The organism is Vreelandella venusta, from assembly GCF_007989605.1.
Lineage (GTDB): Bacteria > Pseudomonadota > Gammaproteobacteria > Pseudomonadales > Halomonadaceae > Vreelandella > Vreelandella venusta.
Window position 1 is genome coordinate 1 of the sequence record NZ_BJUL01000006.1, and the last position, 56,282, is coordinate 56,282.

A 56,282-nucleotide genomic window follows, 5' to 3' on the forward strand; every position below is an offset into this window, starting at 1 on the left:
CCCACGACCACCGGAGCCACAATCCGGGGCTCTACCACTGAGCTACATCCACCACAACCTAAAACTGGAATTGCATATAATTAATATGCGTCATCAAATGGGGTGGATGATGGGGATCGAACCCACGACCACCGGAGCCACAATCCGGGGCTCTACCACTGAGCTACATCCACCATTGATGAGGTACTGACTTACATGTCTTACCGAATGCGTCCATCAAAAGCTTTAATGGCACGCCCAGCAGGACTCGAACCCGCAACCTACGGCTTAGAAGGCCGTTGCTCTATCCGGTTGAGCTATGGGCGCACATAAAGCATTCTAAGAGACTGAATACTGATGAGCACTTGACCACAACCAATGTTCGGAAAAGCAAGTTACCACCTTCCGCGCTAGGTATGTGGTCGGGATGGAGGGATTCGAACCCCCGACATCCTGCTCCCAAAGCAGGCGCGCTACCAGACTGCGCTACATCCCGATTTCTTACCTTAGACGCTGCTGCATGTCCCGTCTCAAGCGAGGCATATATTACTATTTCTGAGATTAAAGTCAACACCTAAAGTGATTGATTCGTTAGAAGCTTTGCCTCGTCGCCCTAGCATGCGAAAATCAGACCTTATCGAAAGCCCGTGACCTCCTGCGCTCAGCCACGTAATTTCAAGTGCTGAGTGATAGATAGCGGGGTTTAAGTATCGGTGTTCAGGTACACAGGTTCGGGTACGATGCCCACCCGCCGCCCTTCCCATACTTTAAACGCCACGGCCTAGACATAGTCACCCAGCTTCGTTTCTAACCTTCACAGGGATTCTATTACATGACCGCCCAACTTATCGATGGCAAGGCCATCGCCGCTAATGTCCGCCAGCAAGTTGCCGAGAAAATCAGCGCGCGCCAGCAAGCTGGCGATCGGGCACCTGGACTAGCTGTTGTTGTGGTCGGGGAAGACCCAGCTTCCCATGTTTATGTCAGCAACAAACACCGTGCCTGTGAGCAGGCAGGTATTCTGTCTTTTCAACATGCGCTACCCGCTGATACGCAGCAGCATGAACTGGAAGCGCTGGTCGATCAGTTAAATAACGATGCAACGGTTGACGGCATTCTTGTTCAACTGCCATTGCCAGAGCATTTAGACTCTCGCCCTATTCTTGAGCGGATTCGTCCAGACAAGGACGTCGATGGTTTTCACCCATACAACATTGGTCGTCTGGCGCAACGTATGCCTTCGCTCAGGCCCTGCACGCCTAAAGGTATTATGACCATGCTCGCCCACAGCGGCATTGCCGTGCGAGGATTAGATGCCACTGTTGTAGGCGCGTCCAACATTGTTGGTCGGCCAATGGCGTTGGAATTGATGCTGGCAGGCTGCACCACAACGGTATGTCACCGCTTCACTTTGCAGCTTGAATCTCATGTGCGCCGCGCTGACTTGGTTGTTGTCGCTGTTGGCAAACCTGGCATCGTTAAAGGGGAATGGATCAAACCGGGCGCTATCGTGATTGACGTTGGCATTAATCGCCAAGACGACGGCACGCTCACTGGTGACGTTGACTTTAAAGCCGCGGCAGAGCGCGCCAGCTTCATTACTCCCGTGCCTGGCGGCGTTGGGCCGATGACCGTTGCCACGCTGCTTGAAAACACGCTAGAAGCCGCTGAACGGCACGACAAAGGCCTAGACCAGTAGTGATACAAACACCACTGCCGTTAACGATTTCTTAAGGAGTAATCACAAGTGCAACGAATCGGAATCATCGGCGCGATGGCGCAGGAAGTGAATATACTGGCAGAACAGCTAGAAGACGCTGAACGCTACGAGCATGCTGGCTTCGTTTTTTATACGGGCACACGCCACGGCCTGGAAATTATTGTGCTGCAGTCAGGGATAGGTAAGGTCAATGCGGCGGTAGGCACCGCGATTTTACTTGAGCGCCACCAACCTGATGCGATCATTAACACCGGCTCCGCAGGCGGCTTCGCGAGCGATCTTGCTATTGGTGATGTGATTATTTCAGATGAAGTTCGCCACCATGATGTTGATGCCGTGGTCTTTGGCTATGAGATTGGTCAAGTCCCTGGTATGCCTGCAGCCTACCAAGCAGATAAGCAACTTCGGGATATTGCCCGTAACGCCATTGCCGAATTAGGTGAGGTTAATGTGCGTGAGGGATTGGTTGCCACAGGGGATGCCTTTATGGCCGACCCTGAGCGTGTCGCTACTACCCGCGCCCAGTTTCCAACCATGCTAGCCGTTGAAATGGAAGGCGCCGCTATTGCACAAGCATGTCATCTCTATAACTGCCCATTTGTGGTCATTCGCGCGCTTTCAGATATACCCGGCAGTGGTGACAATCACCTGTCATTCGAGCAATTTTTGGACATCGCGGCTGACCATTCCTCACGGATGGTAGATCAAATGCTGGTCGCGCTTGGTAAGATGAAGCAATAGAGCTCAGAAAAAGTGCCTCAAGCGTTAACAAAACGGAGCCGTTGGCTCCGTTTTTTTGGCCTGCCATCAAGCGCTACGCTTTCAGCTTCCATGCCAGGCTCTCACCCGCCATTAACGGAATGATATGCTGACCAGCTGTATAGGGATAATGCGCTGGCAGGTTCCATGAACGACGCTCCAACGTCACGCTATCAGCATTAACTGGCAATCCATAAAAGCGCGGTCCGTTTAGACTGGCAAACGCTTCTAGCTTGTCCAAGGCATCCATTTCTTCGAAGGCTGCTGCATAGAGTTCAATGGCAGCAGGCGCGGTATATGCTCCTGCGCAGCCGCAGCTAGACTCTTTATCGCCTTGGGCATGAGGCGCACTATCGGTCCCCAAAAAGAATTTAGGACTGCCACTGGTCGCTGCTTTTAACAACGCTTGGCGATGCTGCTCACGCTTCAATATCGGCAAGCAGTAATAGTGCGGTCGAATACCACCCGCCAGCATTTTGTTGCGGTTAAACAGCAGGTGATGAGCCGTAATCGTAGCGGCAATGTTATCAGGTGCCGCTGCAACAAACTCAGCAGCCTGCTGGGTCGTAATATGCTCAAACACTACCTTAAGCTTAGGGTGTTTAGCCAAAAGCGGTTTCATCACCCGCTCAATAAACACCGCCTCTCGATCAAAAATATCAATCTCATGATCGGTCACCTCACCATGCACTAACAGCGGCATACCAACGCTGGCTAGCATCGCAATGGTGTCGTCGCAGTGTGCAATGTCCGTGACACCTGATGCAGAGTTAGTGGTTGCACCCGCGGGATACAGCTTCACGGCTTTTACGATACCACTTTCAGCAGCACGCTCGATTTCTTCAGGCGGCGTCGTGTCGGTCAAATAGAGCGTCATCAATGGCTCAAACGCACTGCCCTCGGGCAGCGCGGCTAAAATTCTCTGCCGATACGCTATTGCTTGAGCAGTCGTGGTGATCGGCGGCGTTAAATTAGGCATTATAATCGCACGCCCCATTTGGGCGGCGGTATGACCTACCACAGCGCTTAGCGCCTCATCATCACGTAAATGAAGATGCCAATCATCGGGGCGAGTTAACGTAATAGCGTCCACGGCAAGTCCTGTGCAGAAATGAATTTAGTCAAAGAGTCAGGACAGTATACCCAATACGGGTAACGGATAAATCTCCCCTATCCATCCCACAGCCGTTCCCAAGTGTCGTATCATGGCGGCACTTTGTAAGGTCAAGGACTCAGTTTTTTATGCAGAATGTGCGTCGCTATGCGGACATAATCGCTAGTATTGAAGGATTACTATGGCTTGGCCTTGCCTGGTCAATATCCTTTTCGATGTATTATGGGAGTACCGAACCGACACTGGCTGTCTTGTTCGTTGTTGGCGCGCTCGTGTTATTCGGCTGGGCGCACCGTCCAATGCGCTACTTGTTGAAACGCTACCACGTACGTAAGCGCCGCACTGACATGTGGATACATACACTAGCGCTACCACTCTTGCTCGCTATGTTTTTCCATATCATGTTAGAGGCTGTACTGGGCAGTGCCTGGCTACCGCCTAAAATGCTGCTATTCAACCTGCTTGCCTCAGCGGGATGGCTGACGTTCGTTATGACGTTATTTATAAAATATGTGATTCACAACGTGAAAACATCGAGCAAATAACTCCGCTATGCCTACCGCCCTGCCTCTTCCGCTCTCGACGCCTAACCGTAACCTTGTTCGATTAACGATCGTCAGGGGGATTACTTGGACCGGTTTCTTACTGGCCATTATCGTTGGCATTGAGTTGCTCGCTTTCGACTTGCCAGTGACCGCAGTCGTCAGCGTTGTAATTGCAATGGGGATACTGAATATCGTCACATGGTGGCGCTTAGGCAGACCAAAAGCGGTTAATCATTTTGAATATCTTGCCCATTTACTGGCCGATATTGCAGGCTTAACGCTACTCTTTTATTTTTCAGGCGGTTCAACAAATCCCTTTATTACTTACTACTTAGTGCCAGTCACTATCGCCGCTGCAACCCTTCCCTGGCGGCATGCCTGGATCATCGCCGGCTGTTCAATGGCAGGTTACACCTACCTGATGTTCTTTTATCACCCGATACCTCAGCTGGGTCACATCAACAGCGACGGCCCACTAAGCCTTCATGTATTGGGTATGTGGCTTAATTTCGGCTTATCAGCCGGGCTGGTCACGTTCTTCATCTACAAAATGGCTCACGCCCTACGTAATCGCGATAAAGCACTCTCTCGCACGCGTGAGGCGGCGCTGCGCAACGAGCAAGTGTTAGCTGTTGCTACCCAAGCCGCTGGCACGGCTCATGAGCTTGGCACGCCGCTTTCAACCATGGCCGTGCTACTAAATGAAATGCACCAAGATGCGCCTCATGACTCTGTCTTACAACAAGATATAGCCATTCTTCGTCAGCAGGTAGAAGTGTGCAAATCGCGCTTACAACACCTTGTTGCAACGGCTGACCGTCGGCGCATGGCAGAACCCGAGATACTAGATGCTGAACTGTGGCTAGCTGCCGTTGTGCAACGCTGGCTCGTTATCAGGCCAGATGTTAGCCACTTTTTTGATGTTGCCGAAAGACGCGGCCGCCCCTGGTTGGCCGTCGATGCCACATTAGATCAAGCGCTAACCAATTTGCTGAATAACGCCGCCGACGCTAACCCAGAGCAAATTGCTATTCGACTGGATTGGCAAGATGAAAGCGTTGTCATTGATATTCGCGACCATGGACCCGGCATCGCAATGTCGATTGCTGATCAGCTAGGCGACACGTTTATTTCCACCAAAAGCAAAGGCATGGGGATCGGGCTGTTTTTAACCCATGCCACCATTAATCGTTTCGGTGGTGGAGTAAGCCTGTACAATCATCCGGAAGGAGGCACGTTAACGGAAGTAACTTTGCCTCTTTGTTCCGCCCCTGATAAGTAACAGCGACGCAGAGCATTCGCCAGAAAATCGAGGACATCATGCAGACGCAAGACCAACGCCTTTTAATCGTCGACGATGATGAAATGTTTTGTCACGTGCTAAGCAGAGCGCTTACGCGTCGTGGTTTTGAGGTGCAAGTTGCCCATGATGCTGATCAAGCAATGACACTGATCACGCAGTTCATGCCCACAATGGCGACACTTGATCTAAAACTTGAGCATAGTTCGGGGCTTAAGTTACTGCCTGACATGCTGGCAAGCGCACCGAATTGCCGCATTGTGGTATTAACGGGGTATTCGAGCATCGCCACAGCAGTAGAAGCCATCAAACTCGGTGCCGTTAACTATCTGTGTAAACCAGCAGATGCTGACGATGTTATTGCAGCTTTTGACCATCAGGATGGCGACCCAAATATTGAGCTAGCCGACAACCCTCCCTCTATCAATCGTATAACGTGGGAGCACATTCAAAAGGTGTTGCAAGAGCACGATGGCAACATTTCAGCCACGGCTAGGGCACTCGGTATGCATCGGCGCACATTACAACGTAAATTACAGAAGCGCCCGGTACGCAGGTAATTCGTCCACTCTTTGCGCAACAACGACGCAAAGAGTGGACATCAACGTACTGTTATTGGGCGGTCCAGCCTAGATCAATGTTCCAACTAGCTCCCGTTACTGCGCCTGCCGCATCGGAAGCTAAATAAGCAACTAACTCAGCAACCTCGGATGGCTCAATCAACCGCTTAACCGCTGCGTTTTTTAGCATGACTTTTTCAATCACTTCTTGCTCACCCATGCCATGAAGCTTGGCTTGGTCGGCGATCTGATTATCGACCAGTGGTGTTTTTACATAGGCAGGACAGATCGTATTAGCGGTAATCCCCTGCTCACCTCCTTCTAAAGCAGCGGTTTTTGTTAGTCCAATCATGCCATGCTTGGCACTGATATAAGCGGCTTTGCCAGGTGAAGCTACCTGCGCATGCACAGACGCAATATTAATCACACGCCCCCAGCCCTTTTTACGCATATGCGGCCATGCTGCCTGGGTAAGCAAAAACGGAGCCGTCAGCATTAAATCAATGATTTGGCGCCACTTCTCTTCAGGGAACGTTTCAATGGAAGCGACGTGCTGAATACCTGCATTATTAACCAAGATATCGACGCCACCAAAGCGCTTAACCGCCTCAGCAATTGCTCCGCGGCACGCATCGGGGTCGGTTAAGTCCCCTTGGTAAAATGCGGCGCCAGCCGCCTCAGCGACTTCTTTTCCAGCCGGGTTAAAGTCCACGGCTAACACTTGAAAGCCTTGTTTGCAGAAATGCTTCACCACCGCTTCACCAATACCGCTACTGGTACCAGTGACCACAGCAACACGGGGTATAACAGCTTTTTCAGAAGACATAAACGTTCCTTTTGCCGAGATTATTCAGAGTAAAAATGTAAAAACAGACAGCCTAGATAGAAGTAGACTTTGCTGCCTAACCACCCTCTGGAGAAGGCCCATCAGACACCATTAGCTGCGTCATCATGCGCTGGGCCAATCGCGCAGCTTCCTGCATACTTGCTAGATCATTTAGATCCTCCAGAATGACGCGTTTATAGAGCTCGCTGCCATTGGGCAACTGTTCATATGAAAGCGAATAGTGGCCAGAAGGCAGGGTGAGACGTAATACATCCCCCAAGGAATCATGCTGATCCAGACTTGGCACAACCACTAACCACATTGCACAAGGTGTTATTAACGCACCTACCAGTAGCGACGCATGCCCTTCTTCCCAGGGCTGGAAGCACAATGCATCGACACCAAGGCAAGGGTTATAATGACTCGACTGCTTCATTGAACGCAGATGCGTATCTCGATAATGCAGCGCTAATTCAGCTAAGCGCGGATATTCTTGGGCAGCTAAGGTTCGCATACGCTCTTCCAATTATTAAACATTCACCCATAACACGGCTTAATGAAGCATGTAGTGTAGCGCTATTAGCCAAACTGCATGCGCTACGCCACAATAGGCAACCCATTTTTATCCTAAAGGAGTTTCTACGATGTTTGTGGTAATTTTTGGCCGCATGTCATGCCCTTTCTGCGTACGCGCAAAACTTCTCGCAGAGCATTTAGAGAGTAACGGAAAGATAGAAGGCTACCGCTACGTTGATATGCCCTCAGAAGGCGTTACCAAGGAAGATATTGCAAAAACAGCTGGCAAGCCTATCCATACCGTTCCTCAGGTGTTTATTGACCAACAACACATAGGTGGTTTTACTGAGTTCGACCAATTTGTCCGTCAACAGCAGCTGCTGGCTTCTTAACCCTGGCGTTAAAACTGACGTTAACACCCGTTGAACAACCAAATCTTCGCTTGCCTATAATGAAGTATCACAGCCATGTGACAACTCATGTGATGTTCGATTAGGCGGCGAGGGTACCCCAATGCAGCGAGAGGAGTTTGTTCAACAGCTTTGGCTGGACTACATGCATACGCACCCAGACCTTGGCGGCCTAAGATTATGGCCACTCAGCACGACAGCCGAGTATTTAACCTTAGTAACACTAAACTATGGTCCCTTTGCTGCTAGCGAGCTCAACCCCAGCCTTGCCCATATGGGCTATCGTTCAGTTGGCCATTACGCTATGGCTGATAAAGGCCTTTTAGTGCATTTACTTGCACCTAATGACAATAGCAGTTGGCTAGTATTAGCAGAGTTGCAGCTGGGAACGCTTTCAAAAGCCCCCCGCGAAGCACTCACGCAGCTCGTACTACAAAGCCATCCAGCCGATTGCCAAGGGCAAAATTTGCTATGCCGAGGACGCCCATGGCCAATGCCCTCTTGGGCACTCTATCAACAGCTACAACAGGCTCACCCCCTCGCCGCCTGGCTATCGATCATGGGCCCTAGACTGCATCACGCAGGTTTCGACTGCTCAACGATTGGTGAGCCTCTAGACACTTTGCATAGCCAGCTTGAAGCGTGCGGTATGCCCAGTTTCGAGGGGCAGCAAAACGGCGTATTTTCCGTGTCATCGCTACTTGAGCATCGATTTTATCCTGCAATGCCACAAAAAACTGTTTTCCACTCAGGTGATGAGCATCGCCTTTGCCTGGGGGGGCTAGCACTCGTGCAAAAACATGTCGGCGACGGCCATGAGCGCACTGCTGAAATCCTACTGCCTTACCACACGCGCTGCGAAATGGCGTGAGCGGGTTAGCTCACGCCTCGCGTAGTCGACTAAGGGTTATTCAGCATCAAACGTCATTTCTGGAACATGATCGGGCACAATCAGTTTGCCAGCTGTTTTTTCTATAATTTCTTCAACACTGACCCCCGGTGCGCGCTCTTTGAGAATAAAAGCACCGTCTTTAATTTCCAGATAAGCGAGGTCGGTCAATACGCGGTTAATGCACCCTGCCCCTGTTAAAGGAAGCGTGCACTTTTCCAGCAATTTGGACTCACCGTGTTTCGAAGCGTGCGTCATGGTACAGATAATGTTTTCTGCGCCAGCAACCAAATCCATTGCGCCGCCCATCCCTTTGATGAGCTTACCTGGCACCATCCATGACGCAATATTTCCCTCTTGGTCCACTTCAAAAGCCCCCAGCACGGTCAGGTCTACATGGCCACCACGAATCATGGCAAATGATTCTGCTGAAGAGAAAATAGCAGCCCCGGGGCGAGCGGTGACCGTCTGCTTACCGGCGTTGATCATATCAGCATCAACTTCTTCTTCGGTGGGAAAACGCCCCATGCCCAGCAGTCCATTTTCGGACTGCAACATGACATCAATACCGTCAGGCACATAGTTGGCAACCAACGTAGGTATGCCGATACCTAAATTAACGTAAAAACCATCTTCAAGTTCGCGTGCAACGCGCTGCGCCATTTGCTCACGTGTTAAAGCCATGGTGTATACCTCTTATTGAGTAAAAATGTCTAAACCAGAGAGCGATCAGCTACGTACCGTGCGTTTTTCGATGCGCTTCTCGAATGAGCCTTGAATAATGCGATCCACATAGATACCGGGGGTATGGATCTGGCTTGGCTCCAGCTCGCCTGGTTCAACAATTTCCTCAACTTCTACAACCGTTATCTTGCCTGCGGTGGCTGCCATAGGATTGAAGTTCTGTGCCGTATGTCGATATACGACATTACCGTAGCGATCTGCTTTCCAGCCCTTAACAATCGCAAAGTCACCGGTAATAGCTTCCTCTAAAATATAGTGGCGACCATTAAATTCACGCACCTCTTTACCTTCACCAATAGGCGTTCCGTAACCAGTAGCCGTATAAAATGCGGGAATACCTGCGCCACCGGCGCGCATCTTCTCGGCCAAGGTGCCTTGGGGTGTCAGCACAACTTCAATTTCGTTGTTAAGCATTTGTTGTTCAAACATTGCGTTCTCGCCAACATAAGAAGCGAGAATTTTGCTAATCTGGCGATCTTCGAGCAGCACACCTAGCCCGAAACCATCAACACCGCAATTGTTAGACACTACCGTGAGGTCAGTAACAGCCCGACGTTTAATCTCAGCGATTAAATTTTCAGGAATGCCGCAAAGGCCAAAACCGCCAGCAATAACGGTCATGCCACTTTCGATACCTTCCATCGCTTCCTCATAGGAAGATACACGCTTATCAAATCCTGCCATTGTTATGCCTCGCATTATTATCAGTGGTACGTTGCACGCGTCGGTATGATGCGATTGGATCTGTATAGCCAGTGTTGTACCAGATGATATATTTGTTAAGTTTGTTTTTCTTATCAATTTATATAAAAAACTCATCAAAGGGCCAGTATGACCGTTAAGCAACTTCGCGCTTTTCTTGCGGTAGCCCAAACTCTGAGCTTTACCCAAGCCTGTGAGCGTCTGCATTTGTCTCAGCCAGCGCTCAGCTTGGCCATCAAAGGGCTTGAAGATTCACTAGGGGGAAAACTGTTGATACGCAGTACCCGTAGCGTCCGACTCACACCTGAGGGTGAAACGCTTATCCCGCTGGCGAAGCATTTACTTGCTCAGTGGGATAATACTGAGGAGCGACTGCGCCAGCGCTTCACTCTCCAGCTTGGCCGTTTAAGCGTAGCAGCCATGCCCTCTTTTGCCTGTAATCTACTGCCTAGCGCTTTGGTTACCTTCCGTCGGCAATATCCAAAAATCAATATTACTGTCCATGATGTTATCAACGAAGAAGTCATCGACATGGTGCGCTCTCGCCAAGTGGAAATAGGCATTGCCTTTTTACCCGAAGGAACCGGCAGTTTGACGTTTACGCCGCTCTTTGAAGATCAATTTATCGCTGTTGTACCACCCCAATCAGGCTTGGCCCAGGCCAACACACTGAGCTGGGCCACACTGCTGCAACAGGATTTTATTACTCTGCAACGCCCATCAATGGTGCGCAGATTGCTAGAGCAGGGGCTTGCCAAACAACGTATTGACTTACCGGTCGCTTTTGAAAGCCATCAGCTCTCAACCGTTGGTAGAATGGTGGCAGATGGCTTAGGTGTAAGTGCCGTACCGTCAATGTGTATTCAGCAAATGCACCAACTCGGCGCCCACTGTGTTCCCTTAACCTCACCAGGCATTGCCTGCCGAGTTGGCATACTGACGCATCATGAATTATCGGTCGCCGCACAAGCACTAAGCAAAGTGCTAATCGAAGGCATCAACACGCCAACACTAACGCCCAAACACGCTCATTAAGCATGCTAAGGTTTCGTAATATACTGGGCAGCGTGGGCGTGATCCTTTAGCATTTACGCGGGGTTGCTATAGATTGGCCACCTATCGCTGGAATTGCACCACTAGTGTCATCATACGTAAAAGGAACCGTGGTATGTCTACTGCCAAAGGAGTCATCAGCCTACTGCTGCTGACGCTAACGACGCTGTTTTGGGGCGTACCACTCATCTTGTTAACGCTGCTAAAGGTCATCACCCCAGGTCGACGTCAAAAACAGAGAATTCTTGATGGCCTGTGCAGCGTGGCGCTCAATTGGATTGGCGCAAACCTGTGGTGGATGCGTCGGTGGATCAAACCTGATGTCACTATCAGCATTCCGGACTCACTCACTCCACAGCAATGGTGGCTGGTTATTTCAAACCACCGCAGTTGGACAGATATCTTCATTCTGTTTATGGCATTGCATCGCCGCATTCCAATGCCCCGGTTCTTTTTGAAACATCAGTTAATTTGGATTCCTATCGTCGGACTGGCATTTTGGGCGTTAGAATTCCCTTTTATGCGACGCTTCAGTCGTGAGCAACTTGCCAAGAACCCTAAACTCGCGACTATCGACCGTGAATCAACTGAGCGCGTTTGCCGACAAGCTAGAAATGCACCCATTGCAATATTTAACTTTGTCGAGGGAACACGCTTTACCGTAGCAAAACGGGAAAAGCAACAAAGCCCGTATCGCCATTTACTGAGACCCAAGGCTGGCGGTGTCTCACAGGTACTTAGCCTGCTTGGCGACAAACTGGATGGAATTTTGGATGTCACCATCAGCTATGAAAATCCAACGCCCACTTTCTGGGGTTTTCTATGTGGAAAAGAAGCTTGCATTACACTTAACGCAAGGCAACTCGCCATTCCCCAATGGATGAACGAAGCCAACTATCACGAAGAACAGCAGCACAAGGAACGTTTCCACGCATGGATCAATTCACTCTGGCAGGAAAAAGACGCCTTGCTAGCCAAGCAAACCAACCACGATTAGTTTGGTGGCTAGCAGCCTGTGCGCTAGCAACGATGTTAGCGGGATGTGCAGGCTCTCCCTCCTCAAATGATCAAAATAATCCTGTGTCCAGCAGCACTGCCGGTCAAATAAACGGTGAATGGGTAGAGGTACAGCGCGGCGATACGTTGGGAAAACTTGCCAACCGAGCAAACGTTCCACTTGAGCGCTTGGAACGCTTCAATCCAGGAGTCAATGCTCAACGCTTAAACGTTGGACAACGCTTATTAATACCTACCCAGCAAGAGCGAGCGCCCTCTGGTGGACCCTATCGCTACCAGATCCGGCCTGGCGATACTTACTCAAGCATCGCGCGTCATTTTGGCACCACAGCTGGGCGTATACAGAGCGCCAATCCAGGCAGTTCGCCCACAGCGCTCAGGGTTGGCCAAATTGTCAGTGTACCGCTTAGTAGCGGCACTTCCCGCAGCTCCAGCACAAGTCGGCCAGCAGTGGCAGCACCGACGCCAAGCACAAGCCTACCGGCCTCTGCACGTCGCTGGCCTTGGCCCTTAGAGGACTACCGGATTGTGCGCCGCTTTGGTGCCGATAGCCGTGGTACGCTACAGCCTATGCTACTGGCCACCCAGGCGGGAGCCAAAGCCCAAGCAGTTGCGCCAGGTGAAGTGCGTTTTGCCGATGGAATGCGCCAGCTTGGTGATGTTGTCATTATTCACCATGCAGACAACTTGCAGACCGTCTACGCACTGTGCGAGCGTATTTTAGTCCGTGTCGGCCAGCAAGTAAGCGCAGGCGACCCGCTATGCGACGTCGGCCAAAGCAGCACAACGCAGCGCTACGATCTGCTTTTCGACCTGCGCCAAGGTGGTAAGCCGATCGACCCCCGACAAGTATTAAGATGACCTAAAAAAGCCCCTAACATCAGGGGCTTTTTTCATGAACGGTGGCTGTATTAACCGCAGTAATTTAACCGCGATAATAGCCTGGCTTCACAAACGGGGTAGGTGTCACCACCATCGGCAGCTGTTTACCTCTCACCAGCGCATAAACGGTGGTCTCAGGCGCTTCCCATTCACGCCCTACGTACCCCATGGCAATTGGCTTACCAACGCTTGGTCCAAAGCCACCGGAAGTGACAACACCGATTTCATTACCTTGCGCATCAACTAAGAGCGCCCCCTCCCTTACTGGTGCCCGCCCTTCTGCCACTAAGCCTACCCGCTTACGCGTGTGATCTTTCGCGGTTACTTGGTGCAGAATAAGATCCGCTCCAGGGAAACCTGCCGGACGCTCTCCACCGTGTCGGCGAGGCTTACCAATCGCCCAAATAAGCCCAGCTTCTACTGGCGTTGTCGTCATATCCATATCGTGACCGTACAAACACAGCCCTGCTTCTAGGCGCAGCGAGTCACGCGCTCCCAAGCCAATCGCTTCAACTTCGGGTTCAGCTAACAGTTGCTCTGCCAATGCCTGACATGCATCAGCAGCAACTGATATTTCAAAGCCATCTTCACCCGTATAACCACTTCGACTAATCCAGACTTCCTGCCCAGCCATTGTGAAGCGGCCATGCTGCATAAACGTCAGCTCACACGCCTCGGGGCACAGTCGCTTCATAACATCGCGTGCTTGTGGGCCTTGCAGAGCCAGTAGCCCTCGGTCGAGTACCTCAATGTGATGAGTAGCAGCAAGATTGGTGCGCAGATGGGCAATATCCTGCTCTTTACAAGCAGCATTGACGACCAAATAAAAATGATCGCCTGCATTGACGGCCATGAGATCATCGATAATACCGCCATCAGTTCCGGTAAATAGCCCGTAGCGCTGTTCACCTTTGCTTAGTCCCACTAGGTCCGCGGGGATCAGTGACTCAAGCGCCTCGGCAACATTATCCCCAGAAACCGTTATTTGGCCCATGTGAGAAACATCAAACAGCCCACATTGCTGACGTGTGTGCTCATGCTCTTTCTTAACACCTAATGGGTATTGCACCGGCATGTCATAACCCGCAAAGGGAACCATCTTGGCTCCTAGCGAAAGATGCAATTCATGGAGTGGCGTCTGTTTAAGGTCGGTCATGGGATTTCCTCGGTCGAGAAAGAGAAACGGGAAGCCATGACTGGCTTCCCGGCTCTATTACATCTTATCGGCCCGTATTACGTTGAATAGGGGTTACTTATCGTGATCCAACGCTTCACCAGGCAGCACGTCTTTGCCTGCAAAGTAATCACGGGTAAGCTTGAATACCACTGGCGAAAGTAGCGCCAGCGCGATCAAGTTCGGAATGGCCATCATAGCGTTAAAGGTATCCGCCATCAGCCAAATAAAGCCAAGTTGTGCGACAGCGCCCAACGGAATTGCCAGAACGAACAGCACGCGATACAGCATAATTGAACGTGTACCGAACAGGAACTGACAGCACTTCTCGCCGTAGAACGACCAGCCAAGAATCGTAGTAAAGGCAAACACAGCCAGGGCAACCGCAACAATCTGATTACCAAAACCGGGCAAGGCGGCGTCGAACGAAAGCGCCGTTAGCGATGCGCCCGCCTCACCTTCAGTCCATACCGTAGAGGTCAAAATAACCAGTGCCGTAATGGTACAAACGATGATGGTATCAATAAAGGTACCCAGCATGGCGATGAGACCTTGGCGAACTGGGTTTTTGGTTTGCGCGGCTGCGTGTGCAATAGGCGCACTACCTAAACCTGCTTCGTTCGAGAAAATACCGCGCGCCACACCAAACCGGATAGCCGCCATTACCGCTGCACCAGCAAAGCCACCCGCTGCTGCCATCGGATTAAAGGCATAATAGAAAATCAAACCAAATGCTTCACCAATTTGGCTTGCATTGACGATCAATACCAGCAAACCAGCAATCACATAAGCAATCCCCATGATGGGCACTAGTTTACCGGCTACTTTTGCAATGCGCTTAATGCCGCCAAGGATAACAGCCCCCGCCAGCACCATGATCACTACGCCAGTTAGCCAATGCGGAACACCAAAGGTAGATTCCATAGCATCCGCTACAGAGTTTGACTGTACGGTATTACCGATTCCGAAAGCCGCTACCGCACCAAAGAAAGAGAACAGCCCACCCAGCCAGAGCCATTTCTTACCGAGACCATTCTTTATATAGAACATCGGGCCACCCACGTGGTAGCCAGTGCTATCGGTCTCACGATAGCGTACAGCAAGAACCGCTTCGGAAAATTTAGTGGCCATCCCCACTAATGCAGTGATCCACATCCAGAACACCGCGCCTGGGCCACCCAGCGCAATAGCCGTTGCCACGCCCGCGATATTACCCGTGCCAATCGTCGCAGATAGCGCCGTCATCAGTGCATCAAAAGGTGAAATTTCACCATCTTTGTCAGCAGATGTCTGGCCAGCATCTGCTTTACTAGGCTTAGAGTCGCGGCCCTTCCACATAAGCTTGAAACCCACACCGAGCTTTCTAACCGGCATTAGTTTCAAGCCAATCTGTAAGTAAATCCCTACGCCTAGCAGTAGGACCAACATTATCGGGCCCCAAACGACACCGTTAATTGCCCCTAGGAGGTTAGTTAATATTTCCACGTGTTTCTCCTTACCCTGTTCGTTAGCTCGTTTATTATGGGTACCGGGCAGTCAAGCTGCCTTGTTTTTGCTGCTGAGGTTATCAAACGTTTCCACCATAGCGCGTCTCACGCTTTGAAAAAACGCATAATTTGCATGTTTTACACCATTTTCCTAGTGCGCATCCATTGTCATGTCGCAACTCAGTAGAGAATGCATCTGTTTTCAAAAAAACTAGCAGATATAAAATATCAGGAAACTCGCCGCGCTTTTTTTGCCATCATGGGGCGCTGAAGAAATTTGTTTCCGATTGGAAACACGTTAACATAGGGCGCAGATCGCCTGACATAGAACTGGCCAATAGTCGCCAAGGCGAACGACAGGCGTTAGTATGCTCCTGTCCAGACAACTGTTTCATAAAGGGAATCATCATGAGCAATCTTCCTGCCAATCTTCGTTATGCCGAAAGCCACGAATGGGTACTTGACCACCAAGACGGTACCGTCACGATCGGCATTACTGATCATGCCCAAGAAGCGTTGGGTGACGTTGTTTTCGTTGAGCTGCCAGAAGTTGGTCAGGCACTCAGCAAAGGCCAAGAGTTTGGCGTTATCGAGTCTGTTAAGGCGGCTTCTGACCTTTACTCACCGGTTAACGGTGAAGTTATCGAAGTGAATGAAGCACTGGAAGATTCGCCTGAGACAGTCAATGAAGCGCCTTATGAAGGTGGTTGGATCATGAAAGTGCGCCTGACAGACACGGCCTTTGAAGGGTTGTTAGACGCAGATGCATACCAGGCAACACTAAGCTCAGACGATTAATTAGTCGGAAAGCCTGCGTACCGCAGGCTTTCTAGTTTCACCCTGCGCGGTTTTCTCATTACGTTCGGAACCCTCCCATGCCATTTGAAACACGCCGTTTGGCCGAACTGGCCGACCATGATGCTTTTATCAAACGCCACAATGGGCCTAGTCCCGCTGATGTCGACACCATGTTAAAAGCGCTCAATTTGCAGCGCATGGAAGATCTGATTGAGCAAACCGTGCCAAGCGACATTCGCCTTGACCGTGAATTAGCCCTGGATGTCCCACGCAGCGAAGCCGAAGCATTAGACTACCTAAGCCAGCTGGCGCGCCAAAACCGTGTGGCTAAAAGCTACATCGGCCAAGGTTACTACGGTACCCACATGCCAGCGGTCATACAGCGTAATGTGCTGGAAAACCCGGGTTGGTATACCGCTTATACGCCTTATCAGCCTGAGATCTCTCAAGGCCGACTAGAAGGCTTGCTGAACTTCCAGCAGGTCATTATGGATTTAACCGGCATGGAGCTTGCCAATGCTTCATTGCTGGACGAAGCGACTGCCGCTGCGGAAGCGATGGCGCTTTGCAAGCGCAGTAACAAGAAGAGTAAGTCAACGGCTTTCTTTATTGCCGATGACCTATTTCCGCAAACAATAGACGTTATTAAAACTCGCGCGGAGTTTTTTGGCTTTAAGCTAATCAGTGGTCCTGCTGAAACGCTGGCAGAACACGATGTATTTGGTGCCCTGGTGCAATACCCTTCCGCCAGTGGCAACATCACGAACCTTTCTCCGCTACTAAGCGCTGCCAAAGAACGCGGCATCATGACGTGCATCGCCACGGATCTATTGAGCCTCGTGCTGCTTAAAGAACCAGGCGCAATGGGCGCTGATATCGTTGTCGGTAACTCTCAGCGTTTTGGTGTCCCCATGGGCTTTGGTGGACCACACGCTGCCTTCTTTGCTACATCCGACAAGCTGAAACGCTCCATTCCAGGGCGCATTATTGGTGTCTCCAAAGATAGCCGCGGTAACACTGCATTGCGCATGGCCATGCAAACCCGCGAACAGCATATCCGCCGCGAGAAAGCGACCTCGAATATCTGTACTGCCCAGGCACTACTGGCGAATATTGCTGGCTTCTACGCCACTTACCATGGTGCAGAAGGTCTTCGCAAAATTGCAGGCCGCGTACATCGCCTCACTACCTTGCTAGCGGAAGGCCTTAAGCAAGGTGGGGTCACGTTAGCAAACGACAGCTGGTTTGATACGCTCCGCCTGACCCAGGTAGATGCGGGTAAAATTCATGGCCGCGCCATGACGCATGATATCAACCTTCATTACTTCGCCAATGGCGATGTGGGCATTAGCCTGGATGAAACGACAACGGCTCATGACGTCGCGACGCTGTTTGATGTGCTGTTAGGCGATGAGCACGGCTTGTCCGTCGCAGCGCTTGATGGACAGGTCATTAATGACGAGCTCAGCGGCATTCCTGCGCTGTATCGGCGTGAAAGCAGCTTTTTGGAACATCCTACGTTTACCCGTTATCGCAGTGAAACCGAGATGCTGCGTTATTTGAAACGTCTCGAAAATAAAGACCTTTCCTTAGCTCACGCCATGATCCCGCTGGGTTCGTGCACGATGAAGCTAAACGCTACCAGTGAAATGATTCCGATCTCCTGGCCTGCGTTTGCGCACCTCCATCCGTTCGCCCCTCGCGATCAAGTGGCCGGCTATCATCAAATGATTGATGAGCTAGCCGCCTTCTTAGTGGAAGTGACGGGGTATGACCATATCTCTATGCAACCCAACTCGGGTGCCCAGGGTGAATATGCGGGTCTGCTGGCCATTCGTCGCTATCAGGCAGCACAAGGAGAAGCTCATCGTAATGTGTGCTTAATCCCCAGCTCTGCCCACGGCACCAACCCAGCGTCGGCCGCCATGCTTAGCATGGACGTTGTCGTGGTTGAGTGTGACGCCAATGGCAACATTGACCTGGATGACCTAACGCGTAAAGCCGAGCAGCACAGTGATCGGCTATCTGCCGTAATGATCACGTATCCCTCCACTCACGGTGTATTTGAGTCCCATGTTCGCCAGGTTTGCGAGGTAGTACATCAGCATGGCGGCCAAGTGTATGTGGATGGTGCCAATATGAACGCTCAGGTAGGGTTGACGCGGCCTGGTGACTTCGGTGGTGATGTCTCACACCTTAATCTGCACAAAACATTTTGCATACCCCACGGTGGCGGTGGTCCGGGCATGGGCCCGATCGGTGTCAAAGCTCACCTTGCCCCCTTCGTTTCCAATCACGTGGTTACGCCTATTAATGGTGTTAATCCAGAAAATAGTGCGGTTTCCGCTGCAGCATTTGGCAGCGCGTCAATTCTGCCGATCTCTTGGGCATACATTAAGATGATGGGCGCACGTGGGCTTCGCGAAGCCACTGAGCTGGCTATTCTTAATGCCAATTATATTGCCAAGCGATTAGAGAGTGCTTATCCGATTCTCTACCGTGGCCAGAACGGCAATGTCGCCCACGAGTGTATCATCGATATTCGCCCGCTTAAGAGTGCTTCCGGTATCAGTGAAGAAGATATTGCCAAGCGGCTGATGGACTACGGCTTCCATGCCCCGACCATGTCATTCCCTGTGCCAGGCACACTGATGATCGAGCCCACTGAGTCTGAGTCACTCTATGAAATTGATCGCTTCTGTGATGCTATGATCGCGATTCGAGAAGAGATTGCGCGTGTCGAAAAGGGCGAATGGCCGCTGGATAATAACCCGCTGGTGAACGCCCCTCATACCCAAGCAGATTTGATGGATAGCGAGTGGCAGCGCCCTTATGACCGTAAGCTAGGCGCTTTCCCAACAGAGGCGGTTGCTGCGTCAAAATACTGGCCTGCGGTTAACCGCGTTGATAACGTATTCGGCGATCGGCAACTCATCTGTACTTGCCCTAGCATTGACGAATATCGCCGTTAATACTCACCGCATACGCTCTTAAGCCAACACACTTAAACGCCCTTGGCGCCCGTTATTCGGGCACCAGGGGCGTTTTTTCTTGCAGGCGTTGGTGATGAAAGCCCTCCAGCAGCTTTTCATAACGTTTCGGCAAGACTGAATCGCGCCGACGCAGCAGATAGAGCACTTCATTAATCCCTTGAGGCAGCGCCAAGGCTTTTACTTGGCGCTGCCAAGGAGAGGTCTCTAACACCAAACGTGACACCACGGTAAATCCCAACCCTCGAGCGACTGCATCCAGCACCATGCTCACTTCGTTAGTAAATCCCTGATGCCGAAAATGCGTCATTGAACGAAATTCGTCTGGATAATTAGCGCGCAGCAGTGCATTGGCGTGATTAATACCGTCGTAATAATTAAGAAAGCCTATGCCCATTAGGTCGGAAAGCGTGCTACCAGCGAAATCAGCAGGTACGACTAAGCATAATGGCTCTTTGTGCCATACCGTGCAGGTCAGTTCGGTATGGTTGACCTGCTCAGTTACGATGCCAATATCGTAGCGGCCTTCAAGCAGGTCATTAACGATTTCGTGATTAAAAGCAAAACTGTAGTTGACCGTTAAGTTAGGATGCATCTGCTGCTGGCCAAGAATAAAAGGGTAAAACATCAACCCAACACTGCCTGGAGAAGCAATCCGGCATTCGCCGCTATCCAGTGAGTCGTCATCTAAACCATGGCGAAACTGCTCATGCTCGGCAAATAGCTTCAGCGCATAATCATAAGCCCTTCGTCCAGACTCCGTTAGCGTAAAACTTCTGCCCTTTCTCTCTATCAGCGGTTTATCCAAATAGCTTTCTAACTTGCGGATATGCTGGCTGACGCCAGGCTGCGTCATCTCCAGACGGCGCGCAGTTCGTGTGAAACTCCCCGTTTCCACTAACGTTATAAACGTCCGAAAATACTGGGCATTAAACATAATAAAGCGCCATCTTGACTAGCCACCGTGTGCTCTCAACGAAAGCACAGGGTAGCACAATCCGCCGTTTAACGGACGCTAAGGAGCACACTACCCTTATTGTTTTAATTCAGTTAGTAAAGGCCATGATAGTATGTGGTTTCGTTAACAATATGATTAGGGACAGCCAGACTAATGACGCAACCTCCAGTGCCGCGTGCCACCATTTCCAGCATTATTTCCCCGGAAGGCAGCCTCGAAGTGCTTTCCCAGCATGAGGTCAACCGCTTAAAAAGCACCTCTAAAAGTGGCTTGCATGATCTGCTACGCCGCTGTGCACTTGCGGTGCTTAACTGCGGCAGCCCAACGGATGATAGTTTGGCCATTATGGAAGCCTACAAAGACTTTGATATTGAAGTTTTACAGCAAGACCGAGGCATACGTCTTAAGCTAACCAATGCGCCCGCCGAAGCCTTTGTCGACGGACGAATGATTCGTGGTATACGTGAACACTTATCATCAATTCTTCGCGACATAGTTTATGTTTACAACGAAATCCAACACCACAAGCGGTTTGACTTAACCACGGGCGAAGGCACAACTAACGCCGTGTTTCATATCCTGCGCAAGGCGGGCACGCTAAAGCCCGGACGCGATCCAAGTTTGGTGGTGTGCTGGGGTGGCCACTCGATTTCCAGAGAAGAGTATGAATATACCAAGGACGTTGGTTATCACCTTGGCTTGCGTGATTTAGACATCTGTACCGGCTGCGGCCCTGGCGCCATGAAAGGCCCCATGAAAGGCGCTAACGTTGCCCATGCAAAACAGCGTCGTAAAGATGGCCGCTATTTGGGCATTTCTGAACCAGGCATTATTGCAGCCGAAGCGCCCAACCCTATCGTTAACGAGCTGGTTGTCATGCCAGACATCGAGAAACGGCTCGAAGCATTCGTGCGCTTAGGGCACGGTATTATTGTTTTTCCCGGAGGCGTAGGTACTGCAGAAGAAATTCTTTACCTGCTGGGAATTCTGCTTCATCCAAGCAATCACGATATTCCTTACCCGCTCGTGTTTACCGGCCCTGCCGATTCCGCTGAGTACTTTCAGAAAATCGATGAATTTTTAGTCTATACGCTGGGCGAGGATATCCGCCGCTACTACACGATTATTACCGGCAACCCCGTGGCCGTCGCACGTAAAATGCGTGAAGAGATTGACGCGATTGCCGACTTCCGCCGTAAGCATCAGGATGCTTTTTACTACAACTGGCGTCTTACCATTGCCCGCGACTTTCAGGCCCCCTTCGAACCCACCCATGAAGCTATGCGTGGTCTAGCGCTTCATCGTCAGCAGCCTACCCATGAACTAGCGGCCAACTTACGGCGTGCTTTTTCGGGCATTGTGGCGGGTAACGTTAAAGAACCAGGGATTCGAGCAATTGAAGCCCATGGGCCTTTTGAGTTAACCGCGGAACCAGAACTCATGCAACGCTTAGACGAGCTATTAACCTCATTTGTCGCCCAAGGACGCATGAAACTTGATGGACAAGCATATACACCCTGCTATGTTCTAAAGTAACTAATTTAGTGAATATCGATTTCATCAGGTGCAGTCCAACCGCGCTGCGCCTGATCCCCCAGGAAACTCACCGTGATTATTGCTCTTTTAACGCTGATCGCAGCAGGCATCATCAAAGGTGCTATTGGTTCTGGTGTGCCGGTCATTGTAGTCCCTGTACTCACCATGCTTTACGACGTGAAGCTGGCGATTGCCGTGTTAATTGCCCCCAACTTGTTTAGTAACATGTTACAAGTATGGCAATATCGCCACCATTTGTTACCGCTGCGATTTCTCGCCGCCTTCTCACTATCAGGTGGATTAGGCATTGTGCTGGGCACATGGGGACTAGTTGCGCTATCCCCCACGCTTTTATCGCTCGGGGTGGCGGCATCGATCGTGCTCTATTTAGTGATCAAAATAGCTAGGCGAACGCTCGCTCTTCCCTTCGCTACTGCTAACCGCATCGTACTGCCTGTCGGCTTATTGGCCGGCGTTCTTCAGGGTGCTGCAGGTATGTCTGCCCCCGCCTCTGTGACATTTTTGAACGCCATGCAATTGGAGCGCCGCGTATTCATTGGCTCTATTTCTGTGTTTTTTGTTGCTATCACCTGCGTGCAAATACCGGCGCTGCTGAGTGCGGAAATACTCACACGGGAACGCACGCTTTACAGCTTTATAGCGCTATTCGTCATTCTCGCCGCCATGCCCATTGGCGCACAGCTCGGTAAACGCTTACCGCACCGTTGGTTTGATAATCTCATCATGCTGTTGCTGGCAGGCATTGCAGTGAAAATTATTGTGGATGCTGCACTTTAACGCCTAGCGAGCGGCATACTGGGCAGAAAGGGGGCCAAACCGCTACACTAATGACGCAGTCATAACACCTTGCCTAAACCACTCATGGCAAGGTAGGAACCACCACCAAGGAAAGGATAAATAGCATGGAAATGATTGATCAGCTTCGGGATGGAAAAACCAAAGCATTCGCCAAGCACTGCTTTGAACGCTACTCCCCTGAGGAACTCAATGCAGCCTCAGAAGGCGCGCCGGATCAGGATGAAATGGCGCACTGGGAAATTACCGCCGGCCAATGGGAAGAAGCCGTTGCAGCCGCCCTTGCGGATCACCGCTCACAAGGCTAGATAGATTGCCTATGCTAACCTGAGCAGGATGAGCGCCACCCGGGGTTGTTACCCCCTAGTGGCGCTTTCGGCTTTAAACAGAATGACAATTAGCCCGTCCTCAGCCTATGTCTATGTCTATTTGCCATCGAGCATTCGCCAACCTGCCTTCTCAGCTTCAATTAACACATATATCATTCCACTGCTGACAACAATAGCTAGCCAATGCGCCATATTTAACCCTTCGCTATCAAAGATAAGCTGCATAAAGGGTAGATAGGTAAACGCCATTTGCAGCAGCATCACCATCACAATAGCGACCCATACCGGGCGACTGCCAAAAATGCCAGCAAACGACAAGGTACTATTAATTAAAAAACGACTGTTAATCAAATAAGCGGCACTGCCAGTAACTAGCATATTGACCGCCCCTGCCCGCGCTAACGCTTCGCTTCCACCCTGGTTAAGTATCCAAGAGAACATGCCGAAGACGCCAACAAGCAACAGCACAGACACAAAAACCACTCGCCATAATAAAAACAGATCCAGCATCGGTGCTTTAGGATCTCTTGGCTGGCGCGTCATTAAGTCTTTCTCCCCACTCTCAAACGCTAATGCCAAGCCTAGCGTAATCGCAACCACCATATTTACCCATAATGCCTGCAACGGTGTTACCGGTAGTACCGAGCCTGATAACACAGCAAGCATAATCGCCAAGCCCTGAGCAACGTTGGTAGGCAGAATAAAAGTGATCGTTTTACGAATGTTATCGTAAACTTTGCGACCTTCTTCAATTGCACTGACAATGGTGGCAAAGTTATCGTCTGCCAACACCACTTCAGAGGCATCTTTCGCCGCCTCAGTCCCCTGTATTCCCATAGCAACGCCGACATCAGCACGCTTTAAGGCTGGCCCATCATTAACGCCATCCCCAGTCATGGAGCAAACTCCGCCCCGTGCCTGCATCGCCTTTACTAAACGCAGCTTATGCTCTGGGGATGCCCGAGCAAAGACATCGATCTCTAGAATGATATTCTCTAATGCTTGGTCGGACATCGCTTCAATTTCTCGCCCGGTAAGCGCTTTCTGGGTTTGCGCAAAACCCAGTTGTTTAGCAATAGCCAGCGCTGTCGAAGCATGATCACCGGTAATCATAACGGGGCGTATACCCGCTTGTTGGCAACGCTTAACCGCCTCGATTGCCTCCTCTCGAGGAGGATCCAGCAAGCCAATAATTCCCAATAAGCGCAAGCCACCTTCAATATGGTGATGGTCAAGCTCATCAATCGTAGCGGCGGATTTATCGGCGATGGCCAGAACGCGTAAACCTCGTGAGGAAAGTTCGTGAATGCGGTTTTCCCACTCCTTACGATCAATAGCGGCGGTGCCTTTTGTAGTAGCAACGCTATCGCACATTTCTATCAAACGATCAGGCGCTCCCTTTACGATGATACGCTGGCCATCGGCTTGTGCATGCAAAGTGGCCATGTACTTATAGTCTGACTCGAAAGGAATCGCATCTACCCGCGGAAACTGTTGGCGCATCTCTGAGGTTTTGATACCTGCTTTTTCGCCGGCAACCACTAACGCGCCCTCTGTCGGGTCGCCGTAAATCTGATACTGCCCTGCCTGCTGTTGTAGCTCAGTGTCATTACACAGTACGCCAGCACATAAAAAGTCGCTTAACGGTTGGGTACTGTCCATATCAACACATTCAGTTTCTTGTTCACCGCTGGCACACAGTCGATAAAAATCCCCCTTAGGCGAGAAACCAATACCTTCGATTAGAAACTGCTCGTCACCCAGCCATACCGCTTGCGCGGTCATTTCATTGCGCGTCAATGTGCCCGTTTTATCCGAAAAAATAGTTGAGATGGAGCCCAACGTTTCAACTGCGGGAAGCCGGCGAATAATAGCATTGCGCTTCGCCATACTTTGCACGCCAAGCGCGAGCCCAATGGTGACAATAGCGGGCAGACCTTCAGGAATCGCGGCTACCGCGAGACCAACAGCAGCCATAAACATATCCGCAGCAGGCTGGCCATGAAGGAACATGCCTAACAACGCGGTAATAGCCGCTGCACCCAAGATAAAAACTGCCAGCACCCTGCCTGCGCGATCAAGCTGCTGAAGCAGCGGCGTTTTAATTTTTTCCACACGGCGCAGAAGCTCAGAAATTTTGCCTATTTCAGTGTAGCGCCCCGTCTCAACGACCAAACCACGGGCATTGCCTTGCACCACAATCGTGCCCGCAAACGCCATACTGCTTCGCTCCGCCAACTCCACATCTGCGCTCACTGGGTGTGCCTGCTTCTCCACAGGAACAGATTCCCCAGTTAAAGCCGCCTCGTCGGTACGAAAACGCCGCGCCTCAATAAGCCGCACGTCCGCAGGTATTCGGTCTCCACTCTCCACTAGCACAATGTCCCCAGGCACTAACTCGTCGGCAGGAATAGTAGTGCGCTTCCCGTCACGTAAGACATTTGCCTGAGGAGAGAGCATGCTGCGGATGCTATCAAGCGCCTGCTCTGCTTTTCCTTCCTGGATAAAACCAATCAGCGCAATCACGACCACCACTCCCACAATGGCCGCCGCATCGATGTTATGCCCAAGTAGGAAGCTGGCAACAGCAGCAAACAGCAGTATAAGAATTAAAATATTATTGAGCTGATCCAATAAACGCCGATACCAAGGCCGCTCTTGAGTTTGCTGAAGACGATTCAGCCCGTAGCGCTCTAAGCGCGCTTGAGCCTCAACGGTGGATAGGCCATCGGCAGTAGTGGCCAGCCGCGTAAGCGCTTGGTCTACCGAAGCACCATGCCACTCTTGAGAAGAATTCGTTGGTGTTTGAGGGTTTTTCATCCATAAGCTCCCTTGTTAACTATACGGTCAGCTTACCGCAACTTGCTGCACCGCAATACCGATAGTACTTATAAACTAACAAGGAAATGATGCAACGCAAAAAAACTCTCACAATAAAGACTAAGTGCACCGATAAAACATCACCAGGAATACGTCACATAGCTATAGCTACCGGCTACCATAAGCACAAGCCTTTGTTTTTATATTATATTTTTACTACAAATGAAAAATACAATATTAATATCACACTATTCAAATATGCTTGTCATACTTTAAAAATTACAAAAAAACAAAAACCATCATGACCATAAAATATGACCCTTATCAAATAAACAGTGATTAATTACAGTCAATCTATTAAGGGTGGCTATACTATTTATATCTGTCTAAGAGGAACCAACACAATGACAACGATACTGTTTCCCAGCCTGACAGCAAAGCCTGCCAGCGACGAACTAATGCTGGTGTTCTGGTATCAGCCTTGGGTGGAAACCACACATTCTGCCACCAAGCTACAACGGATCTGGCTCGAAGCAGCAAATCAAGCGCTTCGTCATGAACTGGATTTCATCTCATCGGTGGCTCCGATCTACAGCAAGCTAACCTACTGCATGCTCGGTTTTGAAGGGCCTCAAACCCTTTCGTCAATGGCAGTTTGCTACCACAACACTGCAGAAGAGATGGCAGAAGCAACGTTTAACCGCATACGCAAGGTATCAGAACTCAGCGAAGACTTACGTGAGCAGATATGGAGTGAGCTCTGAGTCATGGCTAAGCTAACTTGAAGGCGGAGAGCAATTATTCAATGCTGCTTTTAGCCTGGAGAAGTATGAGGCCTCTATATGCCAACCCCAAACCGTGAAAGCCTTCTCAATGATCATCACCCGGATGCAGTGCATAAGCGGCTGGCAGCTCCAGTAAAAGCATCAACGCTACCCGATGCTGTGCTCGGCGCTATCGATGGCTGCGTGACGACTTTTGCGGTCGTATCGGGGGCATTTGGCGCAGGCTTTTCACCACAGGTGGCGCTTGTATTAGGTTTCGCCAACTTAATCGCTGACGGTTTCAGTATGGCAGTAAGCAATTACGAAGCCGGTCAGGCACAGCTAGCTCAAATCGCCAGCACTGAGCGTATCGAACGACAACATATCGACCTGGTGCCTGAGGGCGAACGCGAAGAGATTCGTCAACTTTTCCACGCCAAAGGTTTTGAAGGAGAACTACTTGAACAAGTAGTAGAAACGATATGCCGTGAACCAGATAGATGGGTGGCTACCATGCTACAAGAAGAGCATGGGCTTTCATCTGCTGGCCTTAACCCTCTTCGGGCAGCGTTAGTTACCTTTAGTGCTTTTTTGCTCGTGGGTGCTCTACCGTTACTTCCGTATACAATACCTAGCATCACTATCACGACACAGTTTCTAGCCAGTCTAGGGCTGGCTTGCGGCATATTCCTTGCTATTGGCATGCTTAAGAGCGCCGTCTACGGCCTACCGGCCTGGCGCTCAGGCATACGCACCCTTTCCATGGGTACCGCCGCGGCAGGACTTGCTTTTGCGACAGGCTCTCTCGCGCAGAGTCTATTAGCAGGCTAAACCTAGCAGAACAGACGTGCTTAGTTAGCTAAGCATCGTGGGATCAGAAGGCTTCACAACTTATGCTAATGATTGCTAATCCAGAATTAAGCTTAAAAACTAAAAAACGGCCACCGCTGTAGTAGCTAGGTGACCGTTTTATCTGTTTGGTCGGAGTGACAGGATTCGAACCTGCGACCTTTGCAACCCCATTTTCACGCGGCTATCAAAGTAAGCCATTGATTATAAATAGATACACACTCGTTTAAGTGCCAGCCAATACAGCCAATTTGCTCTATAAATATCAGCAGGTTACACGTTAGTTTTCAGCTGCTAAATTCTCACCTTCACATGGGATTATGAGTGCACTCACCTCTATAGCAAGGTTATCGATCCATACTGGGTATATTCAGCAATCTACAAGCAAAAGGTCGTGCCCTTCCCCGTCAGTCTCGCTGGAGAGCCGAGACGATCAAACACTCCAAGGTCACGACAGCCTGATCATAGGGAACCTGATCCTCCATCGTAGCTTTCGCCATTTCCTCGATCGCCCCAAATATCGCCACCAGCCGATAGTCAAGGCACCCATCGGTGTCATAGTCCGAGAAAATCTCCCGATAGACATACACGAAGGAATTTCGAATGTTGGTGCGAATATTCTTATATTCGGGATAGGCCATTAAAGCCGAGACGATAGCTTCGTATTGAGGGCCACACAGCCTGACACAATCAAAATAAAGCGCCACGACATGATGCACCTTCTCCTGCAGTGAGCAGGCCTTGCCAGCAACCTGTCGCCGGGTCACATCGACCAGTTGCTGGTCAAATCGAGCATATAGCTGATAAAGCAGATTGGCTCGACTCTGGAAGTGATCATAGGCCACGGGCTTGGTCACGCCCGCTTCCTGGGCGAGTGTGGCCAGAGTAAGAGCGTCCGCTCCATCTCGCTCAAGAATCACCAGAGACAGATCCAGCAGTTGCTGTCGTCGCTCGTCCTTGGAAAGCCTTTTTCGCATTAACGCCTCACTTACTTAGGATTCGGAATCAGCTCAACTTTCGGGAAGTCAATCTTTGGTTGCACCAGATTATTGATCCAGTTACTGAAATTGTTAATTCCTGTCCATGACACTATCTGCACGATCAGAGCATCACTCATGCCTAGAGCCCTGCAGCGATCTTTCTGCTCAGGGGAGCAAGCTCCATTATGTTTCATCACGTCAAGAGCTAGGTCGAGCATTGCCTGATCCAAAGCATCACTGGCCTCACCTACCTGGGCAGCACGGCACTCCTCCTTACTCATGCCCAGCTTTCGGGCCGAAAAGGTATGCCCACTGACACAGTAATGACAGCCGTTTCGGTTAGCCACCGCTAGGGAGATCAACTCTCGCTGCTGCTCACTCAACAGACAGCGTTCCTCAATCGCCGCCTCGAATGCCAGGTAGCCTTTAAGGCTCGCCCCATCAATACCCAAGGCTCCGTAGAAGTTCGGGACCATCCCATAGCGCTCCTGGAACTCTTTCAGAATAGGCGTGGCCAGATCATCGGCCGTTTCAAGACTCACCGGTTTCATCGTTCACCTCATTCAACAAAAAATGGCAGGGCAAAGCCTGTTCTTTAATAGAATTTGGTGGTTTGCGATATGAACTCAGCCGCAAACCTACCAATAGTAAGTATACTATTGGTAAGTTATGCCGCAACCCTCTTTTCAAATAAAAAATCCGCTTTCGCAGCGGTCAGAGTTTGCCTTCCAGTCCTTCCCAAAAATGGGAGGCTTCCCATTTGAGTTCCTGTAGCGCCCAATTTCTAGCATCGCGGCGGAGTACCCACTGGCCGCGTTCCTTCTCCCAGCGGCTAGTGCCACGCCATTGGCCGTTCACCTTGACGCATTCCTCAGCGTATACCCACCGCTGGTTCAGGTGCAAAAACATGGGTCAGGTGCTCCAGTGTTGCAGCCATATATCGCCGTCATTGCCAATGGTGTCATCCGGCGGTTGGTCGCTGATGTAGATATCTCGGCTGGCAATGGTGCCGACGTCTGTCGCTCTCTGGTATTGCGGGTGTGGGTCAGCGTCGGCAGTGTGGGCATCAACGGTTTTGGTTGCGGTGCCTGCTGGGTCGAAAGCATCCGCGTCTTGTGCAGCGGCAGTACCCAAGATGGGCGTGTCGCTGAGATCGTTATAGCTGCCTGAGATGGCGATTTCCGCCAGTTCGTCAACGTTGGCTTTGCCTGATAGAAAGCTGTCAATCTGGGACTGACTATAGCGGTCAGTGATGTCAGTAACAGTGCCCGCCAGCAGGGCAAATATTTTGCCATCTGCGAGGTTGAACGCGAGCTCGCCCCCGCTGATCTGTTGATCCGTGGGCACCGCGCCGGGCTGCGTACTGATTCGCAATCCGACGAATTGCTGGAACTCGTTCATAGCAGCGCCGCCGCCCGCATGTGATCATCAGCTTGCTGATCGGTTAACCCCAATTCCTGCATCAGGCCGATAAATTGAGGATTGTCTCGCTCCCATTCGGTTGCTCGCAAAAACCACGCCCGGGTCAGCTTGCGCTGGGTAACATCGCCTATACCATCGATAGCGGATTCGACCAATTCGTCTAGGCCCGCAATGATTAACTGCTGCATGCCTTGGCGGCTAGAGACTGATTCGGGCACTGGCAGCACGCTTTCTGCGAGCATGCCGAATTTAAACGGGGGATGCGTCACGTATTCTTCGCCATGCTCATCTATACGCGTTACTGGATCGAGATTGTAGACGCTGCTGTAAAGCGCCAGTTTGTCACCGTTACTTTGGATCTGTTCAAAAACACGGTCAGCCGTACCTGTGCCTGTATATTGCGCTTCGGCAAGAACCGTGACGTGGGGGCGCCACTCATCAAGCTGGGCGGGCGGCATGCGCACGTAGTGCAGGCGGCCGCTTGCGGCGTTGCTAGCCTGGGGGTCAGTGAGTAGCGGCTTGCCGTCTTCGTCGGTGAGCGCGTCGTGCAGCTGGGCAGTAGCGGCGAGGTGTAAGATAGCGTCGATCATGATATAGCTCCCATCGCTTACTGTGATGTGATTGCGTTAAGTTCGAGCGTAGTTAACTCTCTCGGACAATATGAAATTAACGATAATGATGAATCGTAGCCGTCTTGAATAGTGTTATAGACACCTATGCCAATCCCGCCATCTCCGTTAAAAGACGAAAAGTCTAAACCAGACAATGTCGAAGTTGCGCCATTATAAGAGAACTTTACCTCTCTTTTACTTGTGTTATATGTAATTGCTGCCAATCCGTCTAAACCATTTGTTAAAGATGTAATATTGTACGGACTACCCAAAACAAAAAGCCTACCTCGATGTGATTGTATTGAAATTCGTCCGGGCACAATTGATCCGCCGAATGCAAACAAGTGAGAGGTTTTAGCCGGCTTTATAAAATCCTTTGCTTTAATGATAAAAGTTCCTGCGGTCATGCTGAAAACAGGAGCACTCATAGCCGAGGTGATAAAATCCCCACCGACAGCAACTGGTGATGCACCTGTCGGGATAGTAGAACCAACTGCCCCAGACTCAACAAGCATTGCCCGATATATATATCACAGGCGGAATCTAGCTCGCGAATCATAAAATTAACATCACTTTCGGATGAAACCCCGCTAAACGGGTAAAACCTCCACTCATCATCAGCTTCAAAAGTTTTATTTCCGTCGAGATTTGTTTCAGCTTCACTTACCACCGACATACGGAACCTACCGCCAGCGCCACCCTCTTTTTTCTTTGCGTATACCCCTGCAGAAAATACATTACCGACCGTAAGACCACTAACGTTCTGCTGTATGCGATTATTAATACCAGAGCCGTCACTTGAGAAAAGAACGCAATCACCATTTAAACTTTTAGGATTACCGACACCGATTTCAGTTTGAACCGATGCACTTGAAAACAGCCCCCATGGAATGCCGTCAAACGTTTCATTTCTGAGTAACCGGTTAGTACGCGGGCCTTCTGCGCGGATGCCGAGCGGCTTACCGTTTCGCCATTCACGCGCAAGTTCGTTAGGCGGTACCTCTCGCAGCAGCCCGTCCGCTCCCTCAACCCACTTTGGCGTCGTCCGCGATACTGCTAAAATTTCACCGATATTGGTTGAAGCAACCGACTGCCCACTATCAATCCGATAGATCCCACGATCAAAGTCTAGATCGAAAGTAGCTTTGTAGCGAAACTGTTCAAGAATATTAATCTGGTACTGATCTGCCACCGCTTCTACATACCCACGCGCATCCTCGGCGCGATCGGCATTGGCGGCAGCATTGTCGATTTTGGCGGCATACTGATAGACGTATAGCCCCATAGCCAGCACTTCGGCGCATAACGGCACAAAACGGACGCGGTGGCCGTCGTTGGCTAGGCCAGTATTAGGGTTGTCGTCATCTGAGTAGGTGTTACCGCTACCCCCAAGGTAAGTTGGGAATGTCACTTGTGCCATTACAATATCTCCCTGAGCGTGATGCTATTCGTAAAGTTGGCGAAATAAGGGTTGGTTAGCGGGTCGACACTGGCCAGCCTACCGATGAAGGTTTTGGCAAACGTCTGAGGGCCGGGTGCGCGGCTTTCGGTGTACAGTATTTCCTGATGAAGCCCTTGCCGCCTAAGCATGGCGTGGATCTGCGCGAAGCTTTCATCCCGGGTAATGTGCGCCAGCTCGAACGACACCGTACGGCGCGGGGTTTTGGCGTCAGCGTATTCGGTCATGTCCTGGTTATCGGCGTTTTCGAATTCGGTGCCGATGTCGAGGCCGTACTGAATGCCCCAGCTAGCGTTGTATGTCGGTTGCCAGTAGTTGGCGATAAAGGCGCGGCCTATGCGCACCGCGCCTTCCGGGTTGGTCGGGTTGTCGATTTCAACCCGTACCCGGCGGCATACCTGGGGGGCATCGGCAAACATCCAGGCCAGTGAGGTAAAATCCTGCCGATCTTCTTCAAACAACCCGCCCGACCAAAAATTCGGGTCTTCCCAGTTGAGTTCTGAGCTGGAGTAGACTGATGGCCAGACATCGCGCCAGCCGCTATCCCACATTTCGCTCGTTGCCATTTCGTCACGGAATAGGCGTACACGCCACCGAGCCGCTACTGTCAAGTTATGCTTAGCCAGGGCAACCAATGCCACGGTACGGAAACGAGGGAGGATCACATCAAACTGAGTGTTAACGGCCCCCAGCCCCATGGTTTCCGCGATGTCGTCAAATATCGGCTGCTGCAGGTTTTCCCGGGGAAGGTCCGTGCGCCAGCTGCCCCCGCTTAACGTCGCCTCGTTGAGGTAATTCGGCCAGCAGAGCGTGGCCCAGTTGTCTTTCATATCACCCCCACAGGGTTAGGGTTAAACGGTTTTTGGAGGCATCTATTTCACGCCCGACTACCCGCATGTCACGGCCAGTGGCGTAGCCCAGCCGCGAGGTTTCCAACCGGATGGTGTCGTTAATGCGCAACGTTGGGGCCTGAGCCACGCGGGCCTCAACGGTGACGCTATCCCGCCGAGGTGAGAGCAGCGCCAGCACACGGTCAGCTACGCCCTGCCCTTGCGCCCTAGTTGCCAGTCGGGTAGAAATTCGCAGGTCATCCGCCAGTGGGTGGCGGTTACGGGTCGCAGCATCGGCGGCCACGGCTTCGCGAACAGACTTTTCTAGCCGCGCGCGCCTAGCCTCGCTGACGCTGCCCGCCAGATCGGCCTGTGTGGTTTCGATGGGGTCTGTCTCCACGACCACTTCCGCTACCGGAAGGCCGTTACTGCCTGCGCCGGTGGCATCCCGTGTGATCTGCAGAATCTGGTGATCCCGTAGCGTCAACACCGGTTCGCCGGGAGCCTCTATCACGCCAGCACGAATAGTGCCGCTGGCATCAATGCGTCGGTAACCGCCAACGCTGAGCGCGATGCGGTCTAGCAAGTCGCCGGTTGTAATTTCATCGGTAATCAGCAAGCGTATGTCCCCAATGGCATTCAGTGGGGATATATCGGCACTAGCCATGTTGTGCCCGGCATCATTGACAATGGCGGCCATCACATCGCCCGCGGCGGTTTGAGCGCCATTGGCATCCAGGGTGATCTGACCAATGGGCGCTGCACCTAGCCGGATGTAACCTTGGTAGCGCCTCCATGTTCCTGCCGGCGGTTCCCAGTCTTGCCACTGCTGTTGGGTTGGCCCGATAGCTTCCAGCTCTGTGGTATCTGCGTAGTCACCATCAAAGGTCAGGGGTACGCCGCGGTCGTACACAGCAGTTACCGTGCAGTCGATGTCGCTGATCTGGTAGATCAGCTTGTGTGAGTTAACGACCACCGGCCGAGCCTCCCGAGCCTGACCGTAAAGCCGTGGTTTGACCGTGCCGCCAATGTCGTCATCAGTCCCTTCAAGCCCATCAGGTGCCACGTTGGTACCTGCATAGCGGGTATGCGGGTGCGGGATCTGCAGCATCTCTTCCGGATCGCGCAGCTTGATCGAGACAATCCGTCGTTCAAAGCCGATACGTGCCACGGTTCCACGTAGTACCTCGGCCTTGCCGGCGGCATCCGCCAGATACAACACAGCCTCGCGGCCATCGGTGGCGTAGTCCGCCAAATAGTTCAGCGAGCCATTGGTGTTGATCAACGTTGTCTCGCCGTAGCCTGAGCGACTGGCGGTGCGGATTAGGTCGCCGGCATACAGCCCCGCGCGGTAGAGCCCAGCATTCTGAATACCAGGCTGCCATGCATGGCCGTCAGGGTCGCGGTAGGCACCGGATGCAAAGCGCAGCGTTACCGCCTTCCCTGCCTCGTCCAAGGCTTCGATGCTAAGTAGCCAGATCATCGTGCCGCCTCCAGTCGGGCCTTGCTCGCCAGGTCGCCCAGCGCCTTATTGCTTCGCTGCTGCTCATTGATCTGGCGGCTAAAGCCTGCCTGCTGCACCTGCACCGCCGCGCCGGTGTGTCGCTCGATTTTTTCCAGCCGCTGGTTGAGCATACGGTTTTCGTTGACCAGGTCGCGGAGCACCTGGGTGACATCGTTCTGATCGAGCAGTGGGAGCTGCGGCATTGGGGGTATTTCAGCGCGCACACCAAGCACACCACCAGAGCCCCGCGTTAGCGGCATGATGGCTTCTGGACCCGCTTCTCCCATCAGGCCCATGTTGAAGAGTGCTGGCGACGATACGACCTGATTTGTGAATACTCCACCTTGAGCAAAAAAGTGGAGAGGATTGATGTCGCGTATATAACCACCCGAGACATCACCTCCGGCAGTTCGTATTTCGCGTATAAGTTGAGCCATCTCGGCAACAGCACTGCCACCGACACCGCGATACGCCCGATTAACGATGTCGTCAGGCGTGTTGTTAGCGACCTGAGAGTTCCTACTCAGTCGGCTCCACTCGCTCTGGAAGCGCTGATACATAAGACCCAAACCACCTGCGACCGTGTCGGGATCAGCGTTTGGGTCGGCGATGCTTCCATCAGGGGCTCCGGGCATCGTCGGTCTACCAGAGCCACCAAATCCACCGGGCTTGTCCGGCATTGATAGCTTCAGCAGATTTTCGTTTGCATTAAGCAGCTTATTAATGGCACCGGAAAGGGATAGAACAGACTTATCAAGGCCAATCAACGCGGCAACATTGCCGTTCATCGCTTCGCCCAGCGTGTTAAGGCTCTCAAGCTGCTCCCTGGCACGCTCAGCTATACTCTTGCCGCCCTCCGCCGTGTTTTTTGCAACGTCATCAAGGTGCTTTAGATCAGCGTCTTTGAATGCCACATCGGCCAGCATGTTAAGCCGTTGAGTTCCGCCGGCCGCATTAATAACGGCCCATTCGTCTCGAGTCAGATTGAGATTGCCGCCTGTCTGCAGGCGCTTAACAATGCTCTCTGAGCGGGCATCAATTAGCCGCCGCTCATCACGAGTCAGTTTTCCATCCGCCAACGCAGCTTTGATGGTAGTGGTCAGCGTGTTGGTTTCTTTCAGCGCCAGTTTTTTGGCGGCTTCCGGCATGCGCGAATCGATCACGCCGCGAATGGTTGAAGTCAGGTAGTTGCTGCTTTCCAGCGCCAGTGCTTTAGCATCCGGGTCTGTCAGGCGGTGATCGAGACCACGCACAAAGGTACGAATAGTGTTCGTGCCATTCAGCGCCAAATTCATGGCCGCGTCCGAACTGTCGCTGGTCAGAATCGCATGGACGGCCGATGTAATGTTGTTGCTGGTACTGATCGCCAGCTGCTTTGCCGCATCGCTGACATTGGAGCCAAGCACAGCATTAACATCTGTGGCGATTGAGTTTGCACTATTGAGTGCCAACGCCCGGGTTTCATCAGTAATGCCATCGGCTTGGGCCGCATTGATAGTAGCAAGCAGCGTATTGCTGTTGAGCAATGCGAGCTGTCGAGTCTCTTTAGAGACATCTGCGCCCAGCGTTAGATCTACTGTGCTGCTGAGCGTGTTGGTGGTGTTTAACGCCAAACGCTTGTCATCCCACCCCAGTTCGCTACCCAGCAACTGGTCAACCGTACTGACCAGGTTGTTAGACACGTTCAGTGCCAGCGCCCGGTCGTCTTCACTCAGCTCGCTAGTACCGATCAGGTAGTTGATTGTGGAATCTAGCCGGTGAGCTTGATTGCCCAGCACAGTACGCAGATCGTCGGGCAAATCGTTACTGCCAACGGCAAAATCGATCAAAGTACCGATCGTGTATTGGCTAGCAAAAACGGCACGTTCAATCTCATTAGCGAGTGATAGCTTGATCATGTCATCGAATGACGTGATGACCTCGCCAAGCTTGTTGGTTATCTCTGTCGCCAGATACTCTTCAGCGCTGATCTGGTCGGGCAGATCTTGCAAGGACTTCAGCACGTCTTCCTGGATGCGCTGGAAGCCGCTGCCGCTGGCGTACATTTCTTCACCGGCTTTCAGGTAGCGGTCTGCATACTCCGTGATGCCCTGCAGTGCATCTCTGTCGCCTGACTTGGCCAGCTCCAACTGACGAGCGAACTGATCCCCCGCTTCACCCAGGTTCATATTGGGCGTGCCACTAGTGGCGTTGCGCTGATCAATCCACTGACTAATGCTGTTAAACGTGCTGCCAAGCTGGTTCTGAATGCTGGCTAGCTCAGATGCATAATCTCGGCTTGCTTGCTTGGCTTTCTCCTGTGCTGCTGCTTCATCTTCCAGTGCCCACAAGCGCTCCTGAAACGGACGGAGGCTTTCATCAATGGCTTTTAACTCGCGTTCGCGCTGCATTGTCAGTGCTTGCTCAGCGTCACCCACCAGACCCAGATAGCTGATTTGCAGATCAAACGACTGCTGATCAAACGTGTGGTAAGCCTGCTGAACTTGCTGCTTTGCCTGATCAACCCCTTGTTGAGCGGCGCTTACTGCGTCTTGATAAGCTCGCGCGGCCTCTTCTGCCGCGCGCGCTGCTTCCTGTGCTTGACGATCCAGCTCACGCTGGCGTTCTGCCTGGGCGCGGACACGCTCCTGTTCCGCCTGTTCTGCATCCTTAATCGCGTAGATCTGTTTCTGAATGCCACGATTGGATTCATACAGAGCATCCAACTCCAGTTGGCGGAGGGCAGTAGTGTTGCCTTGCGCTTGCAGTAGCTCACGTTCAAGTTGCGCCTTTTCACGCGCGATGTCGGCAGCACTACGTTGGGCAGTGGCGTTGTCATCGATGGCATTGGTCGCATCCTGCGTTGCAGGCACAAGCTGGGCAAAGGCGCTTTCTAGCTGTAGTAACGCGGCGACATTAGCCGTTCCCGCATCAGTATTGAGGCTTTGCGCTTCAACCAGAGCGCGGAAACCGTCTCGTGTCTTGGGCATTTCAAGCCCTAGTTCACGCATTGTCTCGCTGATCTGCTCGCGCAGCTCTGCCTCTCGCTCAGCCTGGGTAAAGTAGTTCTGATAGTAGCTAGCACTCTTGTTGTTGAGCGCATCCATGCCACCAACAGCTTCCTGCATCGCCCAGGCGTAATGAATTGCACCGCCTGCGGTATCGTCGAATTGCAGGTTTAGCCGCTCAGCGCTGTTCCCAAGAAACACTGTGGCGTTAATAGCCTGAGTCAGGCTATTGGCAGTTCCTTGAATATCTTGGGTGTTGGCCTCCAGGTGAGTGGCAACGTCGCTCTGAATCTGGCCATTTAGCGACTGGATTAAGCCTTCGATGTTGAGTACGGCAAGAAGAGCATTCGTCATCTTGTCCGGGTCGGCGATCTGAGTAATAGCCGAGTCAATCAGCGCACCGAAGTCGCTGTTCATTGCACCGATCGCGGCGGCAGTTCTGCGCCCGAGCTGCTCAGTTATGCCTGCCGCATCAGACGCCTGCAGCCGGACATCCTTAACTGCCGCGCTCATAGCATTTAGCTCTTCGGGCGAGCGCGCAAGACTAGCGAGCAAGTCATCGCTAGCGGCAATAGCTTCAAGAAATTCAGTCGCTTGTCCGAACGAACCGAATGTTTCTTGCAATCTATTTGTATTGGCACCGTGGAAACCGATATTCCCAAACGAACTGCGCGCCTTTACGCCGTGCTGAACGTCCTCAAACACCCTGTTAGGATCTTGATCGGTAGTCATTAAATCAAAGCTAGGACCGCGTGACTTGCTGCCAAATAGACCGCCAATCGCCTTAGTAATGCCACCGCCCAACAGCGAGTCGATAGCGAGGCCGCCCGCGATCCACGGCATCGCAGTGCTAATGCCTGACGCAATGCTGCTAGCGAGGCCAGCGGAATTACCCAGCGCCGCGCCAGACGCTGCACTGCCCGCCCAGCCGCCGTAAGCAGCACCACCCGCCACTTGGCCAGCGCTTGCTAATGCGGCAGACGATAGACCGCCCTGCATCGCTAGCGAGGGGGCGGCGGTGCTGCCCAAACCAAGTAACGACTTGCCGCCGCTGATTAGGTTTCCTAAGCCGCCAAAACCGCCACCACCCGGCATGCCGATGGTGTCTAACCCCATCATGCCCGCCACCTTGAACGTCAGCTTTTGGGTGGTGAGCATGTGGGCAATGTTGGCGAACGTCTGCTGAAAGGCGCGCTCGACGGTATCCAGCGCGCTGGTAGAACCATCGATGAGGCCTAGCCAGGCATCGCGGCCCGAGTCGTCGACGTTGCGCAGGGTATTATCTGCGACGGTTTCCCAACTGATAAAGCTGTTAGCAATGCGCTGACTGGCGTCTTCAGACGCTTTAGCGGTTTTGTCGGTTTCCCGCTGCGCTGCTTGAAACGACTCTTGCAGCATGCCCATTGACTGCATGTACTGCACGGTGGTCATGCGGCCCGTCGCCAACGCCAGGTTTAAAACGCCCACATCTTGGGCATATTGGCGCGCGGCGCGGCGGTTGGGCTGGATGCGGTCGAGTAGATCTTCGTAGCTGTTGGCTAGGGTGGTGGTTTTGTCGGCTGCGTCGGCGGCTGACGTAGACAGCGTTTTATTTAACTCTTCGGCGCGTCGTGTCTCTTCGTTAGCCTCCTCGATTCGATCCGCGTAGACGACAAAAGCGTTGGCATTCTGCTCAATACGGCTAGCAGTTTCGCCACGAGCCACGTTGATCCTGTCGTTCAGCTCAGCGATGCGCTCTTGAGCCTCAGCTACTGCCTGCATGCCTGATATTTCAGAGCCCAGCTCACCACCACCAAAGCCTAGCGCGCCACTACCACGGCTCTCGCTACGCAGCTTAGCCAGTTCCTCGCGTGCGGTTGCGGCTTTGATAGTGGCTGTGTCCAGCTCTGCATTCAGAGACGACAGCGAGCCGCTTAGATCATCTTGCGACATGCCTTTCATTTCGTCCCGAAGGTCGTGTATTTGATCCTCAGTTAAACCAGCACGCTGGCCGGTAAGGTTTAGCTCGTCGCGGAAGACGTAGAGCAGGCCCGCACCACCTACCAGCAATCCGAGTGGCCCACCCACTAGCGCATATGCTAACGCCAGCCCTCTCGCGGCAACCGTACCACGCTGTGTTGCAGCCGTGGCTATGTTGGTGGCCGCCGTATGGGCACCTGCTGCCTCAGCGGCACGAACACGAGCGACAGATAGCTGCTGTAATGCAAAGGCATGTGCGGCCGTGCCTCGGGTGGCTTGCTCTTCAATTCGCGCCGTACTCAGCAGCGCCATTGCAGACTGACGCTCTGCTGCTGTTCGGCGGGTTGATGCGGCGGTTGCTGCCACTTCTGCTTTTATTTGGGCGCGTAACGAAAGCTCGCGCGCTATCATTTTCTGCGTAGAAGCGGCAACTGCGGCTGCATAGCGCCCCGCCAGCAATGCGGCAGTTATACCTACAACATCTGTTAGCGCGTTTAGAATCACCTCCGCGCCACCAATTTCTTGAATAAACGCACTGGTTGCTTGCAGCCCCGACGTCATCGTCGGCACTAACTCCCCCGCCAGCGTTTGGCTTAACCCTTGCGCCGCAAACTTGAGACGATCCACCTCGTCGTTATAGGTGGCCATCGCATTGGCGGTATCTTGAGAGATCGTTAGGCCCAGCGCATCCGCTTCAGCGCGCATAGCGGCAATGGCATCGGTGCCCTGGTTGACGATCTGCACCAGCTTAACGCCTTCGCTATCCCACAGCTTTTGCGCCAGCGCCACACGTTCACTGCTGCTTTCCACGTTCTGCATGGCGGCAGCGATACGCTCGAACTGCTCTTCAGGCGCTAACTGGTTGAGGTCTTTAGCGCTAAGCCCGAGGCGGTCTAACGCTTTCGAAGCGACGCCCGTGCCTGCGGCTGCCTCCGCTATGCGGCGGGTTTGTCGCTGCCATGCCGTTGTTAGCTGCCCAAACTCAACGCCGGAAAGCTTGGCCACATAGTTGTACTGGCTAAGGGCTTCGGTACTCGCCCCAATGCGCAGGTTGGTTTTCTGTAATTGGTCGCCCCAATCGATTTGATTTTGGAGGGTATTGGCCGCAAACATGCCAGCAATCGCGCCTGCAATCGGCGCCGCTGCGCGCTTGAGAACGGTTAGCCCTTGGCTAGTGGCGTTAACATCCTGATTGAACTGACGGCTACGGCGTGAGCCCTGGTCGAACCCCTGGTTTAACTTACCCAGTTCGTTATCCGTAGCCTTAATGGCCTGAATACCACCACTAGCATCACCAGTAATGATCAAGCCGGTTTTATATTGCTTAGCCATGGGTGGCACGCCTCAAATTACGGGTACAAAAAAGCCCGCTCGAGGCAGGCTGGTTAACTATCAGGCATTAAAAAACCCGCCATAGCGGGTTTTATGATCTTTAGTTATTACGTTTCAAATTTTATATGCAGAGGACCTGGCTCCATTCGGATAGCGTATGCTTGCCGAACACTTTCAGAATTCAAGAATTCTATGATGTTCTTGCCCTTCACTACAGCTTTTGCGGCATCTAATTCTGTCAGCACTGGCTTTTTATTGACGCTGATTAGAACAAACCCTTCTTTTATCAAACCTGAAAGTGGTGAAGCCCTATGTACACTTATCACCTTTAACCCTTTATAACTGCTTTCAGTATTAGAGGGCTCAACTTCACCTTCAGCTGCGTCAGAATATTGACCCAGATCTGGCTCCGACTCGCCAAAATTCTCTCCCGATAACTGATCGCACGAATTCTGGTAAATGCTATTGATCATGCTGAAGATCGCGGCCAGCATTGCAGCACTCACTGCCTGACCAATCGCAATTGCCCAGATGAATACGTTTGGCTCTCTAACCGTTTCCATACGACCAAAGCTGTTTGGGCGAGCCACTTCAATAAAGCCCGCCATGCTAATGGCTGCTATCCCCCCTATAATGGCAACCGCTGCCAGTATCCAAGCCAGCGCAACCCAGCCAATCCAGCGCTCTCTATCAGGCATTTTTTTCATCCGATCATCCTTTTTCTTAAGCCAAAAACTCTCAATTTAAGGCTTATCACTTAACACCTAGCATGCTGAGAATGCGACGTATGATACCTTGCTTTTCTGGAACGATATTGCTTGTGGCTTCCTCCGCCTTCACCAAGTGTGTCGTTTCTACGCCTCCTTCATCAGCGGGTGGCTCAACTGTCTTGCTCTCTGGCTTACGGCCTAACAAGGCAATCGCTTTTCGTAGGTCGTCTACTCTCGTGTATTCATGCGGGTTAAGTAGCTCACCTGTAACGGGGCTGACGATCTCGCCCAGCATGCGGTCGACCATAAACATTTTCATACCCATGCTCTCTAGGCACATCCCTTTTAGGAAGATCCTGCCACCCTTGGACGATACTCGCTCTATTTGAACATGCCGCTCTTTGGGCTTTTGGTCTCTCTCCCCCTGGTACTTAAATCGCACCTCAACAGGCTTTTCAAAATCGCTTGAAGCCCATGCAGGCTCGCCTTTTGAAGGGCTTTGGGCATTGACTGGGGGCACTGGCTTTTCTGGTTTAGGGGTGTCAGTCGGCTTAATTGGCGGCGGTGTAATTTCAACCTTTAGGCTTGGAGTTGATTTGCCGTACCCCGTCCATTCATCGTCGTCATACGAACTATGACTGCTTACTTTTTCTGGCTGTTTTATCTCTTTGATCGCCGCCGCACCAGGTGCATCGCCGTTACTCTTTACTATGTCCGCTAGCCAAGGCCATTCGTAAGCAGGCCATTCCCTCATTAGCTCTTGCCATGCGTTGTATTGGTAGTAATAAGGGTGGCCTTGGATGGCGACAGCTAACTCAGAAACCATCCCAGAAACAACTGTTTTTAAGGCGGGCAGTAGTTTTTCGCTTGGTACGAACTCATAGCCGGGTGGCAACTTTTCAGGATGCTCAACTGCAAAGGCGGCTAAGTCTTTCGCTAGCTCCGCCTTTCTGCCTTTCGGCTCTAGCCCATTTTCTGCCATCAATGCTTTTAGCTCAGTGACCTTATGGCTATGAAAAAGCAGGGACTCCCATTCCTCCTGATTACTGGGAAGACAACGCTTAATAAGATCCGCTTTTAATGCCTGGTGTGTCTGAGCTTCAGACAACGGCAACCGAATAGATTCGATACCTGGCTGCATGTCTAGCAGTTCGTCTAATGCTGAGAAATGACCTTTAAAACAATACAGCTTACCCAACACACCTTTTGGAGCTCGGTTAAACGCGCTTTCTACCGGCTCGACCTCAAGCTCATAAGTGTATTCATCGTTAAAAAACTTCTCAAAATGTTGCTTGGCCTTTTCCATGGGCAAGCCTTTCAGATCTTCCCGCATATCCTGAAGATCTGTTTCGTCCTTTATCTTGATAGACCCTTTCGTTATCGATAGTTTTTTGGGCCTAAATCGCCCCGCTTCATCCTCATACAATGACCAATCCATCCCCCGCCCCTTTTTATAGCTCCCGCAAAGAACCATAAACGAGCAGCGGCGTATTTTCTAATTTTTATTACCGCCCACGGGCTATGCCTGGGCAGCATTGACCCAGCCATAGGATGGCCCGCGTAGCGGCCTTGTGGTGGTTACTTAACGGTTACCGCGCCAGCGCACTCTGCATGCAGTTGGTCGTTTTCGCCAACGAGGCTACCAGGCTTTCTGTTTGCATCATCAGCGCTTTTAGGAAATCGCCCATGGTTTTGTTTCCATGCTGTGGATTTTCACAGATTGTGCTGACCACCTAGCCGTGTAAGCTCAAGTTTCATTTAGACCAGCTAAGGTGAAAAATGGAATACGACAGCCAGTATATCTTCAAAGGTGACGCTGAAAAGTACATGAGCGACAAAGAGGGCATCGTTGAGTTTCGCTTTCCTCAGGGGCATCAGCTCATGCTGAATGAGACGGTGACCTTTCGGGTTGCGCCTGGTAAAGATCCTGTGAAGTTTGTATGTATAGGCCGCCATTATGACTTCTCTGAAGAGCGCAAATGCACTCTCCTGATTGATCTTGATCTGGCATAGCGTTGCAGGCATTGCTTCGATCAATCCCAAATCGGCGGGCGTTGTCCGCCGTTTCATCAATGATGCCTACATTAACTGCAACCGCACTATGCTGGTTGACCAGCACTTCTAACAGCTTCCTAATCTTACGCGTTTCAATGAGTAGCTCTTCCATTGTCAACCCCCGGTTGATGGTGTTCGTATTGTAGGCCTGTCCTTCGGAGCGGATTGGCCTGCTTGGAACTACAGTAGCGCATGCGCCAGCGCTGCCCCCGCCGCAATCACCGCCGCCACACCCACCAGTAGCCCACCCACGGCTAATAACATTCCTGCTCGATCTGCACCTTTCTCAGACATACGCCCTCCTACACGCAGTCGCGTTTTACCACCACTGCGCTTATAATCGTTCATACATCGTCTCCATGCTGTTTCATGGGGAATTGATTAGAAGCCCCGCTGAGTTGCCCCTCAGCGGGGTTTCGCCGTTTTTGGGTATAAAAAAACCCCGGCGAATGCCAGGGCTCAGTATGTTGCTACTTCGTCATTTTCGGGGAGCCGCTAGAAACCCCTTAAAGGGGCTCTCGGTGACTATTGCTAAATTAATTTCCTAAGTATAAATGCACCGCATGCGGTGCAGCAGGCACAAAAAACCCCGCGGTGGCGGGGTTAGATTGCTTGCAACGAAGAAATGAGCTCTCGACTATGTCTGATCACTTTTTTCATATCTCTATGCGACATATTGCGCCCCCATTTATAATCCGCGGCATGCCTCAGCGTCTTAATATCTTTCAGCTTATTGCCCAGGGGAACCAGCCCAGGCTGACGAATAAGAGCATCAACGATCTTCTCATGTGAGCTACCACTTCCTTCGAACCCTTTCTCTTCACATACGCCGCGCGCAGTTAAAAAGGCAGCGTAGTAGGCTCTATTAATGGCGCTGCGAATTCGATGTTGTTCAATATCGGTTGAAGCTAAATGTGCGCTCTCGATGTGATCTGCAATTTCGATTAGACGATCAGGCAAGCTCGCCTCCCTCATCTGCCAAGTCAGGAATGGCGTCTCTAACAAGAATTGACATGATTCTAGGTAGATCGTAGCCCCATTTCTCGACGTCTGAGATCAATCCGGACATTTCCTCATCAAGTAGATCGAGGCTATCTTCATCTTGATCAGAAAAAATTTCTAGCACTATGTTGTTTGAGCCATCTTCATGCTCTTCAACATCAAGATTAAGCTCAATGCTAACGTCCCTTTTGTGGGATACGCTGTAGCGTATCTTGCTGTGCACCTCATGCACCATTTGCTCAAAGAGAGAAGCAGGCACCTGAAAGTTTTCTAGCACCGATGATGCTTTTCTAGCCACCGTATCCAATGGCATGAGAAGACCTCCTAGCTTGAGGCGCCTCTCAATCATTTCGGCGCAAAGCTGCAAATTGCCTGAGAACCAGGCTACACGGGTAAAGCCATAATGAAATTCTAGATCATCAGGCGCAATTTCAAAGCAATTACGCATAAGATCAGAAGCCGCTCGCGGATGAAACGCAAATTGTGAGGTTGACGCAATACTGCACATCAAGTCGAAGCTAGGATTGTTCGATAAAAACACTGATAGAGCGCTATCGAACTTTTCAAAATCCCTTTCAATTTCAGCCACAAGCATATCTGCAACACTAGATAACAGAGCGTTACCCTCAAAGCCTGTCAAAAGCCTTTTAAGACGAAGTATCTCAAAATCACTCAGACTTGCCCTGCGCGCCTCTAGGCGCACTGAGTAATCAAATGCTTCATTTAGTTTCTGAGCTACGGTTTTAGGCTGCTTAGACATATCGATACAGATAGAGAACAGAAACAGCATAGTGGATGAAATATATTTCCTCGTCAAAAAAAATTATGCCACAAACGCCCCATCACCGAAGCTATGCGGTAGATCCACCACGTTCATTAGCTCTTGCGCATTAATGCGCTGTTGGTGCTCTAACTGGTAGGCCTGCTCCGTACACTGCTCGATGTACTGCGTTACCTGCTTGCGCTCTTCATCCTCTTGGTTAGCGTGATTGTTTTGCTCGTTCAACGCGGCTACCGCACCAGATTCGATGTGCTGAATCTGCGCCAGCAATTTCTCCTGCTCGTCATAATCCAGCCGTGCATATTTGGGGTGGCCATAGAGGGCGGTGTAATCCAGCCCCAGGTGTTGGGCCCCAGCCATGCCCGCGATGATGCGCCATTGGGTGCGTAGCGCCAGAAACAGTTCGAGCGCGGGCCAGTGCTCGTACCAGATGGCGTAGGTGGTCGGCGTGTCATCTACGGGGGCGGCAATGCCGAGCACTGCCGCATCCGCAGCCCGGGCATCTTCTACCCGGTCACCTGCCCAGAACCGGCCCGCGCCGGTTAGTTTTTTGCGGCGGCCTGCGTGCGACCTTCTTGCGCAGCGAACCATGAGAGAATCAGCGGGCGGCGAACGTAGGTGATCTGCATCAGTTGCTCGACCAGCTCTTTGGTGTGTTCGACCAGATTGCCGCCTTCATCTTTGATGCCGTCCAGCTTGACCAAATCGCCCAGCAGATCTTCATCGCCTTTATCGCCCTTCTGCTGCTGTTCCATGATTTCGCGGTAGTTGTCCCACGCATGAAGCTTCCAGGTGGCTTTAATGGTGCTGGGCTTGTCGGCACCTGGCACTTGAACGGGTACATCAACAGTAACGGTCGGAGTTTTAGCGAGTACGAACATGGTGTTAATTCCTATGTGGGTGCTACTAAATTTTCAGGTGGAAAACAGAGCGCCTGCTCTGGGTGTTGATGCAGGCGTGCTACTGGGGAGTTAGTCGACTTGCTCGAAAGTGAGTGTAAAGTCGTCGTCACTACCATTCTCTGACGGCACAAAACTTATACCGAGATCGTAGTGCATAAAGCCTTCGTTATCGGTTGGCGAGATGCTAGTTAGCTGCCCTCGCTGAGTGCCTATCGTGATGTCTGCACCCGCCGCATCTTTATGAGTCAGGGCGATAGGCACCAAGGTAACGCCGTTGTGGCTCTCCACTTTCTTGAAGTAGTCCACTGTAGCGATGTCTGGGGCCTCAATGTTGGTAGACCCAGTTACCTGACGGTCAGTAATAGGCACCGATTCACAGTTGATCAGGTTGCGGTGGCCTACCTGGTTACCAAGATCCAGTGAGAGCGAGGACATGCAGGCAGCGTGACCGTCGATATTAGCCACCGTGTTCTGCTTGTTAACTGGCAGTTCTTTTGCCTGCACTGCTTGAGTCGCTAACGATGCGTCAGCGCCCGCTGCAGTTTTTTCGTAAAGGCCGGTAAGGTTGAACTGAATGTAGGGCAGTGAGCCTGCATCTGTAGAAATAGAAAGCGTGCCGCGCGTCCCCCTGATGCGCTGGGTCTGGCCGTCTTCCACCCACCAGAGAATCACAGAGTCTTCAGAGTCAGACGCGGGTTGATAGACTACTGACGTTGGGTTCGTCACTTCAGACATTCCACAGGCGCGCAACAGCATGCCATAATCAGGTGGCGTTCCGGCCGTCCCGCTGCCCGCCAGAGGAACACGCACCTGACGCTCCACATAAGGGCCAGTATTGACCTGCTCGAACGCGCCGTATCCATCACGCATGCGTTCACGACTAACGGTGTTCCCCGCGTAGGGGTTGCCCCCATCGAGCATCACTACCTCAAGAATGGTAGCGCCGGTCATGTCGGTTACGTCGCCCCCGTAAGCATCTTCAATCTTCGCAACGACGTAGCGTTTCCGCCATTTCTTAGCCATTGTCGGCCTCCTTCACTTTGCCGGTTTTCTGGGGTTTCTCCGGCGTAGCCGGGGCTTGGGTAGACTCAGATGCCGGTGCTGCCGCTGATTTCTCGGCAGCCGCGCCGGGTTTTGTCCGATGAACCAGCTCTGCTTTGCCGTTACGCATGACGTAACTGCCGCCTTGTCGGGCCATGGGGTTTCCTCCAGGAATAAAAAACCCGCTCAAGGCGGGTGGTGGGGGTTGGGGTGGTTAGCGCAGCCAGGTGTCGATCGTCCAGAACTCTCGCCACCAGATCAGCTCGCCGCGAATGTCGTTGGTTTCGCCGCCCCTGTACTGCATGGGGTTGTGCTCTTCATTGAACATTGCCCCCATGAGCGCTTCACGCAGGGCCTGACGCTGCGGGCGGAACTGGTCGCGCTTGCACACCAGCCAGAGGCCATATGTAACGCGCAATGGCTGCACCGGGCGCAACGTATCGGAATCGGCCTTGGCGTCATCCTTGGCGAGATACACCAGCACGGCGGGCGTTTGGGTGTTGAAGTTGTCCAGCGGTTCGGCGAACCAGGCTTCATCTACCAGCGCCAGCCCTGGGCATTCGTCCGTGATGCGTTGAATCAGCGCTGCAATGATGTCGGGGTCCGTCATACCAGCCCTGCCTTCTTATTGAGGATGTAATCGAGACGCCCATTGAACTGCTCTGGCAAGTCTTCACGAACCAGCTTCTGAGCCTCTGCAATCACTTGGGGGTTATCGACCATTTCGGGGATAGACGGGCCAAACAGGCGCTGCGGATCGCTCTTGTTGTCGGTGCGTTTCTCACGACGCCAGAGCTGGCCTTTTGCCACCCATCCGCCTTGCACCAACTTGCGGCTTTTGCCTTTACGCACCTGCACCGTCACGCCCCGACGTCGAGCCACTCGCCCTTTCCTTGGTCCGCTTTTCAGCTTCCGGCCGCTGGAAACGCTCACCCATTTTTCACGCGGTTTGAATTGCGCCAGCGGTAACCGCCGGCCGGTGTACAGCACCGCGCGGGAAACATCGTCACGGTAGCGCTCAATGCTCATGCGCTTGCGAATATCGCCCGCACTCACGGTGTAACGCTTGCGGGTTTCTTTGCTAATGCGAGTGGTCGCCTTGCGGCTGGTGGCATTTACTGCCCACCTGAGTGCTTTTTCTACGTCACGCGGGTCAAACTGTTGCTTCAACTTATTAATGTCGCGAACGTCAAATTCGAGTTCCGGCATACTGCCCTCCCTCGTTATGAGACCCAGAGGCGCCTTACGTGTCCGTCATCTTCAAGGGTCTGTTGAACTGTCCAGGTTCGTGATGGCATCACAATCTGGTCACCTTGTTTGGAGCTGGGAACGTCGGCACACTGGACGCTGATCGTTGTCACGCGCATGGCCACTTGGTCTTGGTCGTACACCTCATGGCTATCATCTTTGATCGCCTGCACACCATTCGCTGCAAACCCTGCCCCCTGGTAGTCAACTGCGACACCTGCGTCTGCGAAAATGTCAGGCATATCGCCCATCACTTCCTCATCAAACGCGCTCATTACTTTCTTGGCCGCTTGGTGGGCGCGGGCTTGGCTGGCGAGGCATCGCCATCCGGCTGAGCGAACGTTTGCTGCTGTTCATCATCGCCACTTTGGTCATCATCGCTGCCTTGATCGTCGTCGCCGTCATCATCAAACAGCTCTTCCTCTGCCTCGATCACCGGAGCAATCACGCCAGAGGCCAGCAGGCGCTCTTGCTCTTCCTTATTGCGAGGCGTGAAGGGTGAGCCCTGCTTGGCAAGCACCTTTTTTCCTTCCTCGATTTGGCCACGCACCACTACAAATTGCTGAGACATAACAAATACTCCCGTCTACCTTAAGACCAAGCCCCGCGCTATTGGCGGGGATTGTCAGTTAGCGCTGGTTTACGCCACCTTGGCGTAAACGAAAGCGTCCGGCTCATGGAAGCCGGGCAGCGGTGCGGCTTGCATCATCAGCCAGCGCACGCTGGGGTCTTTCTCAATCCAGCTTTTCGGGTAGCGGGCTACATCGAACATGCCGCCTTCGATGGCTTCCATGTCTTGAATTGCGCCGTACAGCATGCCGCAACGGCTGGTGGTGGGGCCCATGACCAGCCCACCGGCGGGAATCATCGGCTTTTCATCGCCCGCCGGGTCTAGGTACCACTCTTCGTAGGAGTAGAGATCCAGGCCGGGGTCGTTGAGATAACCCAGGTAAGTCACGCCGTCCGGCAACTCTTCTGGGCGAATCATGCCGAGATCGATGCGGCGCGTGTTCAGCTTCTTGATAACCGATTCGTTATCCAGGAAGGCGTCGGCCGCTTCGGCGCTCATTACCACTGCATTTGCAGTGCGGCCGCTGTCCTTAGCGATGCGGCGCTTGTACTTGCGCAGATCAGCAATCGGGTCTGCGGTGGTTTCTGACCAAAGCACTGCCTCTGTGACTTGGTGCGTCGAAGCCATCTGGTAATCGATGATGTCGTCAACGCCATCGCCCACAACGTGTACTTGCCCGCTGGTGAGCGCTTGGGCGGCCATCCACTCTTCACGGCGATTGATCTGGTCGTCCAGATCCTCCATATCACGCGCAAGCTGTTCGCCCGCGCGCTGAAGCGGCGTGCGACCAGAGTAGATGTGCTCCCCTGGCTGGCGATGGTTCAACAGCAGGCCTGCATTAGTTTCTAGCTTTGGCTTAACGTAGGGCGGCGTATAGCTGCGCATCACGCTACCTGTGCGGTCCACGACTTGGCCGGGGCGATTAGGGCGAACAAACGGCGCCATCTTGCGTTGCCCTTTCATGATGTCGATGTCGACATACTTGGTGACGAAATTCACCGGGTTAGCGCCAAAGAAGGTGGTGCCGAGGAAGCGGCGTGCGCGCTTCATCTGCTCGACCGCCTCCAGCATCGTGCGTGGTTCAAACAGATCCATGGGCATGGGGGTTCTCCTGAAAGTGATTACCAGCGGTTTAGGGCTTAGCCCCTGGCGGCGGTATTAGCGAACGAAAAGAGAGAGCGAGCGCAGCGCTTTACGCACCGACGTAATAGTGTGACCAGTGCCTAACGTGAGTTTTTCGCCGCGCACGTCGCCACAGATCAGTGCTTCGGCCTCCACATCGCCGTCGGTGGCGTTGACGGCTTCCCAGAGGATGACGCTGGGCGTTTGGCTGCCATCGGTCGCGGCGGAAGCCGAGAGAATGTATTTCTTATCATCAGTGACTTCCCCCATCACTGCGCCAGCGGGCTGAACTTGGCCAGACGCAACGGTGATGGTCATAAAACGGCGTGGAAAATCGCCCGCGAGCAGCGCAGCAGCTTCGGGGTGTGGTGTAGTGGTCATTCCAGACATGACGAAAACCTCGTAAAGAGTGGCGTATCAGGGTGGCGCAGAGTGGCGTGAGTGGTGCGAGTTAACCGTTTTTCCAGCGTGCAGTGATGGCATTCACGCCTTGGGCACGCTCTGAGGCTTCGGTGTCATCTTTAGGCGGTGTAGCGGTGGGCGCGCCTTGGCCATCTGCCTGTAGGGTCTGTAGGTTAATGCCGCGATCCTGAGCGGCCTTGAAGAGCGCTAGACCGGTGGCCTCAACGCTTGCGCCTTCATCAATAGCGGTGGCTACTTCTTTCTCGAAGCCTGCCGAAGCGAGGTCCATAATGCCTTTACATCGAGCGCGCTCAGCTTCGGCCGCTTCCGCTCGGATTTTGTCGGTATCGACCGCTTCCGGCTCGGCAATCTGAATGGTTTTAGGATCGGTACCCGCCTCAATGGCGGCCTGTAGTTCTGCCGTGGTTTTAACGGTCGTCATCTTGACGCTCCTTTGTGTGCTGAAAGATGAAGTTGACGAGCCTGCCAGTTCGGCAATCAGGCCCTCTAGTGAGCCGAGGCGGTCGGCCATTCCGGCCTCCACGGCGAGTGCACCAGTGGCGATGCCGCCCTGGCGGAAACGGTCGTTCACTTCTTCGCGAGGGATGCCGCGGTTGCGGGCAACCTTGTCGAGGAAAACGTTTGCCAGTTCGTCGGTGCGGTTTTGAAGTTGGGCACGGCCAGATTCAGTATCCAGGTCTGGTCGCTTATTGGGCGCGTTGCTGGAGACGATCTCGTAGGTTTTCTCGCCTGATTTGTCTTCGCGCTTACGCAGGTTAAGCACAACGCCAACACTGCCTAGCTGGGCGGTGTCATCGACAACCACTTGATCAGCGGCGCTGGCAATCCAATACGCAGCGCTTGCGCCCATACCACCTACATACGCCTTGATGGGCTTTTTGCCTCGGGCGCTGAAGATCATTTCCGACAGCTCATTAATGCCGGTGGCTTCGCCACCCGGGCTATCAATATCCAGCACCAGCGCACTAACCGCCGAATTGTCTAGCGCGGCCTGAATGTCAGTGGCGAGACTGCCCGTTGACGTGGCGCCGCTTATTTCCGTCATCAGGTTGGCGTGGCGAAAAATAGGCCCTGTCACTGGAATAACAGCAACGCCATCGCGGATGGTTACATTGCGCGTGTTATCAAGCGGGCGGCCAAGCTTGGCTTCTAGCGCCTGCAAATCACCCTCGCGCGCTGCTACTGTCATTACGGTATCCAGCGCTTCGGCAGTGATCAGCCAGGTGTGATTGGCCGCCAGCTCAAACGCGGTACGCGGCAGGGTCATGTTGTCTCTCCTGGTCTATTCGTCAGCGGTGCTGGCGGTTTCTTCTTCGTGGACTTTGCCGCCCACGTAGATGGGCACGCCCTCTGCACGTTTGCGTTGGATCTCTCGGGCGCGGTCACGGTGTACGTCTTCCCAGTCCTCGCCATGAAGCGCCATGGTCTCGATGTGCTCATTACTGGTGCCGTTAGCGATGCGCTCGGTGGCGGCTCTGGCATCTACCTGCTCATTCAGCGAGCCGAGCGGCTCCCCGATCCATAACGCTCTGGTGTAAGCACGGCGCTTTGCGGGGTCGCGGTACCCAGGCAAATTGACGGTGCCGCGCGCTACCAGCTCATCAATCACCAGTTCATAGGCGGGTTGGCAGAACTGAACAGTGAGGTGGTGACGGCGCTGCTTAATGAACTTCCAGAGCTGATTAAAGGCAGCGCGGGCAGCGGTGTAACTGGTGCTAAAATGCATCAGCAGCACTTCAGCAGGCATTTCTAGCGCCGCGCCCATCTCTTTGACGATGGCGACAAAGAACGGGTCAAATTGCGCGTTGGGTCGGTTGGGGTTAATCGTGACCGGCTCGGCGCCCTCCTCCAGATCCCACACGGCGCCCTCTCCTAGCGTGAGGCTGTCGCCTTCACTGGGCTGCTCGCCTGAACTGGTGACCACGGGCCGCTCTGGCTTATTGGGGTCGTCGCTATCGTCACTCCACATGGGTCCACCGGGCGACATATCAGGGTCGTCGGTCGCGGTGTGCTTGATAGCCACGGTAAACATGGCGCTGATCACGGCAGCGGTAAGCTCCGCCTGCGAGAAACGCTCCAGCTTTTGCAGCGCCTCTAAAATAGGTGCCAGAAAAGGCACGCCGCGCACTTGCCCAGGGCGGCCTTTCTCATTCATTAGATGCAGGATGCGACGGCGGCCGGTTTGTGCCCCGAAGATGGGATACCAGTCCCACTCTTGAGGCGTGGTGTAGTCGCTGGGGTAGCCGCTACAAACGCGCACATGCGTGGGCTTGCCGAGCCTATCAACACGAATACCGTCACTTTCCGTGGGCGTATCCGTCAGCGGGTTGCCCACGCGTTCAGCTTCAATTAGCTGCAGCTTGGTACCAAACAGGCAGCCTGGGCGCTGGTCGTCTGGCGTCATGGCGAACACGTCACCGCTGACTAGCGCACTGATAAACGCCAACCGTTGGAGCATGTAAAAATCTAGCCCGGCTTCTACGTCGCACTCATTAGGATCTTCTGCCCACAACCGAAAGCCGCGCGCTAACTCATCGTTCAGCTTATCCGTGGCGTCGTCATTCAGCCCTAGCGCCGTACCGTCGACGTTCGGGCGAACGGTTAGCCCCATTCCCACAACGTTAGTGGCTGCTCGGGTGACAGCAGCACGCGCCAGCATGTGGTTTCGGTAGGCATCGCGCGTGCGGCTAATAAGCATTTCCCGCTCGCCTGTCGGCGTATCTTGGCGGGGGCTGCCTAACCCGGGCAGCCAGCTGAGCATGGAGCGAATCATGCGGCTTGCGCCACGATGGCGGGTTTCGCTGCCGCTATTGGCCCGCGTGCGGCCTTGCGCGCTCGCCAAGCGTTCAAACTCTTGGCGCATCACCTCTTCGCGCTTTTGCTCGGCGGAATTGCCTTTTAAGCGGCCAAATAGCTTCATGATTAAAACCCAATGTAGCGAATGCGGTTACGGCCACCTGAGACGGTAGCGGTTCTCTCTTTGGCGGCTAGCCGCTCGAAACGCTCTTCCATCTTGTACAGCGTGGGTAGGTCTGCCCGGGTGTAGGAGCGATCCCCAAAGCGCCATGACTGTGAGCCACTCAGGATCTTGTCGATAGCAGTACGCACCTTGGTGAGGCGCTCGGCATAGGTTTCAGTTGTCATAAGCTGCTCTTAGTGGCAACGCGGGATCGTTTGCGCTTGGGGCGTGGCGCCAGCGTGGCGGGGTCGTTGAGATCTAGGCCAAAGCGCTGCTGGCTGATGCGTAGCGCGGCCAGTGCATATACGAAACAGTCAAGCGCTTCGTTACGGCGGCCACCTGCATCCCAGCGGTAAACGCGACGGCCCTTTTCGATTTTGGCTACTTTGATTTCAGCGGTTAGTTGCTTGATCTCATCTTCGTCACAAATGATGTCGTTAGACGGCAGGTGCACGCAGCCGGGTACTGCCATGCCGGGTTGGGGCTGCAACTTTAGGCGGTTGTAGATGGTTTCTTTGGCGTTGTCGGTGCCCACTTCAGTGAGGAAAACGCCCTTAGCGGTCTTCTTGCGCGGCATGTTGGCAATCGGCTTGCCATACTTATTGGCCCCCTTGATGGGAATCACCCAGTACGCCCCTTGCTGCTTACTCATGGCGTACACTTCATCTGTGTAGTGGCCGCCTGAGTCCCAGCACCAACGCATAACAGGCATCCAGTTGCCATCTGTGCGCTGGTAACCTTGGTGCAACTTGTGAGCCACTTTGCGCTTAAGTTCGGGGCCTGCTGGATCGCCGTAGATGATCCAGCGGTCTATCAGCCAGCACTCTTCGTCTTTGCCCCACCCCCACACACGACCTTCATAGCGGTCATCTTGGGTATCAATACCACCGGTTAGCGCCACCACCTTGTCGGGAACTTGCGGGTAAACTTCCCGCCTTCCATAGATGGCTTCCCATTCCAGCTTTTCGCCTAACTCATCCTCCCAGGTTTCGCCTAGCGTGGTGTTGACGAACGTTTTTAGCTTGGAGGGTGACCCTTTGGCCTTGAGGAAGTCGCGCACAATACGCTCCCAGGTGGTAAAAGGGCTTAGCACTGTCCAGAGGTAGAACGTAATGCTATCCGGCGTTGGGATTGGTTCATGTAGTGCGCTAAACCAGTCGATGCCATCGCGGGTCCATATCCCCGTTTCAGAGCAAACCCAAACGCCATCTTTAATGCTGTTCTCTCGGCTTTCGTCCTGAAGCTCATGCTGCTTGATCACGCAGCCGTTATGCTCGCAGAGGTAGAAAGCGGTTTCCGGCTTGCCTTCATCCCACTTGATTCCAAAGCCAGCTTCTGGGCCGCCCCACTTGAGAATTTGTTCTTCTCCACAATGAGGGCACGGCACATGAAAGTTGAGCTTATGCGGCGACTCTTCAGCAGCCGCTTCAATTTGGCACTGGCCGCGCACCTTGGGCGTTGAACCACGAATCGACTTCGGGAAGGTAGAGCCTTCCAGGCGTTTGTCACCCAAAGTGGTGGGCGAACCCTCTTTCTCAATGTCTTCATCAAAGGCGGCGAGCTCGTCATAAATCACCACGTCTACCGATTTTTCACGGTAGTTACGCGCGGCTTTACCGCCGTGCACGAACACTTGCTTGCCGTTGGCAAACCGCTTGGCGCTCAGGGTGTTATCTCGGTGCTTAATCCCATGCCACGGGGCTAGCTCCAGCACCACTGGCACATCACGCACCATGGTTTCTAGGTGCGTTTTCATGAAGGATTCAGCGTCAGTATCGGTAGGGCTAAACGTCAGAATATTTCGCTTTTTATGCTCCAGCAGGTAACCGGCTGCCGCCAAGAGCATCTTGGTGTAGCCAAGGCGCGCCGACTTCACCACGTTAACAGTGCGGATCTCGTCGTTACCCATAGCATTGAGGATGCCGATCTGAAAGGGCAGCGTTGTCCAGCGGCCTTCGTGATAGCTCGACTCAGACGATAGGTAGAAATTTTGGTCAGCCCATTCCACTGCAGTAAGTGGTTCCGGCCTGTAGAGCGCCAGCAGGCCTTGATGTATCGAGCGCTTCCATTCTCTAAGCTGCTGTGTCGATACTGTCGAAGTAGTCATCCAGCAGCTCCGGCAACATATTATCGAGTCCGCTGGCTTGGTTACGGGCGCGCGCGAGCTCCCGCATCAGAGTATCTAGGTGGCGTGTCTCTAAATCGGGGTGCTTGCGCTTCATGGTCAGTGGCAGCGTGTCGAGAATAGCGGCGATCTCTGCCGCGATTTTGGATAGGGTAAAAATTGCAAACTCACTGGGCACCACCTTCCGGGCGGCCAGTTCGTTCTTTTGCTGCTGTCCGATCCGGCGCTCTTTTGTCAGCAGGTACTCTTCCTGCTCGCGCTTATGTTCCAGCAATGGATCAAAATCAATATTACCGTCGCCAGGTTGCGATGATTGTTGCTTTGCCTCTAGCTCAGCCAGCTTCAAATCCAGCACCGAACGGCAATCGAAATAGACGCTCCGGCCGATTCTTGCAACCGGCTTAACGCCCCATTTATCAAAGGCTTGAACGCTAATTCCAAGACTCGACGCCATCTGGCTTTTGTTTAGCCAACACGGCTCAGGAGATTGGTGTCTTTTGCTCGACATCGAAACAACAACCTCCCCTTAGAAAAATCTCATAAATAGCCGAATTCTGCGGTTGTGTTCCCCCGTAGTCAGCATGCAGCCGCCCAGGAGGACCCGACATTTTTTGCACTAACTTGGTGCGCTAGTCGGCACTTTGATTTTTTCCAACGATCTCAACCACCGCCGCCCGGTCTGCATTGAACCGGCGCCTCAGCGCCTCATACTCAGCGAGCAA

At 52.7% G+C, this 56,282-nt stretch carries 56 protein-coding genes and 3 tRNA genes; 18 read left to right on the plus strand and 41 right to left on the minus strand.

Annotation, left to right across the window (positions count from 1 at the left end; genetic code table 11):
• Positions 1-98 precede the first annotated feature (98 nt).
• The 3 genes from HVE01_RS07980 to HVE01_RS07990 all read right to left on the minus strand — a co-directional run bounded on the left by HVE01_RS07980 (position 99) and on the right by HVE01_RS07990 (position 475).
• A tRNA-His gene (locus HVE01_RS07980) sits at positions 99-173 on the minus strand.
• 56 nt (positions 174-229) lie between these two features.
• Positions 230-306 (minus strand) — tRNA-Arg (locus tag HVE01_RS07985).
• 92 nt (positions 307-398) lie between these two features.
• A tRNA-Pro gene (locus HVE01_RS07990) sits at positions 399-475 on the minus strand.
• A 336-nt stretch (positions 476-811) separates the two neighbouring features.
• Here HVE01_RS07990 and folD point away from each other — a divergent pair.
• Together folD and mtnN are read left to right on the plus strand one after the other, a co-directional pair.
• On the plus strand, positions 812-1,678 hold the full coding sequence (folD, locus tag HVE01_RS07995; RefSeq protein ID WP_125748045.1) for a bifunctional methylenetetrahydrofolate dehydrogenase/methenyltetrahydrofolate cyclohydrolase FolD: 867 nt from the start codon (positions 812-814) through the stop codon (positions 1,676-1,678).
• Positions 1,679-1,726: 48 nt separating this feature from the next.
• A complete protein-coding gene (gene mtnN, locus HVE01_RS08000) occupies positions 1,727-2,440 on the plus strand; it encodes a 5'-methylthioadenosine/S-adenosylhomocysteine nucleosidase (RefSeq protein WP_146943405.1) in 714 nt (237 codons plus the stop codon).
• 73 nt (positions 2,441-2,513) lie between these two features.
• Here the strand turns inward: mtnN and pyrC are convergent, their stop codons facing one another.
• Positions 2,514-3,551: a dihydroorotase gene (pyrC, locus tag HVE01_RS08005; protein WP_146943408.1), complete on the minus strand. Its 1,038-nt coding sequence runs from the start codon at positions 3,549-3,551 to the stop codon at positions 2,514-2,516.
• A 149-nt stretch (positions 3,552-3,700) separates the two neighbouring features.
• On the opposite strand from pyrC, the gene HVE01_RS08010 reads away from it, so the two are divergent.
• Genes HVE01_RS08010 through HVE01_RS08020 form a run of 3 tightly spaced genes read left to right on the plus strand, consistent with a single transcriptional unit; the run spans position 3,701 to position 5,977 of the window.
• Positions 3,701-4,117, plus strand: a complete 417-nt coding sequence (locus HVE01_RS08010) for a hypothetical protein (RefSeq protein WP_125748054.1) — start codon at positions 3,701-3,703, stop codon at positions 4,115-4,117.
• A gap of 7 nt (positions 4,118-4,124) precedes the next feature.
• Complete coding sequence (locus HVE01_RS08015; RefSeq protein ID WP_125748056.1) at positions 4,125-5,399, plus strand: ATP-binding protein; 1,275 nt, start codon at positions 4,125-4,127, stop codon at positions 5,397-5,399.
• A gap of 38 nt (positions 5,400-5,437) precedes the next feature.
• Positions 5,438-5,977 (plus strand): response regulator transcription factor, encoded by a 540-nt coding sequence (locus HVE01_RS08020; RefSeq protein WP_083004453.1) that lies wholly within the window; start codon positions 5,438-5,440, stop codon positions 5,975-5,977.
• Positions 5,978-6,029: 52 nt separating this feature from the next.
• Here the strand turns inward: HVE01_RS08020 and HVE01_RS08025 are convergent, their stop codons facing one another.
• Positions 6,030-6,803 carry a 3-hydroxybutyrate dehydrogenase gene (locus HVE01_RS08025; RefSeq protein ID WP_125748059.1) on the minus strand — a complete coding sequence of 258 codons (774 nt, stop codon included), beginning with the start codon at positions 6,801-6,803 and terminating at the stop codon, positions 6,030-6,032.
• Between the two features lie 76 nt (positions 6,804-6,879).
• Positions 6,880-7,317 carry a [NiFe]-hydrogenase assembly chaperone HybE gene (hybE, locus tag HVE01_RS08030; RefSeq protein WP_125748062.1) on the minus strand — a complete coding sequence of 146 codons (438 nt, stop codon included), beginning with the start codon at positions 7,315-7,317 and terminating at the stop codon, positions 6,880-6,882.
• Between the two features lie 130 nt (positions 7,318-7,447).
• Between hybE and HVE01_RS08035 the strand changes: the two genes are divergently transcribed.
• Positions 7,448-7,711: a GrxA family glutaredoxin gene (locus tag HVE01_RS08035; protein ID WP_125748065.1), complete on the plus strand. Its 264-nt coding sequence runs from the start codon at positions 7,448-7,450 to the stop codon at positions 7,709-7,711.
• A 121-nt stretch (positions 7,712-7,832) separates the two neighbouring features.
• Positions 7,833-8,600, plus strand: coding sequence for a VOC family protein (locus tag HVE01_RS08040; RefSeq protein WP_146943410.1), 768 nt, complete (start codon positions 7,833-7,835; stop codon positions 8,598-8,600).
• Between the two features lie 36 nt (positions 8,601-8,636).
• Here HVE01_RS08040 and HVE01_RS08045 read toward each other — a convergent pair whose 3' ends face one another.
• Complete coding sequence (locus HVE01_RS08045) at positions 8,637-9,302, minus strand: CoA transferase subunit B (protein WP_038484421.1); 666 nt, start codon at positions 9,300-9,302, stop codon at positions 8,637-8,639.
• Between the two features lie 45 nt (positions 9,303-9,347).
• Positions 9,348-10,046, minus strand: a complete 699-nt coding sequence (locus HVE01_RS08050) for a CoA transferase subunit A (protein WP_125748071.1) — start codon at positions 10,044-10,046, stop codon at positions 9,348-9,350.
• Between the two features lie 147 nt (positions 10,047-10,193).
• Here HVE01_RS08050 and HVE01_RS08055 point away from each other — a divergent pair, with 147 nt between their 5' ends.
• From HVE01_RS08055 to HVE01_RS08065, 3 genes are all read left to right on the plus strand, one after another.
• A complete protein-coding gene (locus HVE01_RS08055; protein ID WP_125748074.1) occupies positions 10,194-11,099 on the plus strand; it encodes a LysR family transcriptional regulator in 906 nt (301 codons plus the stop codon).
• Between the two features lie 133 nt (positions 11,100-11,232).
• On the plus strand, positions 11,233-12,114 hold the full coding sequence (locus HVE01_RS08060; RefSeq protein WP_146943412.1) for an acyltransferase: 882 nt from the start codon (positions 11,233-11,235) through the stop codon (positions 12,112-12,114).
• A gap of 32 nt (positions 12,115-12,146) precedes the next feature.
• Positions 12,147-12,995, plus strand: coding sequence for a LysM peptidoglycan-binding domain-containing protein (locus tag HVE01_RS08065; RefSeq protein WP_186808826.1), 849 nt, complete (start codon positions 12,147-12,149; stop codon positions 12,993-12,995).
• Positions 12,996-13,059: 64 nt separating this feature from the next.
• On the opposite strand, the gene gcvT is transcribed toward HVE01_RS08065, so the two are convergent.
• Both gcvT and HVE01_RS08075 read right to left on the minus strand, forming a co-directional pair.
• Complete coding sequence (gcvT, locus tag HVE01_RS08070) at positions 13,060-14,172, minus strand: glycine cleavage system aminomethyltransferase GcvT (RefSeq protein WP_125748077.1); 1,113 nt, start codon at positions 14,170-14,172, stop codon at positions 13,060-13,062.
• Between the two features lie 93 nt (positions 14,173-14,265).
• A complete protein-coding gene (locus HVE01_RS08075; RefSeq protein ID WP_125748080.1) occupies positions 14,266-15,675 on the minus strand; it encodes an alanine/glycine:cation symporter family protein in 1,410 nt (469 codons plus the stop codon).
• A 410-nt stretch (positions 15,676-16,085) separates the two neighbouring features.
• On the opposite strand from HVE01_RS08075, the gene gcvH reads away from it, so the two are divergent.
• Both gcvH and gcvP read left to right on the plus strand, forming a co-directional pair.
• The gene (gene gcvH / locus HVE01_RS08080; protein ID WP_125748084.1) at positions 16,086-16,475 is read left to right on the plus strand and encodes a glycine cleavage system protein GcvH; all 390 of its coding nucleotides are present in this window, start codon (positions 16,086-16,088) and stop codon (positions 16,473-16,475) included.
• Positions 16,476-16,552: 77 nt separating this feature from the next.
• Positions 16,553-19,447 carry an aminomethyl-transferring glycine dehydrogenase gene (gene gcvP / locus HVE01_RS08085; protein ID WP_146943414.1) on the plus strand — a complete coding sequence of 965 codons (2,895 nt, stop codon included), beginning with the start codon at positions 16,553-16,555 and terminating at the stop codon, positions 19,445-19,447.
• 52 nt (positions 19,448-19,499) lie between these two features.
• Here the strand turns inward: gcvP and HVE01_RS08090 are convergent, their stop codons facing one another.
• Entirely contained in the window at positions 19,500-20,402 is a 903-nt protein-coding gene (locus tag HVE01_RS08090; protein ID WP_125748090.1) for a LysR family transcriptional regulator, read from the minus strand.
• 174 nt (positions 20,403-20,576) lie between these two features.
• On the opposite strand from HVE01_RS08090, the gene ppnN reads away from it, so the two are divergent.
• The 3 genes from ppnN (at position 20,577) to HVE01_RS08105 (ending at position 23,083) form a co-directional block, all read left to right on the plus strand.
• The gene (gene ppnN / locus HVE01_RS08095; protein WP_125748093.1) at positions 20,577-21,959 is read left to right on the plus strand and encodes a nucleotide 5'-monophosphate nucleosidase PpnN; all 1,383 of its coding nucleotides are present in this window, start codon (positions 20,577-20,579) and stop codon (positions 21,957-21,959) included.
• A 72-nt stretch (positions 21,960-22,031) separates the two neighbouring features.
• Positions 22,032-22,757 (plus strand): sulfite exporter TauE/SafE family protein, encoded by a 726-nt coding sequence (locus tag HVE01_RS08100; protein WP_146943416.1) that lies wholly within the window; start codon positions 22,032-22,034, stop codon positions 22,755-22,757.
• 125 nt (positions 22,758-22,882) lie between these two features.
• Positions 22,883-23,083, plus strand: coding sequence for a hypothetical protein (locus HVE01_RS08105; RefSeq protein ID WP_125748099.1), 201 nt, complete (start codon positions 22,883-22,885; stop codon positions 23,081-23,083).
• Positions 23,084-23,200: 117 nt separating this feature from the next.
• Here the strand turns inward: HVE01_RS08105 and HVE01_RS08110 are convergent, their stop codons facing one another.
• Positions 23,201-25,924, minus strand: coding sequence for a cation-translocating P-type ATPase (locus tag HVE01_RS08110; protein ID WP_146943418.1), 2,724 nt, complete (start codon positions 25,922-25,924; stop codon positions 23,201-23,203).
• Positions 25,925-26,328: 404 nt separating this feature from the next.
• On the opposite strand from HVE01_RS08110, the gene HVE01_RS08115 reads away from it, so the two are divergent.
• Together HVE01_RS08115 and HVE01_RS08120 are read left to right on the plus strand one after the other, a co-directional pair.
• Positions 26,329-26,688, plus strand: a complete 360-nt coding sequence (locus tag HVE01_RS08115; RefSeq protein ID WP_146943420.1) for a hypothetical protein — start codon at positions 26,329-26,331, stop codon at positions 26,686-26,688.
• 78 nt (positions 26,689-26,766) lie between these two features.
• A complete protein-coding gene (locus tag HVE01_RS08120; RefSeq protein WP_125748105.1) occupies positions 26,767-27,519 on the plus strand; it encodes a VIT1/CCC1 transporter family protein in 753 nt (250 codons plus the stop codon).
• A gap of 425 nt (positions 27,520-27,944) precedes the next feature.
• Here the strand turns inward: HVE01_RS08120 and HVE01_RS08125 are convergent, their stop codons facing one another.
• The 11 genes from HVE01_RS08125 to HVE01_RS08175 form a co-directional block, all read right to left on the minus strand.
• Complete coding sequence (locus tag HVE01_RS08125) at positions 27,945-28,514, minus strand: TetR/AcrR family transcriptional regulator (RefSeq protein WP_146943422.1); 570 nt, start codon at positions 28,512-28,514, stop codon at positions 27,945-27,947.
• A gap of 11 nt (positions 28,515-28,525) precedes the next feature.
• Positions 28,526-29,068 (minus strand): carboxymuconolactone decarboxylase family protein, encoded by a 543-nt coding sequence (locus HVE01_RS08130; RefSeq protein WP_146943425.1) that lies wholly within the window; start codon positions 29,066-29,068, stop codon positions 28,526-28,528.
• A gap of 163 nt (positions 29,069-29,231) precedes the next feature.
• Entirely contained in the window at positions 29,232-29,426 is a 195-nt protein-coding gene (locus tag HVE01_RS08135) for a hypothetical protein (protein ID WP_146943427.1), read from the minus strand.
• Positions 29,427-29,429: 3 nt separating this feature from the next.
• The gene (locus HVE01_RS08140) at positions 29,430-29,918 is read right to left on the minus strand and encodes a hypothetical protein (protein WP_146943429.1); all 489 of its coding nucleotides are present in this window, start codon (positions 29,916-29,918) and stop codon (positions 29,430-29,432) included.
• Positions 29,915-30,529 (minus strand): hypothetical protein, encoded by a 615-nt coding sequence (locus HVE01_RS08145; protein ID WP_146943431.1) that lies wholly within the window; start codon positions 30,527-30,529, stop codon positions 29,915-29,917. The genes HVE01_RS08140 and HVE01_RS08145 overlap by 4 nt, the downstream gene beginning before the upstream one ends.
• A gap of 445 nt (positions 30,530-30,974) precedes the next feature.
• Entirely contained in the window at positions 30,975-31,970 is a 996-nt protein-coding gene (locus tag HVE01_RS08150; protein ID WP_146943433.1) for a phage head spike fiber domain-containing protein, read from the minus strand.
• On the minus strand, positions 31,970-32,839 hold the full coding sequence (locus tag HVE01_RS08155) for a hypothetical protein (protein ID WP_146943435.1): 870 nt from the start codon (positions 32,837-32,839) through the stop codon (positions 31,970-31,972). Before HVE01_RS08155 ends, HVE01_RS08150 begins: the two co-directional genes overlap by 1 nt.
• 1 nt (position 32,840) lies before the next feature.
• Positions 32,841-34,322 (minus strand): hypothetical protein, encoded by a 1,482-nt coding sequence (locus HVE01_RS08160; RefSeq protein WP_146943437.1) that lies wholly within the window; start codon positions 34,320-34,322, stop codon positions 32,841-32,843.
• Positions 34,319-40,621 carry a hypothetical protein gene (locus tag HVE01_RS08165; RefSeq protein ID WP_146943439.1) on the minus strand — a complete coding sequence of 2,101 codons (6,303 nt, stop codon included), beginning with the start codon at positions 40,619-40,621 and terminating at the stop codon, positions 34,319-34,321. Before HVE01_RS08165 ends, HVE01_RS08160 begins: the two co-directional genes overlap by 4 nt.
• Before the next feature lie 107 nt (positions 40,622-40,728).
• The gene (locus HVE01_RS08170; protein WP_146943441.1) at positions 40,729-41,328 is read right to left on the minus strand and encodes a hypothetical protein; all 600 of its coding nucleotides are present in this window, start codon (positions 41,326-41,328) and stop codon (positions 40,729-40,731) included.
• Between the two features lie 46 nt (positions 41,329-41,374).
• Complete coding sequence (locus HVE01_RS08175) at positions 41,375-42,757, minus strand: WYL domain-containing protein (protein ID WP_146943443.1); 1,383 nt, start codon at positions 42,755-42,757, stop codon at positions 41,375-41,377.
• A gap of 353 nt (positions 42,758-43,110) precedes the next feature.
• Here HVE01_RS08175 and HVE01_RS08180 point away from each other — a divergent pair, with 353 nt between their 5' ends.
• Complete coding sequence (locus HVE01_RS08180) at positions 43,111-43,344, plus strand: hypothetical protein (RefSeq protein WP_146943445.1); 234 nt, start codon at positions 43,111-43,113, stop codon at positions 43,342-43,344.
• A 222-nt stretch (positions 43,345-43,566) separates the two neighbouring features.
• Here the strand turns inward: HVE01_RS08180 and HVE01_RS19825 are convergent, their stop codons facing one another.
• The 18 genes from HVE01_RS19825 to HVE01_RS08265 form a co-directional block, all read right to left on the minus strand.
• A complete protein-coding gene (locus HVE01_RS19825; protein ID WP_186808818.1) occupies positions 43,567-43,734 on the minus strand; it encodes a hypothetical protein in 168 nt (55 codons plus the stop codon).
• A gap of 255 nt (positions 43,735-43,989) precedes the next feature.
• Complete coding sequence (locus tag HVE01_RS08185) at positions 43,990-44,346, minus strand: HEPN domain-containing protein (RefSeq protein WP_186808819.1); 357 nt, start codon at positions 44,344-44,346, stop codon at positions 43,990-43,992.
• On the minus strand, positions 44,339-45,148 hold the full coding sequence (locus tag HVE01_RS08190; protein ID WP_146943449.1) for a hypothetical protein: 810 nt from the start codon (positions 45,146-45,148) through the stop codon (positions 44,339-44,341). The genes HVE01_RS08185 and HVE01_RS08190 overlap by 8 nt, the downstream gene beginning before the upstream one ends.
• 63 nt (positions 45,149-45,211) lie before the next feature.
• Positions 45,212-45,760 carry a DUF1799 domain-containing protein gene (locus HVE01_RS08195; protein WP_146943451.1) on the minus strand — a complete coding sequence of 183 codons (549 nt, stop codon included), beginning with the start codon at positions 45,758-45,760 and terminating at the stop codon, positions 45,212-45,214.
• The gene (locus HVE01_RS08200; RefSeq protein ID WP_146943453.1) at positions 45,712-46,050 is read right to left on the minus strand and encodes a hypothetical protein; all 339 of its coding nucleotides are present in this window, start codon (positions 46,048-46,050) and stop codon (positions 45,712-45,714) included. The genes HVE01_RS08195 and HVE01_RS08200 overlap by 49 nt, the downstream gene beginning before the upstream one ends.
• A gap of 90 nt (positions 46,051-46,140) precedes the next feature.
• A complete protein-coding gene (locus tag HVE01_RS08205) occupies positions 46,141-47,094 on the minus strand; it encodes a phage tail tube protein (RefSeq protein ID WP_146943455.1) in 954 nt (317 codons plus the stop codon).
• Positions 47,087-47,269, minus strand: a complete 183-nt coding sequence (locus HVE01_RS08210) for a hypothetical protein (RefSeq protein WP_146943457.1) — start codon at positions 47,267-47,269, stop codon at positions 47,087-47,089. Before HVE01_RS08210 ends, HVE01_RS08205 begins: the two co-directional genes overlap by 8 nt.
• 57 nt (positions 47,270-47,326) lie before the next feature.
• Entirely contained in the window at positions 47,327-47,722 is a 396-nt protein-coding gene (locus HVE01_RS08215) for a phage tail terminator protein (protein WP_244973802.1), read from the minus strand.
• The gene (locus HVE01_RS08220) at positions 47,719-48,321 is read right to left on the minus strand and encodes a phage tail protein (protein ID WP_146943461.1); all 603 of its coding nucleotides are present in this window, start codon (positions 48,319-48,321) and stop codon (positions 47,719-47,721) included. The genes HVE01_RS08215 and HVE01_RS08220 overlap by 4 nt, the downstream gene beginning before the upstream one ends.
• Before the next feature lie 14 nt (positions 48,322-48,335).
• Entirely contained in the window at positions 48,336-48,635 is a 300-nt protein-coding gene (locus HVE01_RS08225; protein WP_146943463.1) for a head-tail joining protein, read from the minus strand.
• Entirely contained in the window at positions 48,635-48,931 is a 297-nt protein-coding gene (locus tag HVE01_RS08230) for a hypothetical protein (RefSeq protein ID WP_146943465.1), read from the minus strand. The genes HVE01_RS08225 and HVE01_RS08230 overlap by 1 nt, the downstream gene beginning before the upstream one ends.
• Positions 48,932-49,000: 69 nt before the next feature.
• A complete protein-coding gene (locus HVE01_RS08235; protein ID WP_198350356.1) occupies positions 49,001-50,032 on the minus strand; it encodes a major capsid protein in 1,032 nt (343 codons plus the stop codon).
• Between the two features lie 57 nt (positions 50,033-50,089).
• Entirely contained in the window at positions 50,090-50,443 is a 354-nt protein-coding gene (locus tag HVE01_RS08240; RefSeq protein WP_146943467.1) for a head decoration protein, read from the minus strand.
• A gap of 61 nt (positions 50,444-50,504) precedes the next feature.
• Complete coding sequence (locus tag HVE01_RS08245) at positions 50,505-51,743, minus strand: S49 family peptidase (RefSeq protein WP_244973803.1); 1,239 nt, start codon at positions 51,741-51,743, stop codon at positions 50,505-50,507.
• A 15-nt stretch (positions 51,744-51,758) separates the two neighbouring features.
• Positions 51,759-53,396 carry a phage portal protein gene (locus HVE01_RS08250; RefSeq protein WP_244973804.1) on the minus strand — a complete coding sequence of 546 codons (1,638 nt, stop codon included), beginning with the start codon at positions 53,394-53,396 and terminating at the stop codon, positions 51,759-51,761.
• A 2-nt stretch (positions 53,397-53,398) separates the two neighbouring features.
• On the minus strand, positions 53,399-53,620 hold the full coding sequence (locus tag HVE01_RS08255) for a hypothetical protein (protein ID WP_146943469.1): 222 nt from the start codon (positions 53,618-53,620) through the stop codon (positions 53,399-53,401).
• The gene (locus HVE01_RS08260; RefSeq protein ID WP_146943471.1) at positions 53,617-55,542 is read right to left on the minus strand and encodes a phage terminase large subunit family protein; all 1,926 of its coding nucleotides are present in this window, start codon (positions 55,540-55,542) and stop codon (positions 53,617-53,619) included. Before HVE01_RS08260 ends, HVE01_RS08255 begins: the two co-directional genes overlap by 4 nt.
• Complete coding sequence (locus tag HVE01_RS08265) at positions 55,508-56,014, minus strand: terminase small subunit (protein WP_146943473.1); 507 nt, start codon at positions 56,012-56,014, stop codon at positions 55,508-55,510. The genes HVE01_RS08260 and HVE01_RS08265 overlap by 35 nt, the downstream gene beginning before the upstream one ends.
• Between the last annotated feature and the right edge of the window lie 268 nt (positions 56,015-56,282).

Excerpts from the sequence above, each read along its gene's own strand:
- HVE01_RS08125 (WP_146943422.1), bottom strand. The coding sequence starts at position 28,514 with ATGCGAAAAAGGCTTTCCAAGGACGAGCGACGACAGCAACTGCTGGAT.
- HVE01_RS08115 (WP_146943420.1), top strand. The coding sequence starts at position 26,329 with ATGACAACGATACTGTTTCCCAGCCTGACAGCAAAGCCTGCCAGCGAC.
- HVE01_RS08210 (WP_146943457.1), bottom strand. The coding sequence starts at position 47,269 with ATGGCCCGACAAGGCGGCAGTTACGTCATGCGTAACGGCAAAGCAGAG.
- HVE01_RS08110 (WP_146943418.1), bottom strand. The coding sequence starts at position 25,924 with ATGAAAAACCCTCAAACACCAACGAATTCTTCTCAAGAGTGGCATGGT.
- HVE01_RS08140 (WP_146943429.1), bottom strand. The coding sequence starts at position 29,918 with ATGAACGAGTTCCAGCAATTCGTCGGATTGCGAATCAGTACGCAGCCC.
- folD (WP_125748045.1), top strand. The coding sequence starts at position 812 with ATGACCGCCCAACTTATCGATGGCAAGGCCATCGCCGCTAATGTCCGC.
- HVE01_RS08145 (WP_146943431.1), bottom strand. The coding sequence starts at position 30,529 with ATGATCGACGCTATCTTACACCTCGCCGCTACTGCCCAGCTGCACGAC.
- HVE01_RS08020 (WP_083004453.1), top strand. The coding sequence starts at position 5,438 with ATGCAGACGCAAGACCAACGCCTTTTAATCGTCGACGATGATGAAATG.
- HVE01_RS08255 (WP_146943469.1), bottom strand. The coding sequence starts at position 53,620 with ATGACAACTGAAACCTATGCCGAGCGCCTCACCAAGGTGCGTACTGCT.
- HVE01_RS08230 (WP_146943465.1), bottom strand. The coding sequence starts at position 48,931 with ATGTCTCAGCAATTTGTAGTGGTGCGTGGCCAAATCGAGGAAGGAAAA.
- HVE01_RS08260 (WP_146943471.1), bottom strand. The coding sequence starts at position 55,542 with ATGACTACTTCGACAGTATCGACACAGCAGCTTAGAGAATGGAAGCGC.
- HVE01_RS08090 (WP_125748090.1), bottom strand. The coding sequence starts at position 20,402 with ATGTTTAATGCCCAGTATTTTCGGACGTTTATAACGTTAGTGGAAACG.
- HVE01_RS08155 (WP_146943435.1), bottom strand. The coding sequence starts at position 32,839 with ATGAAAGACAACTGGGCCACGCTCTGCTGGCCGAATTACCTCAACGAG.
- HVE01_RS08065 (WP_186808826.1), top strand. The coding sequence starts at position 12,147 with ATGTTAGCGGGATGTGCAGGCTCTCCCTCCTCAAATGATCAAAATAAT.
- HVE01_RS08010 (WP_125748054.1), top strand. The coding sequence starts at position 3,701 with ATGCAGAATGTGCGTCGCTATGCGGACATAATCGCTAGTATTGAAGGA.
- HVE01_RS08215 (WP_244973802.1), bottom strand. The coding sequence starts at position 47,722 with ATGACGGACCCCGACATCATTGCAGCGCTGATTCAACGCATCACGGAC.
- HVE01_RS08160 (WP_146943437.1), bottom strand. The coding sequence starts at position 34,322 with ATGATCTGGCTACTTAGCATCGAAGCCTTGGACGAGGCAGGGAAGGCG.
- HVE01_RS08130 (WP_146943425.1), bottom strand. The coding sequence starts at position 29,068 with ATGAAACCGGTGAGTCTTGAAACGGCCGATGATCTGGCCACGCCTATT.
- HVE01_RS08045 (WP_038484421.1), bottom strand. The coding sequence starts at position 9,302 with ATGGCTTTAACACGTGAGCAAATGGCGCAGCGCGTTGCACGCGAACTT.
- HVE01_RS08200 (WP_146943453.1), bottom strand. The coding sequence starts at position 46,050 with ATGTTCGTACTCGCTAAAACTCCGACCGTTACTGTTGATGTACCCGTT.
- HVE01_RS08015 (WP_125748056.1), top strand. The coding sequence starts at position 4,125 with ATGCCTACCGCCCTGCCTCTTCCGCTCTCGACGCCTAACCGTAACCTT.
- HVE01_RS08245 (WP_244973803.1), bottom strand. The coding sequence starts at position 51,743 with ATGACCCTGCCGCGTACCGCGTTTGAGCTGGCGGCCAATCACACCTGG.
- HVE01_RS08180 (WP_146943445.1), top strand. The coding sequence starts at position 43,111 with ATGGAATACGACAGCCAGTATATCTTCAAAGGTGACGCTGAAAAGTAC.
- HVE01_RS08190 (WP_146943449.1), bottom strand. The coding sequence starts at position 45,148 with ATGTCTAAGCAGCCTAAAACCGTAGCTCAGAAACTAAATGAAGCATTT.
- HVE01_RS08055 (WP_125748074.1), top strand. The coding sequence starts at position 10,194 with ATGACCGTTAAGCAACTTCGCGCTTTTCTTGCGGTAGCCCAAACTCTG.
- HVE01_RS19825 (WP_186808818.1), bottom strand. The coding sequence starts at position 43,734 with ATGAACGATTATAAGCGCAGTGGTGGTAAAACGCGACTGCGTGTAGGA.
- HVE01_RS08225 (WP_146943463.1), bottom strand. The coding sequence starts at position 48,635 with ATGAGCGCGTTTGATGAGGAAGTGATGGGCGATATGCCTGACATTTTC.
- HVE01_RS08050 (WP_125748071.1), bottom strand. The coding sequence starts at position 10,046 with ATGGCAGGATTTGATAAGCGTGTATCTTCCTATGAGGAAGCGATGGAA.
- HVE01_RS08220 (WP_146943461.1), bottom strand. The coding sequence starts at position 48,321 with ATGCCGGAACTCGAATTTGACGTTCGCGACATTAATAAGTTGAAGCAA.
- gcvT (WP_125748077.1), bottom strand. The coding sequence starts at position 14,172 with ATGACCGACCTTAAACAGACGCCACTCCATGAATTGCATCTTTCGCTA.
- HVE01_RS08235 (WP_198350356.1), bottom strand. The coding sequence starts at position 50,032 with ATGCCCATGGATCTGTTTGAACCACGCACGATGCTGGAGGCGGTCGAG.
- HVE01_RS08165 (WP_146943439.1), bottom strand. The coding sequence starts at position 40,621 with ATGGCTAAGCAATATAAAACCGGCTTGATCATTACTGGTGATGCTAGT.
- HVE01_RS08150 (WP_146943433.1), bottom strand. The coding sequence starts at position 31,970 with ATGGCACAAGTGACATTCCCAACTTACCTTGGGGGTAGCGGTAACACC.
- HVE01_RS08265 (WP_146943473.1), bottom strand. The coding sequence starts at position 56,014 with ATGGCGTCGAGTCTTGGAATTAGCGTTCAAGCCTTTGATAAATGGGGC.
- HVE01_RS08120 (WP_125748105.1), top strand. The coding sequence starts at position 26,767 with ATGCCAACCCCAAACCGTGAAAGCCTTCTCAATGATCATCACCCGGAT.
- HVE01_RS08240 (WP_146943467.1), bottom strand. The coding sequence starts at position 50,443 with ATGTCTGGAATGACCACTACACCACACCCCGAAGCTGCTGCGCTGCTC.
- HVE01_RS08170 (WP_146943441.1), bottom strand. The coding sequence starts at position 41,328 with ATGAAAAAAATGCCTGATAGAGAGCGCTGGATTGGCTGGGTTGCGCTG.
- hybE (WP_125748062.1), bottom strand. The coding sequence starts at position 7,317 with ATGCGAACCTTAGCTGCCCAAGAATATCCGCGCTTAGCTGAATTAGCG.
- HVE01_RS08205 (WP_146943455.1), bottom strand. The coding sequence starts at position 47,094 with ATGGCTAAGAAATGGCGGAAACGCTACGTCGTTGCGAAGATTGAAGAT.
- gcvH (WP_125748084.1), top strand. The coding sequence starts at position 16,086 with ATGAGCAATCTTCCTGCCAATCTTCGTTATGCCGAAAGCCACGAATGG.
- HVE01_RS08025 (WP_125748059.1), bottom strand. The coding sequence starts at position 6,803 with ATGTCTTCTGAAAAAGCTGTTATACCCCGTGTTGCTGTGGTCACTGGT.
- HVE01_RS08135 (WP_146943427.1), bottom strand. The coding sequence starts at position 29,426 with ATGTTTTTGCACCTGAACCAGCGGTGGGTATACGCTGAGGAATGCGTC.
- HVE01_RS08035 (WP_125748065.1), top strand. The coding sequence starts at position 7,448 with ATGTTTGTGGTAATTTTTGGCCGCATGTCATGCCCTTTCTGCGTACGC.
- HVE01_RS08040 (WP_146943410.1), top strand. The coding sequence starts at position 7,833 with ATGCAGCGAGAGGAGTTTGTTCAACAGCTTTGGCTGGACTACATGCAT.
- gcvP (WP_146943414.1), top strand. The coding sequence starts at position 16,553 with ATGCCATTTGAAACACGCCGTTTGGCCGAACTGGCCGACCATGATGCT.
- HVE01_RS08105 (WP_125748099.1), top strand. The coding sequence starts at position 22,883 with ATGGAAATGATTGATCAGCTTCGGGATGGAAAAACCAAAGCATTCGCC.
- HVE01_RS08060 (WP_146943412.1), top strand. The coding sequence starts at position 11,233 with ATGTCTACTGCCAAAGGAGTCATCAGCCTACTGCTGCTGACGCTAACG.
- ppnN (WP_125748093.1), top strand. The coding sequence starts at position 20,577 with ATGACGCAACCTCCAGTGCCGCGTGCCACCATTTCCAGCATTATTTCC.
- HVE01_RS08195 (WP_146943451.1), bottom strand. The coding sequence starts at position 45,760 with ATGGTTCGCTGCGCAAGAAGGTCGCACGCAGGCCGCCGCAAAAAACTA.
- HVE01_RS08250 (WP_244973804.1), bottom strand. The coding sequence starts at position 53,396 with ATGAAGCTATTTGGCCGCTTAAAAGGCAATTCCGCCGAGCAAAAGCGC.